Source organism: Cecembia sp. (assembly GCF_007126775.1).
Classification (GTDB): Bacteria; Bacteroidota; Bacteroidia; order Cytophagales; family Cyclobacteriaceae; genus Cecembia.
Genome location: NZ_SLAP01000103.1, coordinates 1 through 57,671, shown reverse-complemented (window position 1 = coordinate 57,671; position 57,671 = coordinate 1). Strand labels below are relative to the sequence as shown.

51 protein-coding genes and 1 tRNA gene (1 of these 52 running past the window's edge) are annotated in these 57,671 nt (G+C 39.0%); 26 read left to right on the top strand and 26 right to left on the bottom strand.

Features of this window, described 5'->3' with window-relative positions; genetic code table 11:
* Window positions 1–1,827: the 5' portion of a DNA polymerase III subunit alpha gene (dnaE, locus tag QZT73_RS06740; RefSeq protein ID WP_291784199.1), read on the bottom strand. 1,122 nt of this gene lie to the left of the window's left edge; 1,827 of the gene's 2,949 nt are visible here — the first part of the coding sequence; the start codon lies at window positions 1,825–1,827; its stop codon lies off the left edge, out of view.
* A 290-nt stretch (window positions 1,828–2,117) separates the two neighbouring features.
* On the opposite strand from dnaE, the gene QZT73_RS06735 reads away from it, so the two are divergent.
* Window positions 2,118–2,612 carry a hypothetical protein gene (locus QZT73_RS06735; protein ID WP_291787331.1) on the top strand — a complete coding sequence of 165 codons (495 nt, stop codon included), beginning with the start codon at window positions 2,118–2,120 and terminating at the stop codon, window positions 2,610–2,612.
* Between the two features lie 54 nt (window positions 2,613–2,666).
* On the opposite strand, the gene QZT73_RS06730 is transcribed toward QZT73_RS06735, so the two are convergent.
* On the bottom strand, window positions 2,667–3,437 hold the full coding sequence (locus QZT73_RS06730; RefSeq protein WP_291787328.1) for a CDP-alcohol phosphatidyltransferase family protein: 771 nt from the start codon (window positions 3,435–3,437) through the stop codon (window positions 2,667–2,669).
* Between the two features lie 553 nt (window positions 3,438–3,990).
* Here QZT73_RS06730 and QZT73_RS06725 point away from each other — a divergent pair.
* Entirely contained in the window at window positions 3,991–4,620 is a 630-nt protein-coding gene (locus tag QZT73_RS06725) for a hypothetical protein (RefSeq protein ID WP_291785231.1), read from the top strand.
* A gap of 68 nt (window positions 4,621–4,688) precedes the next feature.
* The gene (locus QZT73_RS06720; RefSeq protein WP_291785234.1) at window positions 4,689–5,594 is read left to right on the top strand and encodes a mechanosensitive ion channel domain-containing protein; all 906 of its coding nucleotides are present in this window, start codon (window positions 4,689–4,691) and stop codon (window positions 5,592–5,594) included.
* A 103-nt stretch (window positions 5,595–5,697) separates the two neighbouring features.
* Here the strand turns inward: QZT73_RS06720 and QZT73_RS06715 are convergent, their stop codons facing one another.
* From QZT73_RS06715 to QZT73_RS06705, 3 genes are all read right to left on the bottom strand, one after another.
* Window positions 5,698–6,357 carry a hypothetical protein gene (locus QZT73_RS06715; protein ID WP_291785236.1) on the bottom strand — a complete coding sequence of 220 codons (660 nt, stop codon included), beginning with the start codon at window positions 6,355–6,357 and terminating at the stop codon, window positions 5,698–5,700.
* A 354-nt stretch (window positions 6,358–6,711) separates the two neighbouring features.
* Window positions 6,712–7,002 carry a hypothetical protein gene (locus QZT73_RS06710; RefSeq protein WP_291780489.1) on the bottom strand — a complete coding sequence of 97 codons (291 nt, stop codon included), beginning with the start codon at window positions 7,000–7,002 and terminating at the stop codon, window positions 6,712–6,714.
* On the bottom strand, window positions 6,999–8,711 hold the full coding sequence (locus QZT73_RS06705) for a PHP domain-containing protein (protein WP_291787326.1): 1,713 nt from the start codon (window positions 8,709–8,711) through the stop codon (window positions 6,999–7,001). Before QZT73_RS06705 ends, QZT73_RS06710 begins: the two co-directional genes overlap by 4 nt.
* A gap of 104 nt (window positions 8,712–8,815) precedes the next feature.
* Here QZT73_RS06705 and QZT73_RS06700 point away from each other — a divergent pair, with 104 nt between their 5' ends.
* The 4 genes from QZT73_RS06700 (at window position 8,816) to QZT73_RS06685 (ending at window position 12,404) form a co-directional block, all read left to right on the top strand.
* A complete protein-coding gene (locus tag QZT73_RS06700; protein WP_291787323.1) occupies window positions 8,816–9,223 on the top strand; it encodes an EVE domain-containing protein in 408 nt (135 codons plus the stop codon).
* Window positions 9,220–10,845 (top strand): transcriptional regulator, encoded by a 1,626-nt coding sequence (locus QZT73_RS06695; RefSeq protein ID WP_291787320.1) that lies wholly within the window; start codon window positions 9,220–9,222, stop codon window positions 10,843–10,845. The genes QZT73_RS06700 and QZT73_RS06695 overlap by 4 nt, the downstream gene beginning before the upstream one ends.
* 85 nt (window positions 10,846–10,930) lie before the next feature.
* Window positions 10,931–11,473, top strand: a complete 543-nt coding sequence (pyrR, locus tag QZT73_RS06690) for a bifunctional pyr operon transcriptional regulator/uracil phosphoribosyltransferase PyrR (RefSeq protein ID WP_291787317.1) — start codon at window positions 10,931–10,933, stop codon at window positions 11,471–11,473.
* Between the two features lie 7 nt (window positions 11,474–11,480).
* Window positions 11,481–12,404: an aspartate carbamoyltransferase catalytic subunit gene (locus QZT73_RS06685; protein WP_291787314.1), complete on the top strand. Its 924-nt coding sequence runs from the start codon at window positions 11,481–11,483 to the stop codon at window positions 12,402–12,404.
* A gap of 48 nt (window positions 12,405–12,452) precedes the next feature.
* Here the strand turns inward: QZT73_RS06685 and QZT73_RS06680 are convergent, their stop codons facing one another.
* Window positions 12,453–15,896: a ThuA domain-containing protein gene (locus QZT73_RS06680; RefSeq protein WP_291787313.1), complete on the bottom strand. Its 3,444-nt coding sequence runs from the start codon at window positions 15,894–15,896 to the stop codon at window positions 12,453–12,455.
* A gap of 185 nt (window positions 15,897–16,081) precedes the next feature.
* Here QZT73_RS06680 and QZT73_RS06675 point away from each other — a divergent pair, with 185 nt between their 5' ends.
* Window positions 16,082–16,327 (top strand): hypothetical protein, encoded by a 246-nt coding sequence (locus tag QZT73_RS06675; protein ID WP_291784552.1) that lies wholly within the window; start codon window positions 16,082–16,084, stop codon window positions 16,325–16,327.
* A gap of 58 nt (window positions 16,328–16,385) precedes the next feature.
* On the opposite strand, the gene QZT73_RS06670 is transcribed toward QZT73_RS06675, so the two are convergent.
* The 13 genes from QZT73_RS06670 to QZT73_RS06610 all read right to left on the bottom strand — a co-directional run bounded on the left by QZT73_RS06670 (window position 16,386) and on the right by QZT73_RS06610 (window position 28,432).
* Entirely contained in the window at window positions 16,386–16,724 is a 339-nt protein-coding gene (locus QZT73_RS06670) for a hypothetical protein (protein ID WP_291784554.1), read from the bottom strand.
* Between the two features lie 203 nt (window positions 16,725–16,927).
* Window positions 16,928–18,127, bottom strand: a complete 1,200-nt coding sequence (locus tag QZT73_RS06665; protein WP_291784556.1) for a phosphoglycerate kinase — start codon at window positions 18,125–18,127, stop codon at window positions 16,928–16,930.
* Window positions 18,128–18,210: 83 nt separating this feature from the next.
* Entirely contained in the window at window positions 18,211–19,179 is a 969-nt protein-coding gene (locus QZT73_RS06660) for an L-threonylcarbamoyladenylate synthase (RefSeq protein WP_291784582.1), read from the bottom strand.
* Window positions 19,179–19,889: a tetratricopeptide repeat protein gene (locus QZT73_RS06655; protein WP_291784558.1), complete on the bottom strand. Its 711-nt coding sequence runs from the start codon at window positions 19,887–19,889 to the stop codon at window positions 19,179–19,181. The genes QZT73_RS06660 and QZT73_RS06655 overlap by 1 nt, the downstream gene beginning before the upstream one ends.
* 149 nt (window positions 19,890–20,038) lie before the next feature.
* The gene (locus QZT73_RS06650) at window positions 20,039–20,473 is read right to left on the bottom strand and encodes a thioesterase family protein (RefSeq protein WP_291787310.1); all 435 of its coding nucleotides are present in this window, start codon (window positions 20,471–20,473) and stop codon (window positions 20,039–20,041) included.
* Between the two features lie 17 nt (window positions 20,474–20,490).
* Window positions 20,491–21,042, bottom strand: a complete 552-nt coding sequence (locus QZT73_RS06645; RefSeq protein WP_291784563.1) for an NUDIX hydrolase — start codon at window positions 21,040–21,042, stop codon at window positions 20,491–20,493.
* A gap of 1 nt (window position 21,043) precedes the next feature.
* Window positions 21,044–21,637 carry a hypothetical protein gene (locus QZT73_RS06640; protein ID WP_291784564.1) on the bottom strand — a complete coding sequence of 198 codons (594 nt, stop codon included), beginning with the start codon at window positions 21,635–21,637 and terminating at the stop codon, window positions 21,044–21,046.
* Window positions 21,637–23,547 (bottom strand): ATP-dependent DNA helicase RecQ, encoded by a 1,911-nt coding sequence (locus QZT73_RS06635; RefSeq protein ID WP_291787309.1) that lies wholly within the window; start codon window positions 23,545–23,547, stop codon window positions 21,637–21,639. The genes QZT73_RS06640 and QZT73_RS06635 overlap by 1 nt, the downstream gene beginning before the upstream one ends.
* Window position 23,548: 1 nt before the next feature.
* Window positions 23,549–24,328: an enoyl-CoA hydratase/isomerase family protein gene (locus QZT73_RS06630; RefSeq protein ID WP_291784568.1), complete on the bottom strand. Its 780-nt coding sequence runs from the start codon at window positions 24,326–24,328 to the stop codon at window positions 23,549–23,551.
* Window positions 24,329–24,407: 79 nt separating this feature from the next.
* On the bottom strand, window positions 24,408–26,372 hold the full coding sequence (locus QZT73_RS06625) for a ComEC/Rec2 family competence protein (protein ID WP_291784570.1): 1,965 nt from the start codon (window positions 26,370–26,372) through the stop codon (window positions 24,408–24,410).
* A gap of 89 nt (window positions 26,373–26,461) precedes the next feature.
* Window positions 26,462–27,001 (bottom strand): DUF3575 domain-containing protein, encoded by a 540-nt coding sequence (locus tag QZT73_RS06620; protein WP_291784572.1) that lies wholly within the window; start codon window positions 26,999–27,001, stop codon window positions 26,462–26,464.
* 35 nt (window positions 27,002–27,036) lie between these two features.
* Entirely contained in the window at window positions 27,037–27,474 is a 438-nt protein-coding gene (locus tag QZT73_RS06615; protein WP_291784574.1) for a GNAT family N-acetyltransferase, read from the bottom strand.
* On the bottom strand, window positions 27,443–28,432 hold the full coding sequence (locus QZT73_RS06610; RefSeq protein ID WP_291787308.1) for a PhoH family protein: 990 nt from the start codon (window positions 28,430–28,432) through the stop codon (window positions 27,443–27,445). Before QZT73_RS06610 ends, QZT73_RS06615 begins: the two co-directional genes overlap by 32 nt.
* A 105-nt stretch (window positions 28,433–28,537) precedes the next feature.
* Between QZT73_RS06610 and QZT73_RS06605 the strand changes: the two genes are divergently transcribed.
* The 5 genes from QZT73_RS06605 to QZT73_RS06585 all read left to right on the top strand — a co-directional run bounded on the left by QZT73_RS06605 (window position 28,538) and on the right by QZT73_RS06585 (window position 32,489).
* Window positions 28,538–29,314, top strand: a complete 777-nt coding sequence (locus tag QZT73_RS06605) for an SAM-dependent chlorinase/fluorinase (protein ID WP_291787306.1) — start codon at window positions 28,538–28,540, stop codon at window positions 29,312–29,314.
* Window positions 29,314–29,610 (top strand): antibiotic biosynthesis monooxygenase family protein, encoded by a 297-nt coding sequence (locus QZT73_RS06600; RefSeq protein ID WP_291784579.1) that lies wholly within the window; start codon window positions 29,314–29,316, stop codon window positions 29,608–29,610. Before QZT73_RS06605 ends, QZT73_RS06600 begins: the two co-directional genes overlap by 1 nt.
* Before the next feature lie 72 nt (window positions 29,611–29,682).
* Window positions 29,683–29,766 (top strand) — tRNA-Leu (locus QZT73_RS06595).
* Between the two features lie 488 nt (window positions 29,767–30,254).
* Window positions 30,255–30,875, top strand: a complete 621-nt coding sequence (locus QZT73_RS06590) for a DUF308 domain-containing protein (RefSeq protein ID WP_291784580.1) — start codon at window positions 30,255–30,257, stop codon at window positions 30,873–30,875.
* A 192-nt stretch (window positions 30,876–31,067) separates the two neighbouring features.
* Window positions 31,068–32,489: a DASS family sodium-coupled anion symporter gene (locus QZT73_RS06585; RefSeq protein ID WP_291787304.1), complete on the top strand. Its 1,422-nt coding sequence runs from the start codon at window positions 31,068–31,070 to the stop codon at window positions 32,487–32,489.
* Here QZT73_RS06585 and QZT73_RS06580 read toward each other — a convergent pair.
* Window positions 32,486–33,415 carry a sugar phosphate isomerase/epimerase gene (locus tag QZT73_RS06580; protein WP_291787301.1) on the bottom strand — a complete coding sequence of 310 codons (930 nt, stop codon included), beginning with the start codon at window positions 33,413–33,415 and terminating at the stop codon, window positions 32,486–32,488. The genes QZT73_RS06585 and QZT73_RS06580 overlap by 4 nt on opposite strands.
* 159 nt (window positions 33,416–33,574) lie before the next feature.
* On the opposite strand from QZT73_RS06580, the gene QZT73_RS06575 reads away from it, so the two are divergent.
* Genes QZT73_RS06575 through QZT73_RS06560 form a run of 4 tightly spaced genes read left to right on the top strand, consistent with a single transcriptional unit; the run spans window position 33,575 to window position 39,786 of the window.
* Window positions 33,575–34,276, top strand: a complete 702-nt coding sequence (locus QZT73_RS06575) for a hypothetical protein (protein WP_291787298.1) — start codon at window positions 33,575–33,577, stop codon at window positions 34,274–34,276.
* 1 nt (window position 34,277) lies between these two features.
* Entirely contained in the window at window positions 34,278–37,028 is a 2,751-nt protein-coding gene (locus QZT73_RS06570; protein ID WP_291787295.1) for a TonB-dependent receptor, read from the top strand.
* On the top strand, window positions 37,028–38,179 hold the full coding sequence (locus QZT73_RS06565) for a DUF4249 domain-containing protein (protein WP_291781650.1): 1,152 nt from the start codon (window positions 37,028–37,030) through the stop codon (window positions 38,177–38,179). Before QZT73_RS06570 ends, QZT73_RS06565 begins: the two co-directional genes overlap by 1 nt.
* A gap of 2 nt (window positions 38,180–38,181) precedes the next feature.
* Window positions 38,182–39,786 (top strand): hypothetical protein, encoded by a 1,605-nt coding sequence (locus QZT73_RS06560; RefSeq protein WP_291787292.1) that lies wholly within the window; start codon window positions 38,182–38,184, stop codon window positions 39,784–39,786.
* On the opposite strand, the gene QZT73_RS06555 is transcribed toward QZT73_RS06560, so the two are convergent.
* The 5 genes from QZT73_RS06555 to tilS form a co-directional block, all read right to left on the bottom strand.
* Window positions 39,783–41,453 (bottom strand): mechanosensitive ion channel family protein, encoded by a 1,671-nt coding sequence (locus QZT73_RS06555; RefSeq protein WP_291781976.1) that lies wholly within the window; start codon window positions 41,451–41,453, stop codon window positions 39,783–39,785. The genes QZT73_RS06560 and QZT73_RS06555 overlap by 4 nt on opposite strands.
* Before the next feature lie 104 nt (window positions 41,454–41,557).
* Window positions 41,558–44,287: a hypothetical protein gene (locus QZT73_RS06550; RefSeq protein ID WP_291787290.1), complete on the bottom strand. Its 2,730-nt coding sequence runs from the start codon at window positions 44,285–44,287 to the stop codon at window positions 41,558–41,560.
* Between the two features lie 93 nt (window positions 44,288–44,380).
* Window positions 44,381–45,319, bottom strand: coding sequence for a malate dehydrogenase (mdh, locus tag QZT73_RS06545; protein ID WP_291781971.1), 939 nt, complete (start codon window positions 45,317–45,319; stop codon window positions 44,381–44,383).
* A gap of 145 nt (window positions 45,320–45,464) precedes the next feature.
* The gene (locus QZT73_RS06540) at window positions 45,465–46,001 is read right to left on the bottom strand and encodes a cyclic nucleotide-binding domain-containing protein (RefSeq protein WP_291781967.1); all 537 of its coding nucleotides are present in this window, start codon (window positions 45,999–46,001) and stop codon (window positions 45,465–45,467) included.
* Window positions 45,998–47,320 (bottom strand): tRNA lysidine(34) synthetase TilS, encoded by a 1,323-nt coding sequence (gene tilS / locus QZT73_RS06535; RefSeq protein ID WP_291787287.1) that lies wholly within the window; start codon window positions 47,318–47,320, stop codon window positions 45,998–46,000. Before tilS ends, QZT73_RS06540 begins: the two co-directional genes overlap by 4 nt.
* A gap of 50 nt (window positions 47,321–47,370) precedes the next feature.
* Between tilS and QZT73_RS06530 the strand changes: the two genes are divergently transcribed.
* The 9 genes from QZT73_RS06530 to QZT73_RS06490 all read left to right on the top strand — a co-directional run bounded on the left by QZT73_RS06530 (window position 47,371) and on the right by QZT73_RS06490 (window position 56,777).
* Window positions 47,371–49,026, top strand: a complete 1,656-nt coding sequence (locus tag QZT73_RS06530) for an OstA-like protein (RefSeq protein WP_291781960.1) — start codon at window positions 47,371–47,373, stop codon at window positions 49,024–49,026.
* 155 nt (window positions 49,027–49,181) lie between these two features.
* Complete coding sequence (locus QZT73_RS06525; protein ID WP_291781957.1) at window positions 49,182–49,889, top strand: T9SS type A sorting domain-containing protein; 708 nt, start codon at window positions 49,182–49,184, stop codon at window positions 49,887–49,889.
* Between the two features lie 69 nt (window positions 49,890–49,958).
* Entirely contained in the window at window positions 49,959–50,897 is a 939-nt protein-coding gene (bamD, locus tag QZT73_RS06520) for an outer membrane protein assembly factor BamD (RefSeq protein ID WP_291781954.1), read from the top strand.
* Window positions 50,898–50,900: 3 nt separating this feature from the next.
* On the top strand, window positions 50,901–51,215 hold the full coding sequence (locus tag QZT73_RS06515) for a DNA-directed RNA polymerase subunit omega (protein ID WP_291787284.1): 315 nt from the start codon (window positions 50,901–50,903) through the stop codon (window positions 51,213–51,215).
* The gene (coaBC, locus tag QZT73_RS06510; RefSeq protein ID WP_291787281.1) at window positions 51,215–52,423 is read left to right on the top strand and encodes a bifunctional phosphopantothenoylcysteine decarboxylase/phosphopantothenate--cysteine ligase CoaBC; all 1,209 of its coding nucleotides are present in this window, start codon (window positions 51,215–51,217) and stop codon (window positions 52,421–52,423) included. The genes QZT73_RS06515 and coaBC overlap by 1 nt, the downstream gene beginning before the upstream one ends.
* Before the next feature lie 41 nt (window positions 52,424–52,464).
* Window positions 52,465–53,370: a DUF4835 family protein gene (locus QZT73_RS06505; protein WP_291787279.1), complete on the top strand. Its 906-nt coding sequence runs from the start codon at window positions 52,465–52,467 to the stop codon at window positions 53,368–53,370.
* Window positions 53,371–53,413: 43 nt separating this feature from the next.
* Window positions 53,414–55,066, top strand: a complete 1,653-nt coding sequence (recN, locus tag QZT73_RS06500) for a DNA repair protein RecN (protein ID WP_291787275.1) — start codon at window positions 53,414–53,416, stop codon at window positions 55,064–55,066.
* A gap of 223 nt (window positions 55,067–55,289) precedes the next feature.
* Window positions 55,290–56,105, top strand: a complete 816-nt coding sequence (locus QZT73_RS06495; RefSeq protein ID WP_291785272.1) for an SDR family oxidoreductase — start codon at window positions 55,290–55,292, stop codon at window positions 56,103–56,105.
* A gap of 39 nt (window positions 56,106–56,144) precedes the next feature.
* Window positions 56,145–56,777, top strand: a complete 633-nt coding sequence (locus QZT73_RS06490; RefSeq protein WP_291787273.1) for a DUF2911 domain-containing protein — start codon at window positions 56,145–56,147, stop codon at window positions 56,775–56,777.
* A gap of 27 nt (window positions 56,778–56,804) precedes the next feature.
* On the opposite strand, the gene QZT73_RS06485 is transcribed toward QZT73_RS06490, so the two are convergent.
* The gene (locus QZT73_RS06485) at window positions 56,805–57,581 is read right to left on the bottom strand and encodes a prohibitin family protein (protein ID WP_291785277.1); all 777 of its coding nucleotides are present in this window, start codon (window positions 57,579–57,581) and stop codon (window positions 56,805–56,807) included.
* Between the last annotated feature and the right edge of the window lie 90 nt (window positions 57,582–57,671).

Here is a 57,671-nt window from a genome sequence, read left to right as displayed (position 1 = left end):
TTGGTAAACCATGATGCCATAAGTTTCGGGCATGATATCCATCATCACAGGATGGGCCTGTTTGCGCCTTTCGGTGTCCACATGCCGCAGGATATACTCCCGCATCATTCCCGAGCGGGCCACGCCCGGACGGATAATAGAACTGGCAGCGACCAGTTCCAGGTACTCGTCTGCCTTCATCTTGGCCAGCAACATGCGCATGGCAGGAGATTCTACGTAAAAGGCACCGATGGTATGGCCTGATCGCAGCAGTTCTTTGATCTTGGGATCTTTTTTGAATTTTCCCACCTGTCGGATGTCCACTTGCACTCCCTGATTTTGGTAGATGATTTCTATGGCGCTTTTGATATGTCCCAAGCCGCGCTGGGAGAGGATGTCAAACTTATGCAGGCCAATCTCCTCTGCCGTATGCATATCGATATGTGCCAGAGGAAATCCTTTTGGAGGCATTTCTGTGGACGTATAATAGTGTATCGGCTTATGAGAAATCAGTATACCGCAGGCATGGATGGTCAGGTGTGAAGGCATACCATGCAAGACCTGGCTGTACTTGAGAATCAATTTTCCGTACTGATCCGGAATGTACCCGGACTTACCTGCATGGTAAATAAGGGATTCGATCTCGGTTTTGGGAAGGCCAAAAACTTTCCCGAGTTCCCTCAACATGGAGTTGGCCTGAAAGGTGCTGTAGGAACCCAGCAAGGCTACATGCTCCTGCCCATCTTTGTTGTACTTGTCAAAAATATACTGCGTCACCTCATCCCGGTCCGTCCAACTAAAGTCAATGTCAAAATCTGGTGGGTTTTCCCGATACAGGTTGATAAAGCGCTCAAAGTACAGGTCCAACTCGATGGGATCTACATCGGTAATACCCAGACAATAGGCCACGATACTGTTCGCACCACTACCCCTACCTACATGGTAATAGTTTTTTTGCTGGGCAAAACTGATGATATCATAATTAATCAGGAAGTAGGACACAAATCCCTTCTGCTGGATCAATTCCAGTTCTTTTTCTAAGCGTTTGCTGATTTCTGGGGTCAGGTTTGGATAGCGGTTGATTGCTCCCTTGAAGGTTTCCTGCCGCAGGTAATCATAGTCCTCCCAATCCGATCCCAGTATATCCCTCTTGTTTTTGACGGCCTGGAAGTAGAAGGAAAACTGACAGGCTTCAAGCAAGCGTTGCGAGTTATACAGCAGGTAGCTATGCCCCTCACAACGGCCCACCATATCGGCATAGGAATACAACTGATCGCTGATGTCTCCCTGTTCTTCGGGTTCCAGTTTGCTAAGCAGGGTATTTTTGTCTACAGCTCGAAGGAGACGATGGGCATTAAATTCGATTTTAGAGGAAAAACTGACAGGCTGTAACAGCACCAGTTTGTCTTTATAGCGATACCAAGGAGACTTGACGAGGCGGTTGAGTTGGTAAGGATGGATGCCTATAAATTCATTTTCCCTTAGGGGAAAAGTCCTTTCCCGGAAAGGATACACAATAAAACTGTGCTGAAAAGGCGGTGCTTTCTCTTCAAAAGGTATTCCTTTGGTCCTTCTATGCGAGAGGTGTCTGTTGAGTTCGTAAAAACCCTCCTGATTTTTGGCCAGTCCTATGTACTGCTGTTTCACCCCATTGCGGAAATCTATTCCGATCACAGGATGGATGCCCTTTTGCTGCGCCTCACGGATAAAGGGAAATACCCCCGAGACCGAATTGATATCCGTCAGTGCCAGGGCATCCAGCTTTTTCCCTTTGGCTTCTGCGACCAGGGATTCGATGGATAGCATGCCGTATTTGAAGCTGTAGTAAGAGTGGCAATTGATAAACATAGAAATGTACTTTTGAACTATGCCTCCCTGCGGTCGGCAAAATAAATAAATGATATATGCTCCAAGATATTGGGGTATGTATTCATAAATGTTAATTTATTTAACATTTATGTGTTTATAATTTAAACATATTTTCGTCTAAAAGTCAAGGACCGTGAAGGAAGTTGTCAGAAATTGGCGAAGAGTTAAAAATGGTTCTTGCTGGATAATTTCAAATCGTTTATTTTGGATTCAAAGAAAATGACTACTCCATTTCATTTTTTATAAAAATCAAAAAATGGCACAAGAAAATGTACAGAACTGCTTATTATTTATTATTTCATTTATTTTTCTTGACGATTACAATTGGTTGTAAGAGTGATAGAAAGCAAGAAAAACAAACAATCTATTTGCCAGAAAACCTTGAAGTTATTCATCAAGAAAACTCAGCAAAATTCGATGATAATTGGTACAAAAATGAATTCAAGGTAGTTGTATTTGTCAAAAATGCAGGACCATATTCAACCCTTGATCTTGATTGGCAATCTGTAATGAAGGAATTCCCAAACATTGCATTTTTATTCTATGTATCGGAAAAAGACAAACCCAAACTGATCGATCATTTAGAAAGAGTTGGTTTTACGCATCCTGTTATTCACGATCCTGAGGAAGCGTTTAGAAAATCAAATTTAAAAGAGAGAGAATTGACCTTCATATCTTTCTTGGTGAAAAATGACAAGATTGTAGGGATGTCAAACCCTTCTTTTCCTGATTTTAAAGTTAGGCTTGAGGAGTTATCAAAGTAATAACTAATGGGATTTGATTCTCAAAACGCTATCATTTTAAAAAGTGAGTGAATATTACCTGAGAAAAGCCTTTCTGATTCCTATGAAGATCAGTAAAAAGACATTATATCCAATAAAGAAATAGATTATAAAACCTGTCAGACCTGTAGATAACATGAAGGAAATGATCAATAACTGAAAGCCCAGTCCGTAAATTGAGATCAATGTCATGAACCATTTGGGGAAGATAGGCGCATCTGAAGCATCTTGGTCCAGGTAATAAATCAATTTGTCAAATGCTATGTAGAGCACATTGTAGGTATCATACAAAAAATCCACTGTACGCTGGCTTTCAACAGGAAAGGCATTGGGACGCTCATTTTCCATGATTTTACTTGTCTTCTCTCCCCCTTCCGTATTATGTCTGAGGATAACATAATAATAGTTGTAGAGAGTACCCTGTAATTGAACGCTTAAAAAAGCGAGTGCAGCCAATAGCAGGGACGTATCGGTAACATACCATACGGCACCAAAAACCAATAAATTGAGAAAAATATCAAAAATAGAGTCTAAATATCTACCTGTATAGGAAGGCCGGTTTTTGACACGTGCGAGCTCCCCATCAGCTGCATCTAAGATGGATTTGATGATCAAAAAGAGACCTGCAGTTAGATAAAGACCATTTAGAATACAATATACCGCAATCAGTCCACTGATTCCAAAAAGAAAGGTAACCTGTACAGGTGTGATGTCTGTGTATTGAATGCGGCTGACAAAGGTTCTTGCAAAAGGTCTACCATAGTCGGAGACATCCAAGAACTTGTCATCAGAAGATAATTTGGGCATTTAAGTTGAATGTAAACGTTCCTAAAACCCTTGCAAAATTTTAGGAAGATCATGATGCTCAATATAGAGTTTCAAATTTACTGAAAATATTAATAAAGAACGTATTTTTCTAAGCTGATAGGCCTATTTGGTCAATTTAACAGAGAAAGAGACAAGTTGCGAATGGTTTTTTGAAGGACAAACAAGTATTCAATTCAAAAAATTATATGTAATTATTCGATCATAATGGAAAGTTAAAATCAATTAGAATCATGGGCTGAATTCTTTCAGCAGGAATATGCAAAAGGAAATTAAATTGTGTAAAAAGATGTATTTAGGATCTCTATTAAAGACTTAGAACTAGACTGCATGAAGGAATAGAGTGGTATTTTATCTGCTTTTGAAGCCAAATAGGACCTCCAGAGAAGGGCTTCACTTCATGCTTCTTTTAGGGAGGTTAATCCCGGTAAGGTCCTTCAGATACACAGGCTGGATAACTATCCGGATTTTTTTTTATTTTAGATAATCTGATTTTTTCAGTTTGATTTTATATTTTCGCGCAAAATGAAGAATTATGAAGTATCTAGTTTCAAACAAGTGCTATATCATAGCTCTTATTACCATGATGTCCTTTTCCATTAGCACATTCGCCCAGGAAGACAAGAAAGAGTTGATTTACAGGGTAGGTGTAGGGCCTGTGATAGATGGGGACATCGGAATGTTCGGTATCAATATAATGAATGAACTGACCTTTAGGATGACGGACAGGTTTTCTATCAACCCATCTCTCACCTATTATTCTTCACTTGGGTATATTGAAAGTAGACAGTTTTTCTCAGAGAATCCGGATTTTCAGGATCAATCATTTTCTTCAAGCCTTTTTACAGATGTGAGGTTTCAATATGACGTCATCAGAACCAATAAAGGTTTTAGGTTAGGCCTGGCAGCAGGTCCCTCATTCCAATTGGGAGGCCATACATATTATAGTGGTGCTTGGGTAAATGACGTAATTGGAAGTTTTAACCCTTCAGGGTACGCAACAGAAAGATTCAAAAGGTTGGGCTATGTGACCCAAGTAACATTTGATTGGAAAACAGCTAATCCCAATAGAAGAAATACCATTGCGGTCAGCATGTCTTCCTTTGACAACTATTGGCCTTATTATTTGATGGTAAATTATAGACTAGGATTTAAAATCAGGTAATAGATTCTACATATGCATGCTTTATTTTTTTGTGATTCAAGAAAGTCCTTATAGCTTTACTGTAGGCTATGGAAAACTGGATAGAATATCTCAACGATATCGTAGAATATGAGGTCAGGTGGAATATTTACAAGACTGTTCTTATTCTATTGGTTCTTTGGCTGATCAAAAAAGGGGCTTATAAAATCATTGGCATTAGGACCGATGAGGATATGAAGCGAGTCTATCATTGGCGCAAAACCATACAGTACACATTGGCCATTATTGGCTTACTGCTAGTTGGCAATATCTGGATCAGTAATTTCCAATCTATTACCACCTTTTTAGGCCTTTTGTCTGCAGGTATCGCCATTGCCCTGAAGGATATTTTCGTGAATTTTGCAGGCTGGATGTTGATCTATATCAAAAAACCCTTTGATATCGGCGATAGAATTCAAATTGGAGAGTTTAAGGGAGATGTTGTAGACCTCAGATTGATGCATTTCAGCATATTGGAAGTAGGAAATTGGGTGGATGCAGAACAAAGCACTGGTAGAATCATTCATGTCCCTAACGGAAAAGTTTTTATAGATCCACAGGCCAATTACAGTCAAGGTTTCGATTATATATGGAATGAACAGAATATTTACATAAGTCTTGACTCCGACTACAAAAAGGCCCAAAAGATCCTAAAAGATATTCTTAATGAATTGATGCAGGATGGGTTCAAAAGTATAGAACGAGCCATGATGAAGGCTCATAAAGAACATTTTATCCATTTTGGCCAATACACACCCACAGTATATGCCAAGATCCACGAAAGGGGCATTCAGCTTTCGCTGCGTTACCTTTGCCATCCCCGAAAAAGAAGGGTATATGAACATCAGGTAACCGAAGCAGTCCTTGGTCGCTTCAGAACAGAAAGTGAAATACGAATTGTTTATCCTATTACCTCTGTTTTTTTACAAAACGATACGAACCAACAAAAAAGCTAATAGGTTTCGTTTGGATGAAAAAGCCCCCGGAAATTATTTCCAAGGGGCCCCGTCGAGAAAAACCCAACTGTTTTTCTCTAAATCAAGTGAAGTTCAATTTGGATTAATGACCCATGGCATAGGCGCAACTTACATTTGGATTAAAGGGGAAATACATACCGGCAGGATTGTTTTTCCAAATCCAAACATGTAATTGGTAATGGGGAAATGGAGGACCACCTTTGGCATTGACAGGGTCTCCATCCTCATTAATGGTCATTTCCCTGTGATCATCAAAAGGTATATTTCCAAACATGGGAGGCCCATCATTGCCTGCATCCCAAGGTACCGCAGGTACCAGATACTCTACACCGATTAACTTCATCTGACCATTCTTTCCTGGTTCGTAAAGCAATACGCCAGGAGAAGTAGGGTTGACAAATGGTCCGATGTTTTCCATTTTTATCACATGGTGACCCATTCCTCCTAACTCAGGGTGCTCTACGCAATGGTCAATAAAATACCCATCTCCCAAAGCCAGGTCTATTTGATGATATTTAGCGGTTGCACTTCTCACCGAGGCAAGCAGTCTATTTTGATCAGAAGGATTCATCCGTAGAAACTGTCCGATTTCATCTTCAAAAAGATCAAATTGATCCATAGCCAATTCCTCTTCCATTTCCGGTATGCTGGTTTGCTCCTGCATGCTATCTTCCATACAAGCAGTCATCATAAGACCCAGTAATACTAAAAGACCTCCTATTTTTATTTTTGTCGTTTTCATGATAAGCTCAAATTTTAATTAGGTTTAACTCAAAATATCAATTCATGAACCACTATGCATGTGGTACCTCACCAAAAAGCCAAGATAGCTTTATGGAAATCAAATAAAATCCTATTATTTCACTCAACGGATTTCAGAAAATCACATGAGGCCTACATGTAAAAATACCGGTATTTGTTTTCCAAAATTGCTTTAAAAAATAAGGTTATCCCTCACCCATTCGAGTGATTTTTTTGTTTTTTATGTTGAAAAGTAACTGTTCTACTTCAAATCATCATCTGTAATAGCGGCTCTAAATACATGTCTCCTAGATTCAACCTAGGATTACCTTCTGGAACCGCTGTACCCCAATCATCAAATCACCATAAAGAAGTAAATCAAAGCCACTCCCAAAACCAAAACCATCTTTTTGGCTTTATCCTTTAATTTCTCCTCTAATTTTCTTCTCCTCAATACCAATACCGCAATACTCAGGGCAAAAAACTGTAAGGCTATTCCAATCCCATTGATAGGCCCATGAGGTACCTGTAAAAATTGAAAATTAGTATTCACCAAAGGGATGAGGCAAATGATTATTCCTATCAAACCAAATAGAAATGAGCGTTTGAGCAACATTTCAGGGGCTTTATCCATCCAACTGCTCATTTCTTCTTGATGTTTTGTTTTCTTTTTGCAAAATAGCGCTCGATCTCTTCCTTAGACATTGCATTAAGGGTCATGTCCATGGTCAATCCCCCCTTTCTTCCTACAATCACCCCATATTTCATATCTCTATATCCATCTACTTCGTGAGCATCCGGATTGATAGACAGCATCACGCCTTTCTCCATGGCATAATTGACCCACCGCCAGTCCAAATCAAGCCGCCATGGATTAGCATTGATTTCAATTACTACCCCGTATTTGGCACAGGCATCAATTATGGCCTTATGATCCAAAGGATATCCTTCCCGTCTCAATAATAACCTTCCCGTAGGATGACCCAATATGGTAGTAAATGGGTTCTCAATGGCTTTCAACAACCTTGCAGTGGCCCTTTTCCTGTCCATTCCCAAACTGGAATGTACTGAGGATACAACAAAATCAAAACCTCCTAAAATATCTTCTGGATAATCTAAATTCCCATCTGTCAGGATATCACTTTCAATACCCTTGAAGATCTTAAATGGGGCCATTACTTCATTCAACGCATCAATTTCCTCCCATTGTTTTTGCACTTTTTCTATTTCCAAACCTCCAGCATAAGACGCCGTCCTGCTATGGTCGGAAATGCCCAAATATTCAAAACCCAGGTCCCTACAAGCTTCTGCCATCTTCTTGAGACTATGCTTGCCGTCGCTGTAAGTGGAATGATTATGAAGAATTCCCTTTAAATCCTCTTCTTTGAGCAAATGCTGGACTTTATTTCCCTTTACCAGGTCAAACTCGATGAAACCTTCCCTTAGCTCTTCTGGAATGAAATGCATACCAAGGTGGGTATAAAGTTCGGCTTCAGAATTGAAAGGCCCATCTTTTTTCAATACTTCTACCAAGGTTCTATTTTCTTCCAGTGGATATAGTAAATGAGCTTTATTGCCCGTTCTGAGTACTTTTTCCTCAATAAAATTTTCTGGTTTTGAAAAATGGATAAGCAGTTGTACTTCGGGATCCAATAATTTGCCTCTCCACTTAAATGGGCTTGATTTCCTTTCATCCTTTTCAAGCACTTTGAGTCCATTGATGCCCTTCATGGCAGTCTTAAGGTCAGTACTTGTCAGTAACCACTCTACTGTAGAAATAATTTCCATTTTCCTTGCAAAATCTCCGACGGGAACTGTTTTTTCAATCCCTTTCAGGGTCGAAAATTGTTTAGCCAATTTATCCATGGCATCTTCTATGTCCGCATAGAGCCATTTGCCCATATTGGAAGCCCTGAATTCTAGGGCCTGAATGATACTTTCCTGAGTTTTTTCACCAAACCCTTTGATTTTAGCCACTTGACCGGCTTGGCATGCTTCCAATAATTCATGCGTAGAAGTAATATCCAACTCCTCCCATAGCACTTTTACTTTCTTGGGACCCAATCCCTTTATCTCCAATATTTCCAGGATGCCCGTAGGTGTTTTTTCCAGTAGCTCTTCCAAATAGGAATGAGTCCCTGTATTGCCTATTGAAAAAATGACTTCTGCAATACTTTTCCCAATACCATTGACAGCCTGCAATTCTTCCATGCTTTTTCCTTCAATTGAAACATCCCCCCTGTCTATGGTATTGATAGCAGACTGATAACTTCTGATCTTGAATGAATTTTCATCGTGTAGCTCCATCAATTTGATGATAAGCTTGAGTTGGCGTAAAATACTTTTTTGGTCCAAAATTTCTGGCTATTGATTATTGATTAGGACAAATGTCATCAATAATTGTTTTAAAATAAAATCTTAAAAAGTATCTTATGGCATAGAACCAAATTTAAAAAAACATGCAATATTGGTTGGTGAAATCTGAACCAAATGAATACGGATGGGAGGATCTTCAAAAAAACAGGGAGGATGTTTGGGACGGCATCAGGAATTACCAAGCCAGAAACTTCCTTAAAGCCATGAAATTGGGGGACCAGGTATTGTTTTACCACAGTGGAAAAACAAAGGAGATTGTAGGAGTAGCTGAAGTTTCAGAAGAAGCCTTTCCTGATTCCAAGGATACGGAAAATAAAGGCTGGGTAGCAGTTAAAATAACCGCTGGTAAAACATTGAAAAAACCTGTCAATCTGGAACAGATCAAAACCAATGATATCTTAAACAGTATGCCTCTGATCAAGCAGTCAAGATTGTCTGTTATGCCCATTGAAAAAAATCAGTTTGACCTTATTGTGAAATTAAGTTCATGAAAATTACAGTCTTAATGCTTCTGATATTGCTTATCCCTTTGGGGTCAGCATTTGCACAACTTTCTTTTGAAGCGAGGTGGGAAGTTGAAGCTAAATATCAGGAAAATGATTTCATGGTCATGCAAAAACCCGGGGGAATTATTGCTTTCAGAGCCCAACCTGAAAGAGGTTTTAATCTCAGGGCAAATTTCCAGTATTTCACCACAAATTATACCTTGGAAGGATCTGACATCAAGGAAGTCAAAATCAAAGATAATTTTGATCTTGTAGGTTATGATTTGGAAGGCGACTATTTCTATGCATTGATGCAAAGAGGTCTGACTGCTTCTTCGGAACGTTATCTACTGGAAATCAACATAGAAACTGATGAGGCCAATGAAATTCCTTTGGAGAACATTTACCCAATGGATTTAAAAGAGTTTTTGGTTTTAAATAAAAAGGCAATTTTTTTAGGTAATGCGGATCTAAGACCGATGCTTCAGATTTTTGATATGGAAGCCAATAATGTTTTTACGGTTGAGGGCATTTATGGCAAAGAGACATTAGTGCTGCAACTGCGAAAGGACAGTAATCTTGGTATTATCGATGCACTTATCAGTAAAAGGGACAAATACAAAACCAAGCAGGTGTCTATTTTATCCTTTGATGAAAATGGAACAAAAATAAGGGAAGTTAGTATAGAACGCCTACAGGATATCAATCATGAAATTGTAGAGGGCATGCTAACTCCCATCTATAATTATCAACAGTCTCTGATAGGTACTTATGGACAAAGAAAGCGAGAAGCTTACCAGGGAATTTATATTGCTGACATCAATGAATTTGGGGAATATAACCTCAACTATTATACCTTGGAAGATTTCCCAAACTTTTACAATTACCTGAACGAAAAACAAAGAGAAAGAAAATGGAGAGAACTAGAGCGGCAATTCAGTAAAAATAAGGTCCCAAATATCAAACCGGTATTTTCAGCAAGAGAAATAATCCGTACGGATATTGGCTATTTGATTTATAGCGATAACTTCAATGCCACCAACCCGAGGTACATTCCCAGAGATGGGGCTTATGCAAATGATGCTTACCGGTTCAATCCAAACCGTCGCTATTTTGACGGTATGAATTATGGACCAGCATATGGCTCTCAGCTTTTTAATACTTATCGATATGGCCCATTTTCCTGGCAGCAAGAAGGTGAATATAAATTTATTTCCGCTTACTTGATTTATATCGGTAAAGAAGGGCAGGTAATTTGGGACAACGCTTTCAATTTGACCAATAGAATCACATCCATCCCCGGCAAATATGGGGAAATCAGTTTTGACGGCAGTAAACTCCATTACCTCTACCTGGACGGCATTCAGGTATACATGAGCTATATGAAGAATGGGGAAATTCTTTTTGAAAATGAAGCATTTGAGATCCAATTGATTGATGAAAATGAAAGAATCAGGGATACTCAAGAACAAAGTCTAAACCTATCGTGGTGGTACGATAACTATTACCTTCTAAGCGGAAAGCAAAAGGTCAGATTTCTGGGGAATAATGGGAAAGAAGAAACTAAAGAGGTCTTTTTCCTAACCAAAATCTCAGTAAATGGTGATCTTTATAACCCCGAGGATTAGCATATATTTTAAAAATATCGCAAGGCAGCAATACCTGCCTTCCTTCTTGCACTTTTATTTTTATATTTGCAATCAAAGCAGAGCCATGCAAAAAAGACTTGTCCTTGATCAAAAGCAGATTGCCATTATTTTGAAGCGCTTCTGTCATCAGTTGATCGAAAACCACGATACTTTTGAAAACACAGTCCTTTTGGGATTACAACCCAGAGGCCCGATTGTCTTGGACAAAATCGCAAAAACACTGGCAGAATTGACGGGATTCAAGGTGCCTTTTGGATATCTTGATGCCACTTTCCACAGGGATGACTTCAGAAGAAGGGATTTTCCTTTAAAGGCAAATGAAACGAAAATTGATTTCCTGATTGAAGGCAAAGAAGTGGTACTCATAGATGATGTGCTGTACAAGGGAAGATCTGTCAGGGCTGCTTTGGATGCCATGATTGCCTTTGGAAGGCCTCAAAAAGTCGAATTAATGGTCTTAGTCGATAGAAAATATACCAGAGATTACCCCATTATGCCCGATTATGTTGGAGTAAAAGTCAACACATTGGAAAGTCAATATGTATCAGTGGAGTGGGCAGAAAAAGGATTTGACAAGGACGCCATTTGGATCATAGAAAAACCTTAACCTACTTATGTCACAACTCAGCACCCGACACCTTTTAGGCATCAAAGATATTACTTCAGAAGACATTCGATTAATCTTTGAAACCGCCGATAATTTTAAAGAGGTGCTCAATAGGCCAATCAAAAAAGTGCCTTCACTGAGAGATATAACGATTGCCAATATATTCTTTGAAAACTCTACCCGTACCAGACTTTCTTTTGAGCTAGCTGAAAAAAGACTGTCTGCAGACGTTGTCAATTTTTCATCCAGTACCAGTTCAGTGAAAAAAGGGGAAACACTAACAGATACTGTCAACAACATCCTCTCCATGAAAGTGGACATGGTAGTTATGCGGCACAGTAGCCCCGGAGCTCCACATTTCCTTTCGAAAAATATCTCAGCCAATATCGTCAACGCAGGAGACGGTACACACGAACATCCTACGCAAGCTTTATTGGATGCTTTCTCCATAAGGGAGAAACTGGGTGATGTAATGGGGAAAAAAGTAGCCATCATCGGAGATATTCTGCATTCAAGGGTAGCTCTTTCCAATATTTTTTGTCTTCAAAAGCTTGGAGCAGAAGTCATGGTCTGTGGACCTACCACTTTGATTCCAAAGCATATTGCAAGTCTAGGGGTGAAAGTGGAAATGGATGTAAAAAAAGCGCTTCAATGGTGTGACGTCGCCAACATTCTCAGAATTCAGCTGGAAAGACAACAGATCAAATATTTCCCATCTCTTAGAGAATATTCCCTCTACTTTGGAGTCAATAAAAAGATGCTTGATCAACTGGACAAAGAAATAGTGATTATGCACCCAGGCCCCATCAATAGGGGCGTTGAATTGAACTCTGATGTTGCAGACAGCGAACATTCCATTATCCTTCAGCAAGTTGAAAATGGCGTGGCTGTGAGAATGGCAGTTCTATATCTACTTGCAGGTGTAAGATAAAAAAGGCTATCCTGATTTGGGATAGCCTTTTTAAGTTTGTATGTGACTTTATTTGTTTTTAAACTCTATAGACATAAGCGCAGCAAAAGGCTCCTCTCCATCAACAGGTTGAGATATTACATAAATATCCTGAATTCCTCCATCACTCTTTGAATTTATTGGAATCCCGGCCATTCCAAACTTTAAGCCACCTTCTCCCTGAGCTCCTATTTTAAAAACTCCTTCTCCTATTATGGGTCCTGTGGGACCGCCTAATCTAAATTCCATGGCAAAACCATTGTTTGAAGCTTCCTGTCCACCACCACTTAAGAGCAGCGTTCTAACATCTGTCAAATCTACATCAGGAATCGAAAAAGAAGCTTTTGCCGAAGGAAGTAATAACAAATCATTGCCGTTAAAGTTCATCGTACTTGCACCTTCAATATCCCTTATTTGACCCATATTAATAATGGGATTTCTTAAAGTAACGGAAGTATTTCCAGTCAAAGGTTTGATATTCTCTCCTCCTCTATCAGTAAAACTGGCAGAAAGCACAAATATTCCGGTTGGACTTATCGTTTTACCAATTGTCGGGTCAACTTTCCCCGAGGATGGAAGCGAAGGTTTTTGCTCTGCTCTTCTACCCAATGAAAGAATATAAGAAGTGATTTTAGTGGCATCATCATTCTTCAGGTCCGGATTGGCAGGCATAACTGTTTCTCCCCAAACACCACCTCCTCCTTTCTGGATCTTGTTGACCAAGTAGGTGGAAGCATCTGCATTTCTTCTGTATTTTCTTGCTACTTCTGTATAAGAAGGGCCAATTGAGGCTTCATCTTCTTTATGACAGGTCTTGCAAGTAAGGGAATTGACCAAACTTTTCCCTATCATGGCATCTGTCATAATCAAGTGTCCCTTAGATGCCTCTGCCTGATCTAATCCTGATATATAATCCGCTGATATAAACAATGAAGACAAATCATCGCCCACATTGGGATCATCAGCATCTTGCACAGACACAGCGTATTCTACTGCTGTCCCTGGAAAGTAAAAACTTTGATTGCCTTGAATTTGTATACTTACATCAGGGGCAATATTACCGGCATAAACAGAAACGATAGTGCTCATTGCCCGAAGTTTTTCAGGATCACTCACCTCTACTTGCACATCATAATCTCCAATTTCATTGAATGTGTAGGTCACTTTAGGTTCTTGGGTAGTAATGCGTTCGCCATTCCCCATATCCCAGATGTAGGTCAGCGGATCATTTTCCGGGTCTGTGGCTTCAACCTTGAACGTAGCAGTAAATGGCAATGCGCCTGAGGATTGATCTACTGAAACTGAATTGACCACCGGACTCCTGTTTCCTGCATTAAAGTCAATTCTTGAAAGGCCTGAGTCTGGATTTTTAGAAAACCACCCATTTCCGTATTCCAAAATATATAACTTTCCATCGGGTCCAACTTCCATATCAATGAGTGCATTGAATTTCGTGTCAGACATAAATGGCTCCATTTTGTCATAATCTCCATTTTCCTGCATAGTGACTACTTTAATCCACCCCCTCACCCAATCGTAAATAAATAATTTACCATCGTAATAAGACGGATACCTACTCCCTTTGGGAAACATATCAGCGTAATATACAGGACCGGCCATGGCATTTCTACCTCCCGTACCTAACTGCGGGAAGTCCTCTGAAGTCCCATAAGGATACCAAATAAAGGCCGGTTCCGCAGGAGGAAGTTCTCTTAATCCGGTATTATTCTTAGATGTATTTACAGGCTTTGCCACATCAAAAGGAGATCCTGATCTTCCTGTAGCGTAATCAAATTCCACATAAGCATAATTATCCCCCACAAAATATGGCCAGCCAAAATTTCCTGCTTTTCTCGCCTGATTGACTTCATCATAGCCCCTTGGTCCCCTTGTATCCAAACTGTCTGGATTGGCATCAGGCCCTACTTCTCCCCAGTAAACAAATCCTGTTTTTTGATCTACAGATATTCTGTAGGGGTTTCTATTTCCCTGTACATAAATCTCAGGCCTTGTCCCCTCCATGCCTTTGGGATAAAGGTTTCCTTCAGGGATATCATAGCTGCCATCTTCATTGACCTTTATTCTTAAAATCTTACCCCTAAGGTCATTTGAATTACCTGAACTTCTTCTGGCATCAAATTGCTCAAACCCTGGACGGTCATCAAGAGGAGCATAGCCCCTGTTTACAAATTTACTGTTGGCCTGATCAAAAGGAGTAGAATTATCCCCTGTAGAGAGGTAAAGAAGACCATCCTTGTCAAAAGCTATAGAACCACCTGTATGGCAACAAATGTTACGCTGTGAATAGAGCTCTAAAATCACCTTTTCGGAATTCATGTCCCAAGTATCATTTAGAAATGTAAACCTGGAAAGCCTATTTATTTCCTTTTCACCTGCTGGACTATAAAACACAAAAACATGTCCGTTTTTGGCGAAATTGGGGTCTTTTTGAATCCCCATCAAACCCTCTTCAGCATTGACTCCCGGAACATCAGTTCTCCAGTAGACATCGAATTTTGCCACTTCAGTTACGGTAGAATCGCCATCTTTATACAGTAAAACCTCCCCCCTTCTCTGTGCAATTAAAACGTCAAGGTTTGGAAGTATTGTCATTTCAGTAGGCTCGGTAAATTCACCCAAGATCAACTGCGTTTTTTCAAACCTATTTTCTTCCGGAACCCTTTGGGTTTTAGCTTTGGAATAATCCAACTTCCGGTTATCGCCTATAGCATATTTAATTCCTTCTAGTATATGCTCGAGAAAGAGCTCTTCCGAAAAAGATTCCACAGTATGTCCTCCAGCCGTATACCAGGCCCTTCCTCCATCAAATTCATGATACCATGCCACCGGATGATAACCCATGGCATAGCCACCCTGATAACTGTCTTCATCAATATCCATTAGCACATTGACATCAGGGTTCATTTTTTTAAAACTGTACCATTCATCTCTTCTGTTCCAGATTTCAGGGAGAAATCTTGTACTTGGATGGTTTCTGTCAGTTACATTAATCGACCCCTCCTGCACATTAGGATGAGGATCTCCCATTCCGGGGTGATTCCAGAAATAGGCTCCGGCCAATCTGTTATACCATCCCCAGTGGTATTCTGTATCTGTAGCTGCGTGTATGCCTACATAACCACCACCTGCCTGTATATACCTTTCAAAATCTGCTTCCTGATAATGATTGAGCACATCACCAGTAGTACTCAACCAAATTACTGCAGCATATTGGTTTAGATTTTCCTCCGTAAATAATTCAGCATTGGTGGTAGTATCTACTTGAAAACCGTTTTCCAATCCCAATTTTTGAATGGCTCTAATTCCATCTGGTATAGACTCATGGTAAAAACCGGCTGTTTTGCTGAATACTAATACTTTTGGTGTTCCACTTCTTTTGTTACATGAAGAAAAGACCACCATAATTGTTAATGCGAGCCACAAACTCTGTCTCACAAACTTATTGGTCATCATAGGTTTTTGATTTTCTTGAAATATAGGGTTAAATAACAAGTATGTTTACTAGAATCACACCAATGGCATAATCCTAATTAGACTGGTATACTTAATGAAGATGTCCCAAATCTACAACTTTTTTGTTTTCAAGAATTTTCAATTTGTATTTTTTACATTAAGATGGTATAAAATTCTTTCTTTTCATGAAAACTTCTAAAGTCTCCATTCTATTTCTAGTCCCTGCGCCCCTTATCCTATTTTCTTTTGACAAAAATATAGTCACTGAAAGTCGGTTAGAGGATGGGGTTACGATCGTAAAGCAAAGTAAAGGAGTTACTTTGGGGTATTCCGAATCTTCTGAAATCAGACTTATTTATAAAGATGGTTTAATGTTTAAAGATCTGAAAAAAATAATGAATTGGATTCACATGAGGATTGGAGAGGAGTAATCGAAAACGCCCGATCAAAAAAGTATAAAAAGAAATTACACGAAATATTCAGAGCGACTCAACCTTCTTCGGTCCTATCTTCTTCCTCTTGTTCCAAATAAACTTTGTCTCCACATACAATCCTTTCAACCTGTCTCGGGTCTTGGCCTTGACTATTAGAAAACCAATTTCCACTATCAGGATTCTGGGTAATGGACCACAATTTACCTTCTTCATCCCTGTATGTAAAAACTCCTGTATTTTTGTTTCTCCTTACATCTTCAGATATTTCATAGAAGCGCAAAGAACCATCATCCATTATAATATAAACTTCACAAGATGAATTGATCTCTTCGATTTCCATGCAAGAAACTGCTATCCCAGCAATAAGGAAGAACCCGATTACTCCTTTTTTCATGTTAAATTAAAAGTTAAAATTTGGTGATTAATTTTGATCTTAATATTCAGAAAAGCGGTATTGTCCGTATTTGACCTCTAAATATATCAATGTTTATTAAAAAGGCGAAACCTAAATTTAAATATCGGCTTTGAATGTCAAACATCCTATGGAATGAAAAAAGACCAAGCTTTGGTCTTTTTTCATTCACTTTAAAGAATTTTTTAAGGAGCGAGTGCTGCCACTCCTGGAAGTACTTTTCCTTCCATGTGCTCCAATAAGGCGCCTCCACCAGTAGACACGTAAGAAACTTTGTCTACAAAACCGAATTTATTTACAGCTGCGGCTGAATCTCCTCCGCCGATCAAAGAAAATGCTCCACCTTCAGTGGCCTCAGCAATAGCTTCAGCAACTGCTACTGTACCATGGACAAAACTACTCATCTCAAATACACCCATAGGGCCATTCCATAAAATGGTTTTTGATGATTTGATGACATCTGAAAATAGTTTTCTCGTCTCCGGACCAATGTCCAATCCCATCCATCCATCAGGAATTTCTCCGGCTTTTGCCATTCCTTGATCAGCATCATTTGCAAAAGCTTTGGATGTTACATTATCGGCAGGAAGATAAATTTTTACGCCTTTTTCCTCTGCTTTCTTCATCAGCTCCAACACATATTCCAATTTATCCTCTTCGCAAAGTGAATCACCGATCGATCCACCTTTTGCTTTAGAAAAAGTGTAGGACATTCCTCCTCCAATAATCAGGTTATCCACTTTATCCAATAATCTTTCAATTATTAGGATTTTGTCAGATATTTTGGCTCCTCCCATAATGGCCGTATAGGGCCTTTCCGGTTTCTCCAAGACTTTATCTGCATTTTTTAGTTCAGACAGCATGAGATATCCAGCTGCTTTTGTATTAAAAAATTTAGCAATAACCGCAGTAGAAGCATGGGCCCTATGAGCCGTTCCAAAAGCATCATTCACATAAACATCTCCCAGCATGGATAATTTCTCTGCAAAATCTTCGTCGCCTTTCTCTTCTTCTTTATAAAACCTTAGGTTTTCCAACAACAATACTTCTCCAGGCTCTAATCCGGCAGCCAGGTTTTTTGCCTCTTCCCCAATACAATCAGGAGCAAATTTAACAGACTTGCCAAGCAATTTTTGCAAGCTTCTAACAACATGCTTCAGGGAGTATTTGTCAGTCGGTCCATCCTTAGGTCTGCCTAAATGAGACATCAAGATCACCGCTCCTCCTTGCTCTAATATTCTTTCTATGGTAGGTACTGCTGCACTGATCCTCGTATCGTCGGTTACATTTTGATGCTCATCTAAAGGGACATTAAAATCCACCCTGATCAAGGCCCTCTTACCTTTAAAATCAAGGTTGTCCACACTTTTGATTCTGTCTATCATATGTTTATTGTTTTAAAAGGTTTGTAATTTTTTCTGGAACCAATCTGTCACCTAAAGTTAATAATCTCCTGCAAATTTCATTCCTACTCTTCCCTTGCTGCAGCCCGTTTTAACCTATCATTGATGGCTTTTCCTAAACCTACATCCGGCACCAACTCTGATAAAATTACGGAAACATCCATGTTATCCAAAGTTCTCATGGCAGCAAATAGGTTTTTTGCTGCTTCTGAAAGATCCCCCAATCTGCTTAATTGGATATGACGCTTATCAGGAACCATGGAAAGGTCTTTTCTAAATGATAGGACGGCAAAATCTGTCCCTTTTTTTTGGTAGCTTGAAACCAATTTATCAAGATCACCTAGAATAAAAGGTTTCCTCGGAGCATAATGACTTTTTAGCATGCCAGGAGATTTCGGATTACTGCTTGAATGAGCCATCACCTTTACTTTACCTACCACTTTTTCAATGGATTGGAGATCCAAGCCTCCCAGCCTATAAACAGTAACCTGCCCATTCTCCAGACCGATTATCGTGCTTTCCAAACCTACATGACAACTCCCCCCGTCAAGAATATATTCAATTTTGTCCCCTAATTGGTCATTGACATGCGTAGCTTTGGTCGGACTGATATAACCAAAGGGGTTGGCACTGGGCGCAGCCAAAGGAAATTCCAATTTGGATAAAAGCTTTAAGGTTAAGGGATGATTGGGCACCCTTACCGCAACCCTATTCAGTCCACTGGTTACTAAATCAGGCACTATCAGTTTCTTTGGAAGCAAAAGTGTTAAAGGACCTGGCCAAAAAGACAAAGCAAGTTGCCTCAAAGAATCAGGTATATGCAGCACGAAGCCTTCTATCCTTTCAATACTTTCAGTATGCAAGATCAAGGGATCGAAATTTGGTCTACTTTTAACTGAAAAAATTTTGGCTACAGCATCTGGGTTGAGCGCATTGCCCGCCAATCCGTAAACGGTCTCAGTCGGAATTGCCACCAAACCTCCTTTTTTCAAAATGGCCTCGGCCTTTTCAATATCTTTCCCTATTTCAGCCATTACTCTGAACAGAAATCGTCTACCCAACTTTTGGCTTCTGCAAATCCAAGGCTCATGGCCATCCTCAAATTGACGCAGCCGTCTTCCTTTTGGCCAAAGGCACTCATTTGGGTTACTCCCAGCAGGTAATAAGCTGCACCATTTCTATTATCCAGTTCAACGGTGGCAAAAAGAGATTCAATCGCTCCGATTGGATCATTATTTCCCAACTGGGATTTGGCCTTGTTAAAGTGTGCTAAAGCATGGTCGGGTACTGACTGCAATACGACATCCAAGTCAAAAATGGCATCCTCATATTCTTCTAGACCCAATAATGCAAGACCACGGTTATAGTAAATATCCAATTGCTGAGGATCAAGTCCATTGGCCATGTTGTAATCTAATAATGCTTCTTTGTATGCCTTCTTTTCCAAGTAGGCATTGGCCCGATTAAAATACGGCTTGTAACTGCTGGCATCCAATTCTATGGATTTTGTAAAAGCATCGATGGCCTCATCAAATTTCCCTTGTTGAAATAAGGCCACTCCTTTGGCATTCAAAGCAGCCGTATTTTGCGGGTTTTTTTCAATAGCCCTGTCAAAGAGATCTATTGCCTTTTGGTACTGGGAGTTTTGTAAAAACCGGACACCTTCATCAAACAACTCCTGCTCGGTAGGACTACAGGACCAAATTAGAAATAGGGCAATGAAGCCCCATGAATTTTTTTTCACTTTTTTTTAGTTTTTGCCTTTTTACTACGGTACTTTTAACAAGAAGTTCTAAGAAATTAAGACCTCTAAACTGATTTAGCATTTCCCATCCAAACTTATTTTTTTCTTTATTCTCCCCGCACAAAGATAATGAATAAAAAACCTCATGCCTATTCAGCCAACAATTTTAGGGCATAATGAGCAGGCACTGGGACGGGTTTCATCGTTTGCATATCCACTGAAACCATGGTAACTATGGCCTGAGAAAATATTTTGGCCGCTCCCCTCTCAGTTATCCCCAAAAGCACCTGCTCCAAAACGAAAGATGTATTGCCTAAATGTGTGCATTTCACGTAAACTTCCAAAGAATCCATTAGGTGCACAGGTACCATATAATCGATACTGATATTGGCAACCACAGTCCCTGTTTTCATGATGTCCCATTCACAGACTTGATTAAGATAAGCTGCTCTGGCGTGTTCATAATAATTGAAATAAACACCATTATTGACATGCATGTACCCATCAATGTCGGAGAATCGAATTTGGACTGGAACAGAAAAAGAAAAAGAGGACCTGACATCCTCTATGCTGTATTTTTTCATATTATTTATGCTTGATATCAAAGCAAAATCTCAGACTTGCTTGTTTTCTCAAGCATTCTGATAATCGACGCATTAAAACCTACAAGGTCATCAACCGCATCAAATGGGATCCATGCCAGCGCCTTGCTTTCTTCGGACAATACCAGTGGTTCGTTCATTTCCGCCTCAATCAGAAATCTAACATCATAATGGAAATGTTCAGGTACATCCTCCTTTTGGGGAATAACATGTCTGTCGATATCAAAGATACCTGGATCAACAATCCTTAGTGAAGTTAGTCCGCTCTCTTCCTTTGCCTCAGTAAAAGCGACCTCCAATAAATTTTCATTGCTATCAGCATGTCCTCCAAGCTGCAACCACCTATTAAGTTTTTTGTGCAGGGTCAACAGGGCATGTGTCCTCATTTTGTTTACAATCCATGCTGAACCGGTAAAATGTCCCTCAAGCCTTTCTCTGACAAAAGCCTTATCATCATAAGTCAATGTGACAAAATCAGGGATGAAGGAAGCCTCTTCTTCGAATGGCGTCCTGTAGTTTTCTAAATTTGATCTCAGAGAAAGTCTGTCCATATCAATTGTTTGTTTCGAATAACCGCTCAATAAATTGGTCAAAGGGTTTGGCTTTCTGGTACAAATGATCAGAGTAAACGGTAACCAAAACCTTTAGGAAACTGGGCTTATCATTCACACTCACCTTTTCAACACTGATATTACCATACAACTGGTCTATCTTTTGACTAAAATCGACATTACTCAAAGGCGGCTTAAAATATTGCTTTTCTGTAGTTTTGACAAAATCTTTCATTTCTTCGATTTTTCTGTCAAGACTAACCTGATTATATCCCAAATCTAACACTCGCCTTCCAAAAGCAAAGAAAAGATAGGAAAAAGTTTTTTCATTCAATGGACTGTCAAAGGAAACAGCAAAGCCATTGGCATAGGGAGAATTCAAAATATGCACTTCAGGATAACTATTCATTCCTGATGTTTTAAAATGATAATTTTTTTCAATTAAAGCCATTATGGATTTGCCTTCCTCTGACAATACCCAGTCCGCACCCGCCTCTCTGTCTACATCAGTTTGCTTGAAGTTTTCTTTTACAAATAGTGATTTTGCTTTTTTGGGAAAAAGACGCCCCAAAACATCGTCTATAAATGAAGCCATTAACCGTTAAGTTTATATTTACCATCATTTCTGGTGGTGATTATTCCTTCCTCCTCTAAATTACGTAAAACCTTCATACTGATAAGGTCATTATCTAAACCGGGAACATCTTGAATGGTATGAATAGAAAACAAGGTTCCTGCCTTTAAGGTTTGAATTATCTTTTTTTTGATCATTTCTTCTTCCTGTACCAGTTCTTTTTTAAGGCTTACACAGACATCACAGATTCCACAATTCTCATCTGTATCTTCTCCAAAATAAAAGGAAATCTGATTGGATCTGCACACCCTATCCTGGTTTACATAGGCAAGCATTGAAGCAGCTTTACTGATGGCATTTTTCCTCCTTTCTTCAATACGCTTTAAATTTAGAGGCAGTTTACCGGCATCGTACCGTTCTGTCAAAAAAGTAATCTGGGGTTGGTCCTTTCTTTTACTATAAGAAATAACCCCTACATTATCCATGTGTTCGAGCATCCTGATCAATTCCCTTTCCGGAATATTGAGGGTTTTGGCCAACTTCCCTTCCTGAATTTTCAAGAATTCCATAAATAATTCCCCTCCATAAGAGCGCAGCAGGATTTTAATCAAAGGGTCAAGCTTTGCGTTGGCAATCTGAAACTCATATAGCTTTGTCTGATCTACAAGGAATTTAAGTGTAGAAGGGCTAAAAAAGCTCTCATTCAACTCAAGCAAGCCTTCTTCCTGCAAAACCTTTAGCGCATTATAGCATGACAATAAATCCAAATTATAGGTTGAAGAAAAGCTTGACAGATCGAAATCAAAACTACTCATAAATCCGCTGCCCACTGCCATCCGAAAATAGTTGGCCAAGCTTTGGTAAACTTTTTTTAGGAAATCAGTGGGAGGATAAGCCATCGCCGCCCGTTCCTCCAAAACTGATAGATCTTGTCTGTGCGTGATGAGTATTGCATAAGCTTTTTTTTCATCCCTTCCGGCCCTTCCGGCTTCCTGATAATAGTTTTCTAAATTTTCCGGTAAGTCCAGGTGCAATACCAATCTGACATCCGGCTTATCTATCCCCATTCCAAAGGCATTGGTTGCTACCATCACGCGAAGGCGATTTTGTTTCCACTCATTCTGACGGGCCTCACGGACGGAATTGTCCAATCCTGCATGATAAAAAGTGGAAGGAATACCCATCTGATTCAAAAGGAAAGCCATTTCCTTGGTACCCTTTCTATTCCTCACATAGACAATGGCTGCACCTTTAATTTTTTTCAAAATTTCAATGGCTTTTTCCAGTTTATTTTCTGCCATCCGGACGGCATAACTGAGGTTTTTTCTTGAAAACGAACGAACATAAACGGCTGGATTTTTTAATTCCAGTTTTTCCAAAATATCTCCTTTTACCTCTAGGGTAGCAGATGCAGTCAGTGCAAGACAGGGAATAGATGGATGATACCCTCTGATTTGAGCTATTTCTAAATAAGGTGGCCTAAAATCATAGCCCCATTGCGAAATACAATGCGCCTCATCCACTGCTATCAGATTGACTTTCATCTTCTTGAACCTTTCGATAAATAGTTCAGTTTTCAGTCTTTCCGGAGAAACATATAAAAATTTGTAATTTCCGTAAATACAATTGTCTAAAATGGTATCAATTTCTCTTTTGCCCATCCCGGAGTAAACTGCAGCGGCCAAGACCCCCCGTTTTCGAAGATTATCTACCTGATCCTTCATCAGCGCAATGAGCGGACTTACAACCAAACAGATCCCTTCTTTGGCCAACGCAGGTACTTGGAAACAAATCGATTTCCCTCCTCCAGTAGGGAGTAAAGCCAAACAATCCCTGCCCTCCATAGCTGCCATGACAATTTCCAACTGTACAGGACGGAAATCGCTATAACCAAAAACAGTTTGCAGGATATGGTAGGCTTGGGCTCTCAAATCACCAATTGATTGATTCCTTATTTAAAAATGCAGCGATACCCTTTTTACAATCTTGGGTTCCTCTTGCTTTGGCATTCATGGTGGCTGCATATGCTAAGCCTTCTTCCAGATCCTTTTCCTGGACCCGCCCTATCATTTCCTTAGTAAGAGCCATGGATTGCGCAGAGTTTTGACGAATCAGTTTCTGCGCATAATCATATACCTTCTGCCCGAGTTCATCAGTACCTACTATCCAATTGACCAGACCCATTGCCTTGGCTTCTTCCGCGGATATCAAATCCCCATCCAACAAAAGTTGCTTGGCCTTTCCCTCTCCTATTTTACGGATCAAAAATACCTTAACGATAGCTGGAATAAATCCGATTTTTACTTCGGTGTAACCAAATTTGGCCGCTGGAACAGTAAAAGAAAAATCACAAACCGTAGCCAAACCACAACCACCAGCAAGTGCGTGCCCCTGAATCTCTGCAATGATTATTTTCGGTGAGGTATAAATTTTATAAAAAAGTGATTTCAGCTTATTGCTGTCTTCCAGATTTTCTTCATAGGTATTGCTTTGGAGAGATTGAAGGTAGGCCAAGTCTGCACCGGAACAGAAAGCTTTACCTGAGGCCTTAATCACCATCACTTTGACATTCCGATCATTTTCAAACTCCTGAATGGCTTTCTTTAAAGCGCTGACCAATTCTGCATTAAGAGCATTCCTCTTTTCAGGTCTATTGAGCTGAATGTAGCCAATCCGGTCTTTTTTATAGATAATTAGGGGCTGTTCACTCATTTTATTAATTTATTTGCGGTGTAAAATCCGGGTTAAATATATAGAAAGATAGGCAACCAAAGGATGCTGACAAAACATATCAGTCAAAAACCAGCCTATAAGCGGTGGGGTTCACCGAAATAGAATCAGAGATGGATACAGGCACCCATTTCCTCTCCATCCAGGCATTAATTCCATGAGGATAAAAAGACATATTGACCAGTTCCACATCATCTTCACTAAAGGGAAGAATTGCTCCATTGGGTAATAAAACGACCTGCTTGTTTTCTTTCTCAAACGCTTTCAAGCTATATTTCTTTTCAACCCCAAACCTTTCTCTATGCGGCAATACCTTGTAGCTAATGGCTGAAATATCCGCCTTATCAAAAACAAAAAGTGCCTCATATTGGCGGTAATCCATGGCAATACCCTTATCCAAATGATAAACTGTTAGTATATTTTTTGACTGCTTCAGAGGTTGGTAAACTAAACGAAAAAGTCCTACAAGAAAAAAACCAAATACAATCCCCCAAAGTAAAAGCTTGTGGGGCCTATGGCACAACCACAAGATCAATCCCATAAAACCAAAGTAGAGGAAAACCTCTTGGGTTTCGAGGTAGATGCCCGATAATCTAGAACCAGGAAGGTATTGGATACCCAAAACCAAATTATTAAACTGCTTGATAACCCGTTCGGTCAAAAAAGCCAGACTTGGACCTATGATGCTAATATTGGAAAATAACATAAATGGGACACCTATACTCATAATCAAGAAGGCACCAGGAATTGCCACCAGATTAGAAATCAAAAAATAAGAGGGGAAAATATGGAAATAGTAAGCAGAAAGAGGGAAAGTTGCCAACTGAGCAGCTACTGCTACTGTACTGATTTGCCAACAATAATCCAGTATCCTATACTTAGGTTGCCAAATCTTGACCAAAAACGGCTGAATCAATAATATTCCCAATAAGGCAATATAAGACAATTGAAAGCCCACAGCATATATCAAATTGGGATCATAAAGCAATAGTATCAGGGCTGAAAGTGCGATAGCATTAAAAATAGAAGGACTTCTGGATTTCATCTGAGCCAATGCCATCAGAGAGAACATGGTTGCAGCTCTCATAACAGATGGAGACATTCCGGTCAATAAGGCATATCCCCAGATCAAAAGAATAATTCCAGAAAGGTATAAAATACGCCTTCTCCTTTCTAATCTGTAGGGTTTGATCCAAAGGAAGAAAAATCCATAAACGATGCCTACATGTAAACCGGAAACTGCCAAAACATGCATGGCCCCTGCAGTGGCATAAGCTTCACTGAGTTCCCTGTCCAATGATTTTTTCTGCCCCAATAGCAGGGCATTGGCTATTTGAATCGCTCTGGTATCCTGGAATAACACCTCAAAACGTTCCATGATTTTAGCCCTTAAATTGATAAAAAAAGCCTCTATGGGGAAATCTGGAACAGTTCCCAATATCTCAAATCGCTCTCCAATAAAATGCCTGTGCGCCACACCTTGTCTGATTGTGAATTGCTGGTAATCAAATTCATAGGGATTGGTTGGTCCCGGAATGGTCTGTGGATGACCCCAAACCCAAATAAAATCCCCGGGCAGTAAAGCTGTATCAGAACGGTGATAAACCAATATTTCGCCTTTTTTATTTTTAATTTCACCACCTACAATTGTTTTTTTGAGTAGCAGCCTATTGGCAGTAGAGTTGGGCTTGGCCTCATCCTGTCCAATCACAAGCGCCAAATAACCATCCATTTTTTCTACCGAATGGATCAGATGATCTGGGTTGTTTTGAAAGTCACGAAGGTGGGAGAAAAGCATACCAGCCAATACCAATTGTAAATATGCCAATAGTGGGAAAACCCAAGAAATCTCCGAAAACAATCGGTTTTTCTCAACATAGATTGTTATTGATAAATAGAAAAACCAAGAAAACCCCAAAACCAAGGACAAACCTTCCAAGGTCACCCACCCAAATAATGGGTATAAAAGAATACCTAATATAAAGAAAACCAGGTACCTTAAAAATGGAAAATCCGCAAAAACCATCTTATAAAAATTTGATGGAAATTACATAGAAAAAATAAAAAAGGGGACTATATAGTCCCCTTATGGTATAAATTAATCGGATAAATTCTTTAGAACCTATATCCTACATTCAAACCTGCTTTTAATTCTACTGCATTGAAACGATCGGCTACCTCGGATGAAAAACCCCTGCCTACAGAGATAAAAGGACCAAATGCAAAATTGTTGTAATTCCATCTGTATCCACCTGTGAGTCCAATGTAACCACTATTCAAATCTGTGACGGTTACTCCAGCTCCATCTACGGTTTCACGAAATTCTCCAAACCTGTATTTAAAGTAAGGAGAAATGTACAGTTTTCCATTCTCATCTCCTGCAAAATAAAAATTGTAGGAAAGCAAAATAGATGTCGCATCGAAGTCCCTTCCACCTGAAGCACTTCTATAGCTAAAACGATCATTTAAATGCAGTTCCAGGCCTATAGACTGATCATGGCCTACAAAATGTTCATAACCCAACTCCACTGATCCTATAATAATGGTATTGAGAAAATTTAGCCTTACTTCACCTTTTGGATCTTCAAGAGATTGGGCTAAAGTGAGCTGGGAGATTAATAAAAGTGATGGCAGTACAAATAATAATTTTTTCATAATGTTTAAATTTAGAAGATAAAGATCTATTTGATTCACAAATATAATTCCATTTTGTAGTGAAATATGTTGCACTCTTCAAACATTTCACCTACCTGTTTAAACCCAAACTTAGCATACAAGGGAATGGCATCTAGTTGGGCATGCATGTAACACTTTTTCCCATTTGACTCCGGATGGCTGGAAATATCTTCCAAAACCGCCTTTACCAATGCCTGCCCTACGCCTTTCCCACGCATTGCCTTTAATACGGCAAAACGCTCTAATTTGATTCCTTTCTCCGTAAACCTCCACCTTGCGGTACCAGCGGATTGGTCATCTAATTTGGCCAGAAAATGTGTGGATGTTTCCTCAAATTCATCGTATTCTTCTGCAGGATCCACTTCTTGTTCAATTACAAAAACATCTTCCCTAATTTGAAACACCTTATCAAGCTGCTCCTTATTCAGGACCTTTTCCACGCTTATCTTCATCTTTTTGGGATTCTTTTTGAGATTCAATTTTATCATAAGCCTCAATAATGGATTTTACCAGCCTATGTCGGATGACATCTTTACCACCAAGGTAAACCATTCCAATACCTTTGACATCTTTCAGTACATGCAGTGCTTCTCTGAGACCTGATTTTTGTCTTTTTGGCAAATCTACCTGTGTTTGGTCTCCCGTAATTATGACCTTGGAGTTCGGCCCCATACGTGTCAAAAACATTTTGATCTGCTCGCCTGTGGTATTCTGGGCCTCATCCAGCAAGACAAAAGCATCGTGAAGGGTACGTCCCCTCATGTATGCCAATGGCGCGATTTCGATAACCCTTGTTTCTTGATAAAATTTCAATTTTTCTGAGGGCACCATATCACTCAAGGCATCGTAAATTGGTCTGAGATAAGGATCAAGTTTTTCCTGAAGATCTCCCGGCAAAAACCCAAGATTTTCTCCAGCTTCTACAGCCGGTCGGGTAATGATGATTCTTTTTACTTCTCTATTTTTCAAAGCCCTGACGGCCAAAGCCACGGCAATATAAGTTTTCCCTGTACCCGCAGGTCCTAAAGCAAAAACAAGATCATTTTTAAGAGAAGCTTCCACAAGTTTTCTCTGATTAGCAGATTTTGGTTTCACTACTAACCCCTTATTGCCATATATGATCACATCATTTTTTTGGTTTTCCTCAAAAGGAGCCCCTTCCAAAGCGATATATTCCTTGATATTTTCAGGGGTGATGTGTCCAAAACGATGAAAATGCTGAAGCAGCATGTTAAGTAGGTCGTTGATACGAAGGATTTCTGGTGCTCTGCCCTGAATCCTTATCTCATTGCCCCTGGATACAATTTTGCTCTGAGGGAATGCAGCCGAAACCTGCTTGATATTCTCATTTCCCATACCCAAAAAATCCAGCAGGGGAATATTTTCTAAAGTAATTACTTTTTCTACCAATCCGATTGCTTTGAATTATGATTTGTTCTTAATGGTGTAATTGATAAATTTATATTTTTGTTCACACCTGGTACAAAAATATAAAATTTTAACGGACTTGCTTATATGGCTTTGATAACATTCACCTCAGATTTTGGAGATAGCGATTATTATGTACCTGCAGTAAAAGCAAAAATGTTATCCATCAACCCTCAGTTGAACATTGTAGACATTACCCATAAGGTTGAAAACTATGATGTAGCGCACGCTGCCTTTGTACTTAAGTCAGTTTATGATGATTTCCCCAAAGGGACTGTTCATTTAGTAGCCATGAATGCCACAAGTAACATGACCGAGGGTTACATAGGTATCAAACTGGAGGATCATATTTTTATTGGACCGAATAATGGCGTCCTAAGCCTGCTGTCGGAATCTGAACCTGGCATTATCGTTAAATTTGCAGATATCCATGTGCAACAAAGCACATTCCCAGCCATGGATATTTTGGCCCCCATTGCAGCAAAAGTGGCATCTGGTGCTGCGATACATGATTTTGGAGGTCCGCTGACTGCAATCAAAAAAATGATCCCCCGAAATTTCAAGGCCACAAAAAAACAGATTACCGGCCATGTAATCAGAGTGGATCATTATGGTAACCTGCTTACCAATATTACCAAAGAAGTATTTGACACCCTCAATCCAGGAAGATTCAAGATAGAATTCGGTAGAGAAAACCTGAACAGACTGAACAGTACTTACGATCAGGTTGAACCTGGAGACTGTTTTGCCTTTTTTAATAGCCTGGGTTTATTGGAAATCGGTATCAATCACGGACATGGGGCAGATTTACTGGGATTAAGACATGACAGTCCGGTATTTATTCATTTTGAAACAGAAGGCTGATGTTGGTGAGGATTGTACGCATGACATTTCAGGAGGACAAGGTGCATGCTTTTATGGTAAATTTTGAAGCCAACAAAGAAAAAATACGCCATTTCCCAGGTTGTCAATACCTGGAACTTTGGCGAGACAAAAATCATAAAAATATTTTTATGACCTACAGCCATTGGGATTCTGAAGAGGCACTGAACCAATACCGTGATTCTGAATTATTTAAAAGTGTTTGGTCTTATACAAAAACCTTATTTTCGGATAAACCAAAGGCATTTTCAGTGGAAAAAATTGAACAACTACCCTAGGGAGGCTTGCAAGGATAAAAAATACTCTTCATATTTGCATCCCGTTCAGAAAGGAACGGACGAATTTGAAATGCCCAGGTGGCGGAATTGGTAGACGCGTTGGTCTCAAACACCAATGAGGTTACACTCGTGCCGGTTCGACTCCGGCCCTGGGTACTTAGCATGAAAAGATCCTTCTCAGATGAGTTGGATCTTTTTTTTATGCCTGAAGCCGGAGGAGAAGTTTATCTCGATGACTATCGGGAACCCCGGCCCTGGGTACTTAAACAGAAAAGCTCCTTCTTTAAATAGTTGGAGCTTTTTTTGGGTTAAGTCTGAAAAACAAATTTACCCAAAAAGAGATGCTTTTTTCTGAAGTCACGGCAATGAAAACAATTAGCATATTCCCTTCAATTAGGGCCTTCCAATTGGTAATAGGTTTAAAGTAACGCTTCCTTTCTGATTTGTAATTAATCCCTCATCCAAAAAAAGACCAAGTTAAGCTCATGCAGGAAGAATTGCTTATACCCTAGCATGATTTCTGATTTAATGGGAATTCGGAATAAGCAACCACTATTTCCCATCCTTAGAAATTTATAGCAAAGCAAAAAAAATTATTCCTGAAAATTAACTACATTGAAATAAAAACCATTAACTCTTTTCCCATGAAGCAGATAGTAAAAAAAAGTGAATTCATGATCAAAAACTGGTGGTTACTATTGGTCATTGGTACCTTGTTTATTTTAGCAGGAGCTTGGACTCTGAGTACCCCTGAGAGTAGCTTTATCAGTCTGGCTATCATTTTTGCGAGCCTTATGTTTGCATCTGGAATTTTCTCTTTGATATTTTCTATAGCCAACAGAAAAGAAATTGATGACTGGGGCTGGCATTTGGCAGGGGCTATGTTTGATTTTATCATAGGAGCCATCTTATTCTTCTATCCAGCCATCACCATGGCAGTCTTACCCTTTATGGTAGCCTTCTATTTTCTATTCAAAGGTTTCGCCACTTTTGGATTTGCACATGATATGAGAAGGTATGGAGACAAAGGATGGGGATGGCTTGTATTTAGCGGTTTTCTTTCCACAGTTTTTGCTATCATGATCTTGTTCAATCCCAGCTTGGGAGGATTGACCATTGTAGTTTTTACTGCATTTGCCTTTTTCTCTTTGGGCTTTTTCAATTTGGTCTTGGCGTTTTCACTTAAAAGGTTGAATGAAAGGGCTGGATATACAAAGGAAATTATTGGGAACATAAAAACTAGTTTATCAGAGAGAAAGGCTTAGATATCCATTTGAACATTAACCGTATTTCAGATGTTTGCCTTTAAATTTTTAACCTTTTGGGCAATCATCTAGTGATATTGTTTATAAGTTCTCGTTATCATATTATAAATTGATCAAATAATAATATTAACAATTTTCTCAGCATCATAAAATCACTAATTTTACCTAAGCAATTCATCAATATGCTTTTTTATGGCTTACAATGATTCCAGGCGGGCATCCTTTCGTCTATTTAAGAAACTGAAATTTGGCTGGATTTGGGCTACCTCCACATTCACAGGTAATTTTATTCTCGCGATTTTTATTACTTCTTTTTTTCGTAACCTGGGTTATGAAGATGATGTGAATTATGTCTTTTTCATAAGTGTGCTGGCCATTGGTTTATGGGTTACGGAATCTATACCTCCCTTTGCCGTTGGTATATTTATTATTGCAGGGTTACTGATGGGTTTCGGGACAGATTTTATCCTTGAGGACCACAAAACTCCCGTTGAAATGTATCTTGGAACCTGGACCAGTAATGTCATCTGGCTCTTATTGGGTGGTTTTTTTCTGGCCGAAGGAATGAGCATTGTATCCTTGGACAGGTCCCTCTTCCGCTTTACCATCAAAAAATTCGGAGAAGACCCCAATCAATTACTTTTGGGGTTGATGCTGACCACAGCTGTAGGGAGCATGGTCATGTCCAATACAGCTACAACAGCCATGATGATATCCTCTATTCTCCCACTGGCAAGAATGATGGGTAAAGATTCCGAATATACAAAAGCACTATTGGTAGGGATTCCAGCAGCTGCAACTTTGGGGGGAATGGGGACAATTATTGGAAGTACGCCCAATGCCATAGCCGTTGGCGCAATGCAGGAGAAAGGCATCAACCTTACTTTTATAGATTGGATGATTTTTGGATTGCCCACTGCCTTAATAGCTGTTTACCTTTTCTGGAAATTCCTTACCAAAAAACTGCAGCTGAGTGGGATTAAACTCGATTTATCTGAAATAACAGGGTCATCCAAAAGCAAAAAAGGTTTTGAAAGGAATGCGGTACTTTTCACCCTTTTTGTAACAGTGAGTATGTGGTTGACAGAACCACTCCATGGCATACCTATTGCTGCGACATCCGCTATCCCAATTGTATTGCTTACTTTATTTCAAGTAATGAAATCCGAGGATGTACGCCGATTACCTTGGGATACTTTGATGCTGGTCGCAGGTGGTTTGGCACTGGGCATTGCAATGGTGGATGTAGGCCTAACGGACATTATCATGGAAAAAATATCCCAACTGCCCATCCCACTGATTGGAGTAGCTATGGTTTTTGCCATTATTGCTGTCTTAATTTCCAATATTATGAGTAATACGGCCGCATCCGCCATCCTGGTTCCTTTGGGAATTACGCTTCCAGGTTTTTGGGGAATTGCCGTACCTTTGATTGTAGCCCTCAGCTGTTCGTCTGCGCTTTTATTACCAGTTTCTACACCATCTAATGCTATTGCCTTTTCAACTGGAATGGTTGAACAAAAAAGCTTCAGACCAGGAGGCCTTTTGATGATCATTTTGGGACCTATTCTGGCATTTTTAACTGTTTCTCTATATACCTGGATCTTCCATTAAGTTCCAACAACATTTGTTACAAGAGATTTCATTTTCTCCAATCCTGTTTTGGCCACTGTCAAGGCATCCTGTTGCCAATAATCAGGATTGAAAAGCTCCAAAGAAAGCACCTTCCTTCCACCCATTGCCTTGAGGTCCCCAATGATTTGTTGCATAGGTGCACCGCCATCCCCAGGATAGACCCGGTCCTTGTCTTGTTGTTCTTCTCTTGGAATATGCATCACAAAGTCATTCATATGAAACACTTCTATCAGATTCCCACTGAGCATTTTAAGCCCCTCATAGCCGGATCCTCCTCTAAAGAGGTGGTAAACATCCGGCAAAATCCGCGCATCTTTATCGTCAGCTACAGCCGCCACCATGAGCACTTGCCCAAGATGATAAAAATGGGGAAACGCTCCCCAAAATTCCAATTGGGGCATCACTCCTATTTTCCTACCCAGATCCAACAAGTTTTTATAGCGCTCACCAGCTTGAAAGAGGTCAAGAGGCGCATCTACCCCAAAGGCTGGTGCTGCCACACGGTGACAGTCCAAATCCGCCAAAAGCCCCATCTCTCTTTCCATTTGTTCAAAACCTGCTTTTCTCTTTGAAGCATCATCCACCATCCAAGGTGCAAAACCGATGGCATTCTCAAATGTCAATCCATGATCTCGGATCAACATCCTCAATGAATTTACGGAATTCCCTGCTTCAATATATTCCTGCAAGTCCCTAATCCATAGCTCAACACCATCGTAGCCAGCCTTTGCAGCAATTTCTAAATACCCTTTCAAACCTGGCTTTTGACCCATAATGGTACTGGTATTGAGGCAATATCGGAATTCGCTCTCAGTTACTTTAGGGGAAGCCTGAATCAAATTAGAGGAAAATAAAAGTCCCGAGCCTAGTCCGATGGATTTGATAACATTTCTTCTGGAAATCATAGATGATAGGTTTTTAAAGGTTTGATTTGCAATTGATCTTAAAATTAAATGATTAAACTGTTTGCATTTAACCATTTATAAAATTATTCGGTAATCAACAGCTCAGCCTTGATATTTTCACTAAATTATCAACGAATAATTTAGACCTATTTTAAATCTATGGCAAATCATTTTTTTTCACTTGTACTTGGCTTTCTACTACCTTGTACGCTTGTTTTTGGCCAGAAGAATGAGGGTTTGACAGAAAAATACCGCGAAAACATTCCTTTGGACCAAGAGATCGTAAGTGGAGGTTATTTTGTAGATCCCCCAAAAACCTATGAAGGTCATCCCTATTTTTTTACCAAGAATTTTGAGACAAGCGAAATCACTGTCAATGGACTTACCTACAAGGAGGTCCCTTTGCTCTACAATATATGGAAAGATGAAGTATTGACTTTTCAACCAGTACACAAACAAAAAATCCTGATCCGAGCCGATAAAGTTGATCAATTTATTTTAGGATTGGAAAAACCTGTTTGCTTTATACGTGTCCATGAAAACTCCAGATACAATCACCATGGCAATGGAATTTATGAACTGTATGTTGAAGGAAAGGCCAATGTACTGATCAAACACCGCAAACAGACCAAATCAAAAAGAGAGGTAGGAATATACAGTCACGAGTTTTACGAAATTGAAGACTATTTTATTCAAAAACCAGGTGGAATTATTCAGGTTACCAGTAAAAAACAAGCGATCGAGTTTTTGGGTCTGGATAAAAAAGAAGTTAAAAGGATGAGTAAAGGGCCCAAACTACACTTTAGATCTGATAAATTAGGCTATTTGGCATTTTTGGTTTCACTTTATAATAAGCAGTAAGATGAAGATCATGAAGCCCATACACCTGCTTATCATTATTGTTCTTCTTATTTCCAATTTTCAGGAATCAAAGGCCCAAGATACCGAAAGCATATCCGGCCTTTTCCCAGGAATTTCTTTTGTCCGGTTTGCGCAGCAAATAGAATCCATGAGTTCCTATAGGTTCTTTTTTTCTAAAGCGGAATTGGAAAATTTTCAAGTCAATATCAGTGCAAAAGATAATTCTATACAACAGATATTGAACGCTGTTTTTGATCAAACAGAGTATCGCTACAGCATCGATGGACAAAAGCAGATTTTCATTACCAAATACAATGCACTGGATCTAAGACTTCCCGAATATTTTTTCAACACTAATGATAAAGTAGGCGAGAATGACAGTCTCCAACGCCAAAATGATATTGAAAGGGCCTATTCAAGAAATAAACTATATGTGATTGGTGATCCTGGCCCACAAAAGGAAGCCTCCCTTAAAGGTAAAATTACCGGACTGGAAACTGGAGACCCTGTTTATGGGGCTGTTGTTTTTGAAAAGGCTGAATACAGAAGGGCCATTACCAATGAGGAAGGCTTTTTTGATATCCGACTTCCTGTAGGAAGGCACACTCTTTTTATTCAAAATCTGGGAGGATTTGTCGAGCAAAGGCAAATAAGTATTTTGGGCGACGGTATCCTGGATGTCGCCATAGAGGAAAATATCATCTCATTATCGGAGGTTACTGTCAGTTCAGACCGTATGACAAATATAGCGAGGCCTGAAATGGGGGTACAAAAACTGGACATAGCAGATATGCGGAGAATCCCAGCCATTTTGGGAGAGGTGGATGTAATCCGTTCAATTTTAACTTTACCAGGTGTGCAGACTGTAGGAGAAGCCTCTGTTGGGTTCAATGTGCGGGGAGGGGCAGCTGATCAAAACCTGATTCTTTTCAATCATGCCACAATTTATAATCCGTCCCATCTTTTCGGGCTATTTTCAGCATTTAACCCAGATGTGGTCGAATCAGTAGAACTCTATAAGGCGGGAATTCCTGTACAATATGGTGGGAGGCTTTCCTCAGTATTAGATGTCAATGCCAAATATGGGAACAGTGAAAAAGTAAAGGTTTCAGGTGGTATCGGACTTTTGACTGGTAGACTAACTGTAGAAGGTCCAATTGGAGAAAAAACAACATTTCTGGTAGCAGGCAGATCTACCTATTCAGATTGGCTATTGAATTTATTGGAGGAAAATACAGATTTTCAAAATGGCAGGGCTGCTTTTTATGACCTCAACTTAAACCTTTCCCATCAACTGAATAATAAAAATATTATCCGCTTCAATACTTATACAAGCAACGATAATTTCAGATTCGATAGGGATACCACTTTCCGGTATGAAAACCTTAATTTCAATCTAGGCTGGACGCATTATTTCAATGAAAAATTCGAAGCAGAACTGGTTTTGGGCCGTGATCAATATAGTTTCGGAATTGAAGGAAGGGATAATGCTGCCAATGCCTATGATTTTGGATTCAATATCCAGCAGGATTTTATTAAAGCAAACTTTAAATACGAATTAGATTTCAGGCATAGTCTTAATTTTGGTGTTCATACTATCAGCTATCAGCTTCAGCCTGGATTTATCAGGCCTTCAGGATTGGAATCCATCGTAGTGCCCGAAAAAGTCAATCAGGAACAGGCAAGGGAAACCTCTATTTATATTGGCGATAATTTTGAAATCAATGATCAACTGAGTGTCAGTTATGGAGGCAGATATGTGCTATATCAATTCTTAGGTCCAAACAATAGCAGGACTTATGCTTCAGGACAACCAATCGCTGCTCCCAACCTGGTCAGGGAACAGTCTTTTGGTCCGGGAGAAGTTATCCAAAATCACCATGGGCCCGAATTTCGTATTTCAGGACGCTATATTCTCAACAATATCTCTTCCATTAAAGCTGGATACAATACAGGCAGACAATTCATCCACTTAATCACAAATAATGCCGCCATAGCTCCTACAGACATTTGGAAACTCAGTGATAACAATATCAGGCCTCAATGGGGAGATCAGATTTCATTGGGATATTATAGAAACCTTAAAGTGAACAAATACGAACTCTCCATTGAAACCTATCATAGATCACTTAGTAATCTTTTGGATTTTCGATCAGGGAGTACACTTATTTTAAATAGTACGGTGGAACAAGCATTGGTCAGGTCAGAAGGAAGAACCTACGGAGCAGAAATTTTACTAAGGAAAAATGTGGGTAAATTGAACGGTTGGCTGAGTTACACTTACTCGAGGTCTTTATTGAGAACCGCCAAAGATGAACTTGCTGAAAAAATCAATGGCGGAGACTGGTATCCCAATAATTTTGACCAGCCCCACAATGCTGTGCTTGTAGGTAATTATGAATGGAGTAAAAGATTCAGCACCTCCTTAAACGCCAACTACAGCACAGGCAGACCCATTACATTACCGGTAGCTAAATTCAATTACGGAGGTTCGGAAAGGGTATTTTTCTCCGACCGAAATGCCTACAGGATCCCGGATTATTTCAGAATTGATCTCTCGGTCAATATAGAAGGAAACCATAAAGTCAGAAAACTTGCCCATTCCTCTTGGTCTTTAGGGGTGTACAACCTTTTGGGAAGAAGAAATCCATACTCAGTCTTTTTCACTCCTGTTAATGGGGTTTTAGAAGGCTATCAGCTTTCTATTTTTGCTCAACCTATCCCTTTTATTACGTATAATTTTAAAATATAATGCCAAACCGACAAGCCTATATCTATTCGCTGATCTTAAGCATGCTGCTTATCTCATGTAAGGATCCTTTTGAACCTGAGCTGGGGGATATGCCAACAGAGATTTTGGTGGTAGAGGGATATGTCGAATTAGAGGGGGAATCGATTATCAAACTCAGCAAAACCAGCCCTATTCAAAGTGAAAATACGGGTAATCTTGTTTTATCTGCCTTTGTAGCCTTAAGTGATGCTGGGAATAATAGGTGGGAATTTGAGGAGAAAGGGGATGGGCTTTATTCATTAGAAGGAAACTTCCCTGAAAACAGCGAATATTACCTGCATATCCAATTACCAAATGGGGAAACTTATATCTCTGAGGCTATGAAACCTGTTATTTCCCCTGAAATCGATGTACTGGATTATATCAGAGATGAAGAAGGTGTAGAAATCTTTATCAGCACCAAGGGTACAGAAACTTCCCAGTATTTCCTGTGGACTTTTGAGGAGAATTGGGTGTTTCGCCCGGGCGTAATTTCCAATTTAATATATGATAATGGATCTATTAGAAGAAGGACAGAAGAGGAGCGCATAGACAGGTGCTGGCAAAAAAATATCAATCCCTTCATTGTCCTTCAAAATGCTGCCAGGTTTGAGGATAACACCATACTTCAAAGGGAATTGGTACGCATTCCCAACTTTTCTGAAAAATTGACCCAACGTTATCGTATTCAGGTCAAACAAATGGCTTTAGACCAGGCTGCATTTGATTTTTGGGATATTTTGAGAAGGAATTCAGAAGATATCGGCGGTATTTTTAGCCCCCTTCCCTCACTGATTACTGGAAATATTCAAGCCCTTTCTGAAGGGATGCCTCCCGCCATTGGACACATCAGTATGGGTAAGACCAGTACTAAAGAAATATATATTGACCTGAACGATGTATTCCCATGGCCTGTGTTTATTCAGGAATATGAATTTTGTAATATTTTTAACGATACTATTCCACCTAATCCAGCGACTATAACTTCAACATTTGCCTCGGGTAATCTTATTCCTGCCAGAGACATTTTTAATCAAATGGGGGCATTATTAGGGTATAGGGCAGCAGAACAAGCATGTACGGATTGCAGGTTAAGAGGAAGTAATGTCAGACCTGAATTTTGGGAGGATTGATCATGCGGTTGAAAATTATATTGTTCTTTTTCTTTATCCACTTTAGTTCTTTCGGTCAAAATATTGCTGAAGAGGAGGTTTGTGCCCATATTTCTAAAAATATTACTGCAGTTGGTGATGAGATATGGTTTTACTTACAAGTCAATAGTTATCGAAGTCCAGGGCACTCTAAAATGGCTTATGTGGAATTGGTTGATAGAAAAAACCTTCCTGTTTTCCAATCCATCATACCACTTGAACAGGGAAAAGCTGAAGGAACGATTAAAATACCTTCCTCCCTTCAGTCTGACAATTATTTACTTCGTTTTTACACCAGAACAAGCCCCATCTTTAGCCAGAATGGGAAAGGGGTATTCAACAAGTTTATCACAATAATCAATCCCAAAAAAGGGCCTAGCAGAATTCAGAATTTCCCAAGCCTCAAAAATTACACATTTGAGAATCCCGGGGTTTTTATGAATCAAAAAAGCCGGGTAAACAAACAATCTGAAATCCCAATACAACTTGATTTTATCCAAGACACCTTCAATATCTCGGTTTCAATCAAAAACCCTTTCTTGAATCCTGACCTTCAAGGAAGCATAGGCCAGGAAATATACCAACCTCTTAAAAACCCGAAAATTATCCCAGAACTATTCGGGCATATAGTACATGGCAAAAATCTTGCTGCTCAAATTGATACCGCAGAAACATTTTTCTTATCTGCGCATGGAAAACAATCCGTACTTCACGCTGCAAAACCGGATAAAGGAGGCAATCTTTTTTTTGACTTAGGGCCATTAAAAGCATACGATTTCTTGATTGCGCAGTCATACCAACACGAAAAACAACTCAATTTTGAACCCCAATCGCCATTTTTGCCATTTCTATTTGAAGAAGATTTTAATTTCCCTCCTTTAGAATTGAATGAAAAGGATAGGGAATTTTTGGAGAAAATATTACTTTCAGCACAACTTATCCCTCATTTTTATCCTTCAGAATCATTCTTTGCTTCTCCAATCGTTACGGGTTTTGTAGCTGACAGAACTTATTATTTGGATGACTTTACCCGTTTTGAAAATCTTGAAACCACCTTGAGAGAATACGTTCCTGAAGTATTGGTCAGAAAACAATCCCGAACCACCATATTTAAATTAATCAATGCACCATTAAATGCACTTTTCCAGGACAACCCGCTGATTTTGATTGATGCAATGCCAGTCTTTGACACTGAGAAGTTGGCTAATTTTGACCCAAAAGGTATCCAAAAGCTGGAAGTCCTGAACAGAGAATTTTCCTTCAATCAAGATAAATTTTCTGGTGTATTGAGTTTGACTTCTTTCGATAACGACTTTGGAAAAATTGAATTACCGATCAATTCACTATATCTGAATTACTGGGAATTGATGCCGAAATGGAAACTGAAAACACCTCATTTTAATCCCCACCTTGATGAAGCCAATTACCCAGACTTTAGAAGCAGCCTATTTTGGTCAACAGAACAACTGAAAAACGCATTTTCTATTAAAGCTTCCAGTATCTCCGGAGATTTTGAAATCATAATTTCATATCCTGACAAAGATGGGAATTTAAATTTTAAGGTAGCTTTACTTCAGGTAATGGATTAATTGTCTCTTCGAACGAGTTCTTTCGCTACAAAATCCTGTAATTTAGCTGTGTAGGCAGAGGCTTCTGCGGCATAGCCAGGAACCAAGGTTTTCTTCTCTGGAAAGTTTTCCATATGGAGCGTTTGGGTAGGGAATGCAAACCTTACCCCAAGAGAGTTGGCCAATTTGATAATCTGAACGAGTATTTCATGCCTGCACCGCAATTCTTGAGGCCAAGTGGGCACTTCAAAAAAGATATAAAACATGATGTCCTGACTGTATGCAGATAGATTATTAAAATAAACATTGTAGTAATCTTTTCTGGTATCCGGATGATGATCCACAATTTTCTTCAATCCTTCAACAAAAGCCTCTATCAATTCAGGGGGCGTATCGTAGGTAATTGTCAAAGTCGTGAAAAATCTCCTGTATTGACGCAGACCGTGGTTGTCAATAGTAGCATCTGCAATTTTTCCATTTGGTATATACATGAGGGAATTTCGAAAGGTCCGGACCCGTGTAGATCGGAATCCAACTTCTTCGACTGTGCCGTCCACATCCCCTGAAGTTATCCAATCCCCTACCTGAAAAGGTTTATCAATGAATATCATGATTGAGCCGAAAAAGTTTTTGATCGTATCCTGTGCAGCCAATGCAAAAGCCAAACCTCCAATAGACAAACCCGTAAGGAAAGGAACGATATCTATCTCTAGACCTTCTTTGAGAACAAACAAAGTACCCACAATGACCACAAACGCTTTTAGTGTTTTCCGCATCAATGGAACCAATTGATCATCGAGGGTGGACTCTGTCTTTTCTGCCAGTTTAGAAAAATAGAGAGCTACAATATCTACGATTTTGTAAAATACAATGGTAATTACCAAGGGCTTGGCCGCATTCAATAACTTAAGTACCATGGATACTACCTCAATCGGTAATTGTAGCAGCCGGATAAAAAGTGATGAAATAACAATGATCAAATAAATACTTGTAACCCTGGCAACGGGTAAAAGGTATTTTTCTCCCACATAACCATAGCCCATTTTTGAAACCACATACATAAATCCCCTGTCCAATAAAAAAGTCATGAGCTTATGGGCAACAAAGAGACTTAAGATAAGGAGAAAAAGACCCGCCAACTGCCAAAAGTGTAAACCCAAATAAACTTCATTCCCCATTTTTGGAAGAATATTCAACAATCTATCTGTTCCATATGGATAAGTTTCCTTGTGCATTTCATCAATCTGCGAAACCGTGAAAGCACTGAATTTCCATTCTCCATTAATTTTCTCCAGATACACTAGTGGTAGCCTTCTTGTATCAAAAAAGTACCTCGACTGTGTAGTATACAGAGAATCTATCCAATTTGGGTCATTGGGGACCTCTGAAATTTTTACATAAACCCCGTTACCATCAAAAATTTGTTTGAGCTTGATGGCTAATCTTTCAGCATTTTTTGACGCCTCATCATCCAAAAAAAGTGCTTCGGAAGCTACTTTGGGGTCATAATTATCCTCCCTTAGATTATAAAAAAAAGTCAGGGTTGTATGGTAAGGTGTCTGAAGATTATGGTAATCTGATTCCTCTAAAGGAATCATTTGATCATCCAATATCACTTGGGCTTGGATAAACTGACTCAAGCATAAAAAAAGAATAAGCGAAATATGTTTAAAGCTGAAATCAGACATGTCTTTCTTTTTAAATCCCCTGCAAAAGTAAGAAGGGAATGGTAAGGAGAGAAACAAAAACAAAAAAACATCCCTAAGAGTAATTTCTTAGGGATGAGTTTAATTTATAAAGGCAATCTATATTCAGAAAACCTATTGCCTGATGCTGTGAAAATGGTATAATCATTTTGACTTCCTGAATATCGGATGATAACATTACTGTCCCCACTGATAGGTAAGGTGTTAAGAAGCACTCCTTCTAAGTTATACAGATAGATAAACTCTTGATTTTTATCAGTTATAACAAAAATATTTTTGTCTGTACCAAAAGAAAAAAACTGAAACTTTAATTCCTGGGAAAAAATGTCCACCGTGAACAATGGTTTAAATTCGTTACTCAGAACTGTAACTTTATTGTATTCATAGACAACAAACAAGTACCGGTCTTCTTTTTGGTCTTTAATCAAGTGAAACCTACTTTCTCTATCTGGACGCAGCAATTGATTTCGATATGCCAGTTCTCCTCTCAAATTAACCTGAACTACCTCTCCCTCTTTGGTGATAGTCACAAGCCTACTATCTCTAGCACTCCCTCTTTCCAAGAGAATATATTCCGTAGAAAGTCCATCTCCTAACCTGATTGGGCTTCCAGGTTCGACCTCTCCCCTTCTGTTGAAAAAATAAAGTTCTCCATTGGCAGATAATGCCACCATTCTGTCTCCTACACCGGCAATCCTATGATGGGCTGGCTTTACTGCCAAAGGCCCTCTGATTTGGTTAGGGTTCCATCCTTCAAGAGCAGTACCATTCTTATCCAGTAAAATCAGTTTTCCGGTGGTAGTCCCTAAGAAAAACCTGTAATCTCTCGTATTGCTGTAATCAACCAGATTCAAATGGGTGATTGTTTCTCCCTCCAATGCCAAAGGATAATTAGGCAGCAAATTACCCAAACGGTCAATGATGTAAATCTGATTTCCTGTAGCAAAGAGCAGCTGAAGCTTCCCGTTTTTATAAAAATCCACTTGGAAAATATCTGATATTATAGGCCCATCCAATGGGTACCCAAAAACCTGTTCCCCTTCTGCTGTAAAAAGGTAAAGGTTATTTTCTATATCCTGCAATACAAACTCCTGACTTCTATCCACAAAGTTCTGGACCATTACTGGTCCGTAACTAAGTCTATTTTGAAATTGCACATATCTGTTTTCTGTTAAAAGCACATCCTGTACAGCCTTTATGGGGGCCAAATTATAGGACCATTCCAGATTAAGTTGATTGGACTTATCATATTCTTTGACTTTGATACTCATCAAGTCCATGGATTTGATTTGAGGTGCATATTTTTGAAAAAATGGCTGCCAATTAGGCGAACTTTTTTCCAGTACTGCGGCCCAAAATCGTGGCGTATTGATCATAAAATGATAACCATGATCAGGAGATATGATATCAAGCATCCTCTTTTGATTTAGCGATTTTCCCCAGGTATTGTCATTATTGAGGTCATCAATGAATAATTTCATAGACTTACTGCTGTTGGACATTACCAATACATCCCCTATAGCTGTAAAGTATGTATCTGAAAAACCTTGGAATTTTCCGCCAAAAAGATGGGCTGGAAATTCATCAGCAGCAATCATAAATATTTCCTGCTGTTGATAAAAATCTGAAGGAAGGTCCCCTGTTTCTGAACGGCCATGGTTCAAGGCAAAGGATTTTAACATATTGATCTGTGCTTCAACGTCACTTGTTTTGGCCAAAAGGATTTTATCTTGAGGCTCATTAGGTATCAATTCAAACAGAATGAAAGCTAATTCTCCTGATAACTTTTCAAAAAAACCATTTTCAATGAGTTCTTTCTCAAGGTCACCTTTTAGCGTACTTGTTATTTCAAAAGTATCATCTTCAAAAACTTTTAATTGTTTGAGATCCTGGAGGGTATATTGGTGCAAAACGGAAACCCTGTTGCTTAGCAGGTTTTGAAAAACCTTTGCATCAGTTCCGCTTGAAGATGCGAAACTGAATTTTTTCCCATCGGGAAAAAATGCCTTGCCATCCATAGAGATTTTTTCATCCAAAAATTTAAGTTCAAGGTTGGCTGACACACCCCTGTTGGCAAATGATTGAATCATTTTAAGATCTTTATCCCTCGTAATTCCAGCGATCAAACGTCCTAAACCTGTGGATGAAAGCCTGAATACACCTAAGCCTCTTGACTTAGGCAGCGCATCAAATAAGGGCCTGTTTGAAGATTTGAAATCAGACAAGTTCGTATTTTGCGCATAGCGAATGGCTTCTTCTACCAAAAATGAGCTATAACTGGCTACGAAAATATTTCCTATTAGAGCAAAGCTAAGATTTCTTTCCAGGTCTAGACTCTGTAGTTCCTTGATCTCTACATTACTGTAATTTCGGGTATTAATTCTGGTTAAAGGAGGTAGGTTATTTTCAAGTTCACCCAAAAGCTCAGGGACTGCTCTATCTTGGAAAGCAATCGTATGGAGAAAGTCAAATTCTTCCCTACCTACAGGATGCAATGAAATTACAAACTGGTTTCCTTTGAGTGCTTTTTCCAATCGCCCACTTTTCCCCAAAATGCTGTCCAAGGCCATAATCTGACTTTGTGCCTGGTATAAAACCGGTAATTCCGAAAGCCTCTCCCAGATGGGCTGGGTAACCAGCTGGTTCCAGGCCATTACGGGCTCAGTAGTCTCAAAAATCAGGATTGCTTCTGAAGAAACGAGCTCCAGCGCATTTCTTTTGGAAACAATCGGTAATCCGAATTTATAAACATAAAATACTGCAGCAAGAATTCCCGCAGTCAATAGGAATCCAATTATGAGCTTTTTGATTTTCACTTACCTGTTTTTTTGATTGAAATATCTTGCTATCAAAATAAATAAAAAAATCCCGATTAAAAACCGGGATTTCAATATTCTAAAGGAATAGGGTTATTTTGTAGACAGCTTGTCCAATACTCCCATCACTTCTTTTACATGTCCTCTGGATACCTCCAGGAGTTCTTTTTCTTCTTTATTGAGATCAAGTTCGATAACTTTCTCCACGCCATTTCTTCCCAAGACTACTGGTACGCCCAAATAACAATCATCTATCCCATATTCTCCATCCAGTTTGATGCATACGGGGAATACCCTTTTTTGGTTTTTCAGAATGGCTTCTACCATTTGGGCAGAAGCTGATCCTGGGGCATACCAAGCAGAAGTACCCATTAACTTCACCAGTTCTCCTCCCCCAAACTTCGTTCTTTCTATAATTGCATCCAATTTGTCTTTTGCTATCAATTCGGTAACAGGAATCCCCGCAACCGTGGTATATCTAGGAAGTGGAACCATGGTATCTCCATGACCACCCATAAGGATCGCCTGGATTTCTTTGGGTGAAATATTTAATTCCTCTGCAATAAACGCCCTGTATCTGGCGGTATCCAAAATACCCGCCATACCGATTACTTTAGTACGGGGAAGCTTGGAAGTGATATGGGCCTGATATGTCATGACATCCAAGGGATTGGAAACAACTATGATAATGGCATCTGGAGAATGCTTGATTACATTTTCGGTAACAGATTTAACGATTCCAGCATTGGTTTCTATAAGGTCATCTCTGGTCATTCCTGGCTTTCTTGGTAAACCGGAAGTTATTACAACCACATCAGAATTCGCTGTTTTGCTGTAGTCATTGGTACTTCCCACTGTCCTACTGTCGTATTGATTGATAGGTGCTTTTTGCCAAATATCCAAGGCTTTGCCTTCGGCTACTCCCTCTTTGATATCTACCAATACGATCTGTTCAGCAATTTCTCTGTAAGCCAAAACATCGGCACAGGTTGCTCCCACATTGCCGGCACCTACTACGGTTACTTTTGTCATGATTATGGATTTATTTAAGTTGATACATTAATTTCAAAATACGCGCTAAGTTATTAAAGAAAGGACATTTTGTAAAATAATACAGCTGATTACTTGGCAATTCAGCGCATATAATTGCTAATTGATATACACGAAATTATTGCCTTTACCTGGTTTCCTCTTTGTTTCTGTCAAACATTTCCTGAAGATTGAAAAAACCAAATGAGTTCTTGTAAGATTTAAAAAGCCTTTTATTGTTTTGATTATAGAACGCCGCCAGAGAAGCCATCATCTTGGCCTTTATTTTGGGATTGCTGTCAAATACTTCCTGAATGGCAAAATGAGGGACAACCAGTAATTCTGCCTCTTCAGATGATACAACAGCTGTGTAGATTCTTGTGACATTTTCCAACAATGAATTCTCTCCAAATGCTTCCGTTTTGTTGACCTCATTGATTATCTCGAAATTATCTTTGATATCTATTGTAAGATGGATTCGGCCTGACTTGACCACATACAAAGCCTGACTTGGATCTCCACTGAAAAAAACTATTTCATTTCTTCTGTATTTTCGATAGTGAAGTGCCGGAAGAAACCTGGCCATTTCCATATTTTTCAATTTTTCGAAAAGATTGACCTGAGATAAGAACTGAAACGTTTCCAACTCATTGACACTAAAAGTTCTGGAAAATGGATTGATCATGGTTTAATCTTTTTCAAATATAAAACATTTTCAGTATTGACATCACACTTGTACTTCTCACCGATCCTATGGCCCACTAACCAGACCACCTCTCCTTCTGACAAAAGAACAGCTGCCTTTCTTTTTTCCAAAAGCGGCAATTTAAGGTCAATCAAAACATCGGAAATCTTCTTTCTGGATTTCATTCCCAATGGCACCATTCTGTCTCCCTGTTCCCATTTTCTAACGGTAAGTGGAAAGGAAAGTTTGTCCAAATCCAACATTGCATTTTCCACATTTCTATCTAAAGGAAAATTTTTGTCAACACGTATGATATCATAAACCGAAGTATTGATCTGAACCCTGATATCCCCCTTAGCAATAGAAATAGGTCTCCAATCAAAGGCAGACTTACCCAAAATCAGCTCCTCCCTATCTACATTTAAAACATACTCTCCTGAATAAAAAAATTTCCCCACCACAGCATGCTCTGCACAAACAAGAACATCCTCTATGTCAGATGTGCCAAAACCAAAATCTCTCAGCCAATAGAACAAAAATGAGCTCTTCCCGGGTAAGTTTATAAAATCTTTAATTCTTATAAACTGATAGTCCCCTTCCGAATGCACATGCCTTTCTTTCCATTGCTGGTATAAATAAAAAAACGCTTTTCCTGTATCTTTAATTCTTCTAAAACTCTTTCCCATCACCGGCATTGCCATTGGAAATTTTTGCTCTATTAGGGGAAAAACCTCATTTCTTAAGAAATTCCTTCTGTAATAACTCTCCTTGTTGGTGCGATCCTCTCTCCATGTATAATTGTTCTCCTGCAAGTAATGCAACAGTTCCTCTTTGTAAAATGAGAGTAAAGGCCTGATAATTGGACCTCGGCGATCAGACATTCCATAGACTCCTTCTATCCCTGCACCGCGGAGTAGATTAAGTAGAATGGTTTCCATCTGATCTTCAAAATGATGTGCCACTAAAACCCCCTGAAGCCCACTCAAAGCCAATATTTCATCGAACCAAGAATACCTAATATCTCTTGCCACCATTTGGGTGGATCCTTCTTTTGAGGAAAAAGCTCGCTCCTCGATTTTCTTGAAATGTAAAATCACCCCCCATTTTTTTGCAAGATCCTTAACAAAAGCTTCATCTTCATCACTTTCCTCGCCCCTTAAACTATAATTGACATGCGCTATTTCAAAATTTATCCCAGCAGCTTCCAGCAAATAGCCAAGGGCAACACTATCTGCCCCCCCGCTGAGTGCCAATAAATACCTGGATTTTGGATCTAAAAGATTTTTTGACCGTATATGATCGATAAAAACACTTTCCATAATTCAAAAATATCATTTTTGGCTAATTTTGTCGCTGACTCAAATTCATAATGGTAAAAAAGACCCTCTTTTTCTTTCTTAACTGCTTGCTTTTAGCTTGTGGTTATGCTTTTTCCCAACAAAGTAATATGCTGGAAATCCAGCAGGCGGACCTTTTACAGGGTGCGAGTGGATTTGAGCGGCTGATAAATAATGTCCGAATGAAGCACCAAAATTCATTGATCTATTGTGATTCAGCCCATTTTTTCAGGGAAGCCAATATGGCAAAACTTTACGGAAGGGTAAGAATAGTGGATACAGAAGACCCAGTCATCACTACAAGCAATTATGCGGAATATGATGGATTCACCAAAATTGCCAAATTGAGAAATAATGTGGTTTTGAAAAATGAAGAAACTACCTTGTATACTGATTTTTTGAATTATAACAGAGAAACAGGCCTGGCAAATTATTTTAATGACGGCAAAGTAGTTGATTCTACAAATGTACTGACCAGTATTAATGCACTGTACGATACCAGATCTGAAAAAATTACCTTTACTGATAATGTCATTTTGGTCAATCCTGATTACACAATGAGGACGAACTTCCTGATCTATATGACTGTCCCAAAAACAGCGGAAACAGTAGGACTTACCAACATTGTATCCGCAGAAGGCGATAAACTCAATGCCCAAAAAGGAAGTTTCTATGATACCGAGAAAAAACAGTTTCGTTTTTTTGAAGGTGAAGTAGAAACCGAAACCAATAAGATATATGCTGATATTCTTTTTTATGACGAATTGGCCAAATATTATGAAGGCAGGTTAAATGTTAGCATGCTAAATAAAGAAAGAGAGGTGGAGATTTTTGGTGAAGAAGGCAAATATTGGGAGGATAGAAAGTACAGCCTGGTTTATGGCAATGCCCTGGTGCAAAAATACTTTGAAAAGGATACTTTATATATGATAGCCGATAGCTTGATTTCACAGGATAGTGAGCAGTTTGACGATCGTCATTTATTGGCTTTCAATAATGTGAAAATGATCAAATCAGATCTTCATGGAATATCAGATTCCCTGGCTTATATATATGCTGATTCCAGTATTTACATGTACAAAGATCCAGTATTATGGAATGATAAAAGTCAAATTACTGCCGATAGTGTAAGTTTTTTGATCGCCAATGAAGAAATTGATAGGGTTTACCTCAATAGAAAAGCATTCAATATTACCAAAGACACCCTTGGAAATTTCAATCAGATTAAAGGCAGAAAAATGACAGGCTATTTCACTGAAGGGAAGATCAGCCGCTTTCATGTGGAAGGAAATGGAGAATCAATATACTTCGATGTAGTAGGAGATTCGGTTCTAAGAGGGATGAACAAAATGCTCTGCGCCAATATCATGATGTTTTTTGAAGAGGGCAATATCAAAAGAATCAATTGGCTTGTAAAACCGGAAGGCGCATTTAACCCGCCTCACATGATCCAGGAAGAAGATAAACTTTTGGAGGGCTTTATCTGGAGGGAAGAGGAAAAACCAAGTATGGATAAGATTTTTGCATGGCGTAAACCTGTAAGAAGAGAAAGAAATCCTGAAAATCTTTTTGATCAACCTGATGTGATTATCCCTTTCCCATCGGAGGAAGAAATACAAAAACTATTGCAACAAAAAGGAGAAACTGTATTGGAAAAACAGCCTTTAGAAGAGGATAAGCCCGATTAATTTTTCGGAACGAATTTTGATAAAAAAAATTTTATTGAGCTTAACAAATTTTAACCCATAATGGGTAAAAAGTTCAAATCAATTTGGTAAATTTATACGTATCAATAATATCGTCAGAGAATTCTAAACTCCAGGCTTATCGACAAAAGATTTACATGAAAAATATTCTTGCACTCATTACCTGTATCTTTTTTATGCTTCCCATCGTTGGGGAAGCGCAGGTACGTGTTTTGTCTGAGAATATTGAATTCAGCGGTAAGATAGGGACTTCTCAAAGACAATCGCTCATTATCCAAAATGAATCAGATCAAGCAAAAGTATATTCTTTGAAGTTTTTGAGAGGCAATATTGGATCTTCTCAGAACGTTAAAATATGTATTGAAGAAAAGTGCTACAATCTTAAAAAAGATCTGAGCAAAGTAAAACTTACACTTCAGCCCAACGAAATATTCACTGACCTTTACTTAGAGGTTGATTTAGGAATAAGTGAATTAAGAGGAAGTTTTGATCTTCATTTTGCAAATACAGAAAATGCAAGAGATGTTTTTTTTGTGGAAGCAGTTTATGAGGTTTTCAATCCTGTTGATGATGAAACTAACCACAAGGATATTTCTCTTGGAAGTATTTATCCAAACCCTAGTAACCGAATTGCACAGATTGATTATGAATTCAAAAACCCCAACGCATCTGCGAAAATCTCTATCAACAGCTTTATCGGTAATCCGGTAGCAGAATACGAGTTGGATCCTTTACAGCGTACATTGGTAATTAATGTAGCGGACCTAAACCCAGGGGTATATTTTTACACCTTGTTTGTGGATAATAAAAATATAGTCACGAAAAAACTCGTTGTCAAGAAGTAACCTTCCTAAGCCTTTGGGCCTAATTTGATAACAATATTAAATCCCTTATATTTGCGGCTCCAAAATTCTATGAAAGTAAAACAAATTTACATATTGGCTCTATTTCTTACTTTGGCTTTTTCTTCTTGTGGGAAATTCTACAAACTTGAAAAAAGCACCAACTGGGAAGAACTTTATGAAGCTGCCAATGAATACTACGACCAAGGAGAGTTTAACAAGGCAATTATTTTGTACGATAAAATACTCCCTGTAATAAGAGGAAGTGAAAAAGCCGAAATGGCAGATTTCAATTATGCTTATAGTCACTTTAGAACAAAAAGATATATTGAATCTGCTGGCTACTTCAATACTTTTTACCAAACATACAGCAGAAGTCCTTTGGCTGAAGAAGCCTTGTTCATGAACGCTTATTCTCTGTATTTGGATTCTCCTGATTTTAATCTGGATCAAAAAAGTAGCAGAGATGCAGTTAACGCAATACAATTATTTATTAACAGATTTCCTCAGTCTGACTCTTACGAAAGAGCCATGGGCATGATTGATGATCTTCAGAAAAGGTTCGAAGAAAAGGCATATCAGGAGTCCATGTTATACCTTCGGCTTACAGAAGGTCTTTTTCCAGGAGACTTCTACAGGGCATGTATCATCAATTTCCAGAACTTTTCTAAAGACTTCCCGGATAGTAAATATAACGAAGAATTGGCTTATAAACTTGTCGAAGTTTCATTGTCATACGGAAGCAGAAGTGTTTTTGACAAAAAAGAAGACAGGTTAAAAGATGTGTTTAATTTTGCAGACCAATTCAAAAGAAGGTATCCTGAAAGCAAATATATCGGAGCGATTGACCCACTTATCGTTAAGGCTGAAAAAGAACTTACCGCACATTTAAAGGTTAAAAAAGAGTACGAAGAATCCTTGGCCAAAGCCAAATTGGAAGAAGAGGATGCTGCTATCCCTTCAACAGAAGTGAATCCATCAGAAAACTCAATAGAAATTTCAAACAACTAAAATATGGCAATCAATCCATCTATCATCACCAGAGACCTGGATAAAATTTCGGATAAAACAGGTAATGTATATGAGTCAATTCACATTATCGGTCAAAGGGCCAAGCAGATTTCTTCTTCTATGAAGGAGGAGTTAAACAACAAACTATCTGAATTTGCATCTACAGTTGATAACCTTGAGGAGGTTTTCGAAAATAAAGAGCAAATTGAGATTTCGAAGTTTTATGAAAGGATGCCAAAACCCAGTACATTGGCAATGGAAGAATTCTTGGAGGGGAAATTGTATTTCCGTCACCCAGAGGAAACTACTGAAGAATAATGCTCTTAAAAGGGAAAAAAATTTTATTGGGTATAACTGGAAGTATAGCGGCTTACAAGGCTGCTCATCTTACTAGACTATTGGTAAAAGAAGGAGCAGAAGTACAAATCATTATGAGTACTTCTGCTCTTGACTTTATAACACCTTTGACCTTGGCCACATTGTCAAAAAAGCCTGTATTTCATGAATTTTTTGACCCAAAGACAGGCTCTTGGACCAATCATGTAGATCTTGGCCTATGGGCAGATCTCTTTTTAATTGCTCCAATAAGTGCCAATACTTTGAGCAAATTGGCGAATGGTTCATGCGATAACTTGCTTTCCGCCACCTATCTTTCTGCAAGGTGTCCCGTCATGATAGCTCCAGCAATGGACTTGGATATGTACCAACATCCATCAGTAAGGAAAAACTTGGGAACTGTAGCATCCTTTGGAAATATCATTTTGGATGCAGAAAGTGGAGAATTAGCCAGCGGACTCTCAGGGCAGGGAAGGTTGATGGAGCCTGAAAATATTTTAGAAAAGGTAGTTGCGCATTTCGTCAGTGCTGAAGATTTTTTAGGAAAAAAAGTATTGATCACTTCTGGCCCAACACAAGAAGCCATTGATCCTGTAAGATTTATAAGTAACCACTCCAGTGGAAAAATGGGAGCTGCCATCGCAGATTCCTTTGCTAGAAGAGGAGCTGAAGTTCACTTGGTATTGGGTTCAGGAGCCATAAAACCAGAAAATAAAAAAATAAAGATTTACCCTGTCAAAAGTGCCCAAGAGATGTACCAGGAATCTGCCCGTGTACATAGGGCTATGGACATCTGTGTGTTCGCAGCAGCGGTCGCCGATTATGCGCCTAAAAATGTGGCAACAGAAAAAATCAAAAAAGAAGGGGAAGGAATGGCTATTGATCTTGTCAAAAACGTGGATATCGCATTAACTTTAGGAAAAGCGAAAATGCCCCATCAAATACATGTAGGGTTTGCCCTTGAGACAGAAAATGAGGCGTTCCATGCCAAAAATAAGTTGGAAAAGAAAAATTTTGACTTGATTATTCTTAACTCTATGAGGCAAAAAGGTGCAGGTTTTCAATTAGACACCAACAAAGTAAGTTTGTTTTTTGAAGATGGGCATACAGAAGAATCAGAAATCCTGCCAAAACAACAAATTGCTGAAATGATCTTACAAGGCATTAAAAAGATACCTGTTAAAATTTAGATTTCACTTTTTCGTTTATTTAAAAGTAATTGAATGATTAAATGATCAGAATTGGTTTCATATTGGCCTTATTGGTGATGCAAAGCGAACTGGCAATTGCCCAGGAACTGAATTTCACGGTGATTATTAATAGTGACCGGGCCAGAACACAGGAAACTGCTGTTTTTGAAGATATGAAGGTAAATTTTGAGCAGTTTCTCAATGGTAGGACTTGGAGTACTGATCAATTTCAAGCTTTTGAAAGAATCAAAGGGAATATGTTGGTTACTATCAGTGACATGCCTCAAGTTGGATTCTACAATGCAACAGTACAGATTCAGACGGTAAGGCCCGTGTACGGAACCAATTATGAAAGTATGGTTCTAAACTTTATCGATAGGAACTGGTCTTTTGAGTTTCTACAATCCCAACCACTGGAATTCAACCGTTTTTCATTTCTCAATAACATCAGTTCTTTATTGGCATACTACGCCTATATTGCTTTGGGCTTTGATTATGATAGTTTTTCATTAAGGGGAGGAGATGCATTTTTTGAAATAGCCAATAATATTGTGAACAACGCACAACAATCTCCTAGACCTGGATGGCAACCCAACCCGAACGACAGACGGAATAGGTACTGGCTGATCAATGATATTTATACTTCTTCTGTTTTTGCCCCAGTAAGAGAGGCGATTTATCTTTATCATAGAAAAGGTCTAGACCTTCTGTTAAGCGACCCTGAAGAAGCTTATAAGAATATTACTGAAGCCATCCGATTGGTTTCTGAAGTGAATACGCAGCAACCGAATGGTATTTTCACCATTGCATTTATTGATGCCAAAGGAGATGAGATCAGCAAAATTCTAAAGAAAGCACCCCTGGAAATCAGAACGGAGGCGGTAGGATATTTGATGAAAATAGATCCTAACAATGCCAGAAGGTACAATGATATCCTAAAAGGTTAACCAGTTTTTCTTAGATTTGCCGTCAAGCAATTTTTAAAAGCAGATGCTTAAATCATTAAATATTTCCAATTACGCATTGATCCAGAAGCTGGAGATGTTCCCAAGTACCTCCCTGAGTATGATTACCGGAGAAACAGGTGCAGGGAAATCAATTATGCTTGGCGCAGTAGGTTTACTTTTGGGAAATCGTGCAGACATTAAATCTCTTTCTGATCCTGAGAAAAAATGTGTGGTTGAAGGAAACTTCGGTATCAGCAACTATGGGCTTGAGGATTTTTTCAAACAAGAAGACTTGGACTTTGAGCCGGAATGTATCATTAGAAGAGAAATTAGTCCTTCTGGAAAATCACGTGCTTTTATCAATGATACCCCAGTGAGACTGGAGACACTTAAGGAACTGGGAAAATCTCTTATGGACATTCATTCCCAACACGATACTTTGATGCTTGCAAATGGCGCTTATCAGTTACATTTAATTGATGCTTACTCTCAAAGTTATCAGGAAAAAGAGGTATACCAAAAAGCATATCAGCTCTTTATTGCGACGGAAAAGACTTTAGAAAAACAATTAGAACTTGCTAAAGCACTAAAAAAGGAGGCTGATTTCAACAAATTTCAATTAGAAGAACTTTCCTTACTGAACCTTGTTGAAGGAGAACAGCAAGAGTTGGAAAACGAGCAGGATGTTTTAGAAAATGCAGAAGAAATCAAAGCGAAAATCCAGGAGGTTTTAGGCCAACTGCAAGACGAACAATTTGGAGCTTTACGCATACTTTCCCTTGCCAATCAAAACATTCAACAACTAAGAAGGTATGCCCATAGATTTGAATCCTACGGAGAACGTTTCCAAAGTCTATTGATTGAGATCAAGGATCTTGCCGACAGTTTAGAGAATGAAGACAGCAAGGTAGAAGTAGATTTTGAGAAATTGGAGACCGTCAGGAATCGGTTAAGCAAAATCTACCACCTTCAGCAAAAACACGGACTGGATTCCATCGAAGCCCTAATAACCTTAGAGCAGGAATTGGCTGATAAGGTTTTTAAGGTGGAAAATCTTGATGAAGAAATAGAGAATTTACAAGTTGCAAAGGCCAAGGCTGAGACTGACATGATGTCAAAAGCAAAAGCTTTGAGTGAAAAAAGAAAAGCTTCATTTCAAGATTTCAGCAAGGAACTGGAAAGGTTGCTGAGGCAATTGGGAATGGAAAATGCAAAAATAATGATGTCTCATCAGGCAGTATCAGCCTCCAAGGATGGGATTGATCAGATAGACATATTATTTACAGCCAACAAAGGTGTACAACCGCAAGCTTTGAGACAGGTGGCCTCTGGAGGAGAATTTTCAAGGTTGATATTTGCCATTAAATATATTATGGCAGATAAAATGGCTCTTCCAACGCTTATTTTTGATGAAATCGACACCGGGGTATCGGGTGAAGTTGCATTACAAATGGTCCGAATGATGCAGGAAATTTCCAAAAAACACCAAGTGATCTGCATTTCACATTTGGCCCAAGTAGCTGCAAAGGGAGACCAACATTATTATGTATTTAAAGACAACACAAGCGACAAAACTATCAGCAAAATAAAGTTACTGGCTCCAGAAGAAAGAGTTACTGAAATTGCTAAAATGATCGCTGGCTCGAACCCTTCTCCTTCCGCTTTTGAAAGTGCCAAAGAACTTTTGAGTATTTGAAAATACCATTAATCATAGTCCAAAACTCTCAGAAACAATAAACATTAATTGGGGAAATGGGCGTTTATCAGATGCTGGGAAAATGGAAAAAACGGTCCATAATTAAGTTACAGACATGCACTTCTCCAAACAGTCTTTCGAAATCCGACTTAGAAAATCCCATATCCTAATTTTTTCCTTATTTTTACCGCTCTATTAAAGAACCAACCTAAATATCGATATTATGGCAGAGAATTTACTAAAAGGAAAATTAGGCATTATCACAGGTGCATTGGATGAAAACTCCATCGCTTGGAAAACCGCTTTGAAAGCCCATAACCAAGGAGCAAGATTCGTTTTGACCAATGCTCCAATAGCAATGAGAATGGGCGCTATCAAGGAACTTGCAGAAGAGTGTAACACTATTGTCATACCTGCAGATGCCACTTCCTTAGAGGACATAGAAAAACTCTACACAGAATCAAAAGCATATTTAGGAGGGAATTTTGATTTTATATTGCACTCAATTGGAATGTCTCCAAATATCCGAAAAGGAAGGTCATATGGAGAACTGAACTATGATTGGGTCAACAAATCTTATGATGTATCGGCTATCTCATTCCATAAAATGATGCATATGGCAGAAAAAATGGACCTCATGAACGAATGGGGATCAATCATGGGTCTTTCATATATTGCTGCACAAAGGGTTTATCCATTTTATACAGATATGGCGGATGCCAAAGCACTTCTTGAAAGTATCGCCCGAGGATATGGTTACCGCTTTGGCAAATCGAAAAAAGTTCGTGTTAATACCATTTCACAATCACCCACCAAAACCACAGCCGGGACAGGAATAGATGGATTTGATGCTTTTTATAATTTTGCTGACAAGATGTCTCCGTTGGGTAATGCCCCTGCTGATGCATGTGCGGACTACATCATTACCATGTTCTCCGATCTTACCCGATTTGTCACCATGCAGAACCTCTTCCATGATGGTGGGTATTCCACCACAGGTATTTCAGAGGAATTGATGGATCAATTCAAAGATTTATAATTTTTCAACCGAATTCTTATTTTGATTAAAACCAATAAAATGAAAATTCTACAAACTATATTCGTTATTGGTCTTGGTTCAATTTTGCTAGCATGTGGACAAGAACCAAAAAGTGATCTCCCCGAAGGCGAAGAAATGAGTAATTTAGAAAAAGAGCATATTTTAGAGAAAGTTACCTATGCTGATAGTGTGAATGCAGACCTGCTAGAAGATACTTTCAAAGGAAGTGCAAGGCGGGAAGCCAAAGCAATTATTGGTGGTAATGAAATAAGAATAAACTATGGTTCTCCAGGTGTAAGGGGAAGGGTTATTTGGAATGGTTTGGTTTCCTATGATCAGGTTTGGGTTTCTGGTTCTCACTGGGCTACTGCGATAAGTTTTTCGGAAGATGTTATGATCAATGAAGTGAATGTCCCTGCGGGAATGTATGGATTTTTCACAATCCCAGGACGTAAGGAGTGGGTACTTATTTTAAACCGTGTTTATGATATGCACCTTGCCGATGAATACGAAGAATCCGAGGATATCGTAAGGGTGTCCGTTAAACCTGAGATCTTGGAAACGCCTGTTCAAAGACTCACCTATGAGGTTGAATTGAATTCAGATAATGCAGTTGAAGTTTCAATGGCATGGGATCAAATAAAAGTCAAACTACCTGTGGGGTTAAAATAAAAAAAGAGGGTTGAACCCTCTTTTTTTTTATTTTTCTTGAGAATTGATCAAGTAAGGAGTTTTGCCATCGGTAATAATTATTTTTGTATTGGGAGAATTGGCCAATTCTCTAAACGCTTCAATGCTTCTCAATTCAATGATTTCTCGCACAAGTCCTTCAGCGAGAATTTTCTGTGCAGCTCTAGTTCCTTCCGCTTCGATTCTCCTCCTTTCCGCCTCCTTCCTTTCTCTTTCTAATATATATTCCATTTGCTGTGCTTCCTGCTCGGCTTGTAACTTTCGCTCTATGGCTCGGCTCAACTCATCAGGTAAACGAATACTTTTCATTAGCACCCTTTCTACAATGAATCCCCTCTCCCTCAAAGATTCATGCATCCGATCTTGAATCTGAGTTTCAATTTCTGACCTCATTCCTGAATGCATATCTTTTGCCATGTATTGGGCTGTAATATCAGCCGAAGCAGATCTGAAAACATTTAAAATCAAAACCCTTTCATAATTTTCTCCTACATCTTCCAATATGAAAGGGACTTTATCTTTCTCGATACTATACAATATAGAAATTTCAGAATCTATGGTCAGTCCCTCCTTGCTTGGAAGACTTAATTTGACCTCTTGATTAACAGTTCTTATAGGAACTTTGATCACACGAGTAGTAAAAGGATTAAAACCAACCAAACCAGCATCCGAAATATCAGGTGCTAATTTCCCGAATTTACTTTTCACTCCAACCTCTCCTTGACGTATTACCGCACAGGAAGATGCTAACATCAAAACCGATAATAATAAAAACAAATTTTTCATAACAAGTCTCATAGTTTGATATGCTATACGGTAAAAAAGTGATTTTGATTTATTATATTTCAAATAATTTAAAATAATCAAATTATATTT

What these genes read in the sequence shown, in the direction of transcription:
- QZT73_RS06735 (WP_291787331.1), top strand. Translation starts at nt 2,118, where the DNA reads ATGTACAGAACTGCTTATTATTTATTATTTCATTTATTTTTCTTGACG.
- QZT73_RS06730 (WP_291787328.1), bottom strand. Translation starts at nt 3,437, where the DNA reads ATGCCCAAATTATCTTCTGATGACAAGTTCTTGGATGTCTCCGACTAT.
- QZT73_RS06725 (WP_291785231.1), top strand. Translation starts at nt 3,991, where the DNA reads ATGAAGTATCTAGTTTCAAACAAGTGCTATATCATAGCTCTTATTACC.
- QZT73_RS06720 (WP_291785234.1), top strand. Translation starts at nt 4,689, where the DNA reads ATGGAAAACTGGATAGAATATCTCAACGATATCGTAGAATATGAGGTC.
- QZT73_RS06715 (WP_291785236.1), bottom strand. Translation starts at nt 6,357, where the DNA reads ATGAAAACGACAAAAATAAAAATAGGAGGTCTTTTAGTATTACTGGGT.
- QZT73_RS06710 (WP_291780489.1), bottom strand. Translation starts at nt 7,002, where the DNA reads ATGAGCAGTTGGATGGATAAAGCCCCTGAAATGTTGCTCAAACGCTCA.
- QZT73_RS06700 (WP_291787323.1), top strand. Translation starts at nt 8,816, where the DNA reads ATGCAATATTGGTTGGTGAAATCTGAACCAAATGAATACGGATGGGAG.
- QZT73_RS06695 (WP_291787320.1), top strand. Translation starts at nt 9,220, where the DNA reads ATGAAAATTACAGTCTTAATGCTTCTGATATTGCTTATCCCTTTGGGG.
- pyrR (WP_291787317.1), top strand. Translation starts at nt 10,931, where the DNA reads ATGCAAAAAAGACTTGTCCTTGATCAAAAGCAGATTGCCATTATTTTG.
- QZT73_RS06685 (WP_291787314.1), top strand. Translation starts at nt 11,481, where the DNA reads ATGTCACAACTCAGCACCCGACACCTTTTAGGCATCAAAGATATTACT.
- QZT73_RS06680 (WP_291787313.1), bottom strand. Translation starts at nt 15,896, where the DNA reads ATGATGACCAATAAGTTTGTGAGACAGAGTTTGTGGCTCGCATTAACA.
- QZT73_RS06675 (WP_291784552.1), top strand. Translation starts at nt 16,082, where the DNA reads ATGAAAACTTCTAAAGTCTCCATTCTATTTCTAGTCCCTGCGCCCCTT.
- QZT73_RS06670 (WP_291784554.1), bottom strand. Translation starts at nt 16,724, where the DNA reads ATGAAAAAAGGAGTAATCGGGTTCTTCCTTATTGCTGGGATAGCAGTT.
- QZT73_RS06665 (WP_291784556.1), bottom strand. Translation starts at nt 18,127, where the DNA reads ATGATAGACAGAATCAAAAGTGTGGACAACCTTGATTTTAAAGGTAAG.
- QZT73_RS06660 (WP_291784582.1), bottom strand. Translation starts at nt 19,179, where the DNA reads ATGGCTGAAATAGGGAAAGATATTGAAAAGGCCGAGGCCATTTTGAAA.
- QZT73_RS06650 (WP_291787310.1), bottom strand. Translation starts at nt 20,473, where the DNA reads ATGAAAAAATACAGCATAGAGGATGTCAGGTCCTCTTTTTCTTTTTCT.
- QZT73_RS06645 (WP_291784563.1), bottom strand. Translation starts at nt 21,042, where the DNA reads ATGGACAGACTTTCTCTGAGATCAAATTTAGAAAACTACAGGACGCCA.
- QZT73_RS06640 (WP_291784564.1), bottom strand. Translation starts at nt 21,637, where the DNA reads ATGGCTTCATTTATAGACGATGTTTTGGGGCGTCTTTTTCCCAAAAAA.
- QZT73_RS06630 (WP_291784568.1), bottom strand. Translation starts at nt 24,328, where the DNA reads ATGAGTGAACAGCCCCTAATTATCTATAAAAAAGACCGGATTGGCTAC.
- QZT73_RS06625 (WP_291784570.1), bottom strand. Translation starts at nt 26,372, where the DNA reads ATGGTTTTTGCGGATTTTCCATTTTTAAGGTACCTGGTTTTCTTTATA.
- QZT73_RS06620 (WP_291784572.1), bottom strand. Translation starts at nt 27,001, where the DNA reads ATGAAAAAATTATTATTTGTACTGCCATCACTTTTATTAATCTCCCAG.
- QZT73_RS06615 (WP_291784574.1), bottom strand. Translation starts at nt 27,474, where the DNA reads ATGAAGATAAGCGTGGAAAAGGTCCTGAATAAGGAGCAGCTTGATAAG.
- QZT73_RS06605 (WP_291787306.1), top strand. Translation starts at nt 28,538, where the DNA reads ATGGCTTTGATAACATTCACCTCAGATTTTGGAGATAGCGATTATTAT.
- QZT73_RS06600 (WP_291784579.1), top strand. Translation starts at nt 29,314, where the DNA reads ATGTTGGTGAGGATTGTACGCATGACATTTCAGGAGGACAAGGTGCAT.
- QZT73_RS06590 (WP_291784580.1), top strand. Translation starts at nt 30,255, where the DNA reads ATGAAGCAGATAGTAAAAAAAAGTGAATTCATGATCAAAAACTGGTGG.
- QZT73_RS06585 (WP_291787304.1), top strand. Translation starts at nt 31,068, where the DNA reads ATGGCTTACAATGATTCCAGGCGGGCATCCTTTCGTCTATTTAAGAAA.
- QZT73_RS06580 (WP_291787301.1), bottom strand. Translation starts at nt 33,415, where the DNA reads ATGATTTCCAGAAGAAATGTTATCAAATCCATCGGACTAGGCTCGGGA.
- QZT73_RS06575 (WP_291787298.1), top strand. Translation starts at nt 33,575, where the DNA reads ATGGCAAATCATTTTTTTTCACTTGTACTTGGCTTTCTACTACCTTGT.
- QZT73_RS06570 (WP_291787295.1), top strand. Translation starts at nt 34,278, where the DNA reads ATGAAGATCATGAAGCCCATACACCTGCTTATCATTATTGTTCTTCTT.
- QZT73_RS06565 (WP_291781650.1), top strand. Translation starts at nt 37,028, where the DNA reads ATGCCAAACCGACAAGCCTATATCTATTCGCTGATCTTAAGCATGCTG.
- QZT73_RS06560 (WP_291787292.1), top strand. Translation starts at nt 38,182, where the DNA reads ATGCGGTTGAAAATTATATTGTTCTTTTTCTTTATCCACTTTAGTTCT.
- QZT73_RS06555 (WP_291781976.1), bottom strand. Translation starts at nt 41,453, where the DNA reads ATGTCTGATTTCAGCTTTAAACATATTTCGCTTATTCTTTTTTTATGC.
- mdh (WP_291781971.1), bottom strand. Translation starts at nt 45,319, where the DNA reads ATGACAAAAGTAACCGTAGTAGGTGCCGGCAATGTGGGAGCAACCTGT.
- QZT73_RS06540 (WP_291781967.1), bottom strand. Translation starts at nt 46,001, where the DNA reads ATGATCAATCCATTTTCCAGAACTTTTAGTGTCAATGAGTTGGAAACG.
- tilS (WP_291787287.1), bottom strand. Translation starts at nt 47,320, where the DNA reads ATGGAAAGTGTTTTTATCGATCATATACGGTCAAAAAATCTTTTAGAT.
- QZT73_RS06530 (WP_291781960.1), top strand. Translation starts at nt 47,371, where the DNA reads ATGGTAAAAAAGACCCTCTTTTTCTTTCTTAACTGCTTGCTTTTAGCT.
- QZT73_RS06525 (WP_291781957.1), top strand. Translation starts at nt 49,182, where the DNA reads ATGAAAAATATTCTTGCACTCATTACCTGTATCTTTTTTATGCTTCCC.
- bamD (WP_291781954.1), top strand. Translation starts at nt 49,959, where the DNA reads ATGAAAGTAAAACAAATTTACATATTGGCTCTATTTCTTACTTTGGCT.
- QZT73_RS06515 (WP_291787284.1), top strand. Translation starts at nt 50,901, where the DNA reads ATGGCAATCAATCCATCTATCATCACCAGAGACCTGGATAAAATTTCG.
- coaBC (WP_291787281.1), top strand. Translation starts at nt 51,215, where the DNA reads ATGCTCTTAAAAGGGAAAAAAATTTTATTGGGTATAACTGGAAGTATA.
- QZT73_RS06505 (WP_291787279.1), top strand. Translation starts at nt 52,465, where the DNA reads ATGATCAGAATTGGTTTCATATTGGCCTTATTGGTGATGCAAAGCGAA.
- recN (WP_291787275.1), top strand. Translation starts at nt 53,414, where the DNA reads ATGCTTAAATCATTAAATATTTCCAATTACGCATTGATCCAGAAGCTG.
- QZT73_RS06495 (WP_291785272.1), top strand. Translation starts at nt 55,290, where the DNA reads ATGGCAGAGAATTTACTAAAAGGAAAATTAGGCATTATCACAGGTGCA.
- QZT73_RS06490 (WP_291787273.1), top strand. Translation starts at nt 56,145, where the DNA reads ATGAAAATTCTACAAACTATATTCGTTATTGGTCTTGGTTCAATTTTG.
- QZT73_RS06485 (WP_291785277.1), bottom strand. Translation starts at nt 57,581, where the DNA reads ATGAAAAATTTGTTTTTATTATTATCGGTTTTGATGTTAGCATCTTCC.